General features: G+C 62.7%; 58 protein-coding genes (2 of these 58 only partly in view). 34 read left to right on the top strand and 24 right to left on the bottom strand.

Annotation, left to right across the window (positions count from 1 at the left end; translation table 11 throughout):
* The 6 genes from VIL88_RS12470 to VIL88_RS12445 form a co-directional block, all read left to right on the top strand.
* Positions 1-848, top strand: the 3' portion of a protein-coding gene (locus VIL88_RS12470) for a ribonuclease J (protein ID WP_331989288.1). The gene continues 826 nt to the left of window position 1, outside the view; 848 of the gene's 1,674 nt are visible here — the last part of the coding sequence; its start codon lies beyond the left edge, outside the window; its stop codon occupies positions 846-848.
* Between the two features lie 91 nt (positions 849-939).
* Positions 940-1,188 (top strand): DUF1467 family protein, encoded by a 249-nt coding sequence (locus VIL88_RS12465; RefSeq protein ID WP_331989286.1) that lies wholly within the window; start codon positions 940-942, stop codon positions 1,186-1,188.
* A 53-nt stretch (positions 1,189-1,241) separates the two neighbouring features.
* The gene (locus VIL88_RS12460) at positions 1,242-1,718 is read left to right on the top strand and encodes a hypothetical protein (RefSeq protein WP_331989284.1); all 477 of its coding nucleotides are present in this window, start codon (positions 1,242-1,244) and stop codon (positions 1,716-1,718) included.
* A 308-nt stretch (positions 1,719-2,026) separates the two neighbouring features.
* Positions 2,027-3,376 (top strand): proline--tRNA ligase, encoded by a 1,350-nt coding sequence (proS, locus tag VIL88_RS12455; protein WP_331989282.1) that lies wholly within the window; start codon positions 2,027-2,029, stop codon positions 3,374-3,376.
* The gene (locus tag VIL88_RS12450) at positions 3,373-4,758 is read left to right on the top strand and encodes an ABC transporter permease (protein WP_331989280.1); all 1,386 of its coding nucleotides are present in this window, start codon (positions 3,373-3,375) and stop codon (positions 4,756-4,758) included. The genes proS and VIL88_RS12450 overlap by 4 nt, the downstream gene beginning before the upstream one ends.
* A complete protein-coding gene (locus tag VIL88_RS12445) occupies positions 4,751-5,437 on the top strand; it encodes an ABC transporter ATP-binding protein (RefSeq protein WP_331989278.1) in 687 nt (228 codons plus the stop codon). Before VIL88_RS12450 ends, VIL88_RS12445 begins: the two co-directional genes overlap by 8 nt.
* On the opposite strand, the gene VIL88_RS12440 is transcribed toward VIL88_RS12445, so the two are convergent.
* From VIL88_RS12440 to VIL88_RS12410, 7 genes are all read right to left on the bottom strand, one after another.
* Positions 5,438-5,854, bottom strand: a complete 417-nt coding sequence (locus tag VIL88_RS12440; protein WP_331989276.1) for an HIT family protein — start codon at positions 5,852-5,854, stop codon at positions 5,438-5,440.
* On the bottom strand, positions 5,851-6,981 hold the full coding sequence (locus tag VIL88_RS12435; protein WP_331989274.1) for a hypothetical protein: 1,131 nt from the start codon (positions 6,979-6,981) through the stop codon (positions 5,851-5,853). The genes VIL88_RS12440 and VIL88_RS12435 overlap by 4 nt, the downstream gene beginning before the upstream one ends.
* A gap of 54 nt (positions 6,982-7,035) precedes the next feature.
* The gene (locus VIL88_RS12430; RefSeq protein ID WP_414650136.1) at positions 7,036-8,214 is read right to left on the bottom strand and encodes a GNAT family N-acetyltransferase; all 1,179 of its coding nucleotides are present in this window, start codon (positions 8,212-8,214) and stop codon (positions 7,036-7,038) included.
* 78 nt (positions 8,215-8,292) lie between these two features.
* On the bottom strand, positions 8,293-9,054 hold the full coding sequence (locus tag VIL88_RS12425) for a glycerophosphodiester phosphodiesterase family protein (RefSeq protein ID WP_331989272.1): 762 nt from the start codon (positions 9,052-9,054) through the stop codon (positions 8,293-8,295).
* A 60-nt stretch (positions 9,055-9,114) separates the two neighbouring features.
* Positions 9,115-9,573: a RidA family protein gene (locus VIL88_RS12420; RefSeq protein ID WP_331989270.1), complete on the bottom strand. Its 459-nt coding sequence runs from the start codon at positions 9,571-9,573 to the stop codon at positions 9,115-9,117.
* Positions 9,570-10,892, bottom strand: coding sequence for a DNA polymerase IV (locus VIL88_RS12415; protein WP_331989268.1), 1,323 nt, complete (start codon positions 10,890-10,892; stop codon positions 9,570-9,572). The genes VIL88_RS12420 and VIL88_RS12415 overlap by 4 nt, the downstream gene beginning before the upstream one ends.
* 1 nt (position 10,893) lies before the next feature.
* Positions 10,894-11,172: a DUF3572 family protein gene (locus VIL88_RS12410; RefSeq protein WP_331989266.1), complete on the bottom strand. Its 279-nt coding sequence runs from the start codon at positions 11,170-11,172 to the stop codon at positions 10,894-10,896.
* 98 nt (positions 11,173-11,270) lie between these two features.
* Between VIL88_RS12410 and VIL88_RS12405 the strand changes: the two genes are divergently transcribed.
* Together VIL88_RS12405 and VIL88_RS12400 are read left to right on the top strand one after the other, a co-directional pair.
* A complete protein-coding gene (locus VIL88_RS12405) occupies positions 11,271-11,642 on the top strand; it encodes a response regulator (protein WP_331989264.1) in 372 nt (123 codons plus the stop codon).
* A gap of 81 nt (positions 11,643-11,723) precedes the next feature.
* Complete coding sequence (locus VIL88_RS12400) at positions 11,724-13,094, top strand: PleD family two-component system response regulator (RefSeq protein ID WP_331989262.1); 1,371 nt, start codon at positions 11,724-11,726, stop codon at positions 13,092-13,094.
* A gap of 379 nt (positions 13,095-13,473) precedes the next feature.
* On the opposite strand, the gene rpmG is transcribed toward VIL88_RS12400, so the two are convergent.
* From rpmG to rnr, 3 genes are all read right to left on the bottom strand, one after another.
* Complete coding sequence (gene rpmG / locus VIL88_RS12395) at positions 13,474-13,641, bottom strand: 50S ribosomal protein L33 (RefSeq protein WP_056233989.1); 168 nt, start codon at positions 13,639-13,641, stop codon at positions 13,474-13,476.
* 172 nt (positions 13,642-13,813) lie between these two features.
* Positions 13,814-14,206, bottom strand: a complete 393-nt coding sequence (locus tag VIL88_RS12390; RefSeq protein WP_331989259.1) for a DUF983 domain-containing protein — start codon at positions 14,204-14,206, stop codon at positions 13,814-13,816.
* Between the two features lie 4 nt (positions 14,207-14,210).
* Positions 14,211-16,496, bottom strand: coding sequence for a ribonuclease R (gene rnr / locus VIL88_RS12385; protein WP_331989257.1), 2,286 nt, complete (start codon positions 16,494-16,496; stop codon positions 14,211-14,213).
* A 150-nt stretch (positions 16,497-16,646) separates the two neighbouring features.
* Here rnr and VIL88_RS12380 point away from each other — a divergent pair, with 150 nt between their 5' ends.
* Entirely contained in the window at positions 16,647-16,787 is a 141-nt protein-coding gene (locus VIL88_RS12380) for a hypothetical protein (protein WP_331989255.1), read from the top strand.
* A gap of 65 nt (positions 16,788-16,852) precedes the next feature.
* Complete coding sequence (locus VIL88_RS12375; protein WP_331989253.1) at positions 16,853-17,896, top strand: dipeptidase; 1,044 nt, start codon at positions 16,853-16,855, stop codon at positions 17,894-17,896.
* 145 nt (positions 17,897-18,041) lie between these two features.
* Here the strand turns inward: VIL88_RS12375 and topA are convergent, their stop codons facing one another.
* On the bottom strand, positions 18,042-20,672 hold the full coding sequence (gene topA / locus VIL88_RS12370; protein ID WP_331989251.1) for a type I DNA topoisomerase: 2,631 nt from the start codon (positions 20,670-20,672) through the stop codon (positions 18,042-18,044).
* Positions 20,673-20,867: 195 nt separating this feature from the next.
* Between topA and VIL88_RS12365 the strand changes: the two genes are divergently transcribed.
* Positions 20,868-21,899 (top strand): aldo/keto reductase, encoded by a 1,032-nt coding sequence (locus VIL88_RS12365; protein ID WP_331989249.1) that lies wholly within the window; start codon positions 20,868-20,870, stop codon positions 21,897-21,899.
* Positions 21,900-21,920: 21 nt separating this feature from the next.
* Here the strand turns inward: VIL88_RS12365 and dprA are convergent, their stop codons facing one another.
* The 5 genes from dprA to ruvX all read right to left on the bottom strand — a co-directional run bounded on the left by dprA (position 21,921) and on the right by ruvX (position 26,553).
* The gene (dprA, locus tag VIL88_RS12360; protein WP_331989247.1) at positions 21,921-23,042 is read right to left on the bottom strand and encodes a DNA-processing protein DprA; all 1,122 of its coding nucleotides are present in this window, start codon (positions 23,040-23,042) and stop codon (positions 21,921-21,923) included.
* A 3-nt stretch (positions 23,043-23,045) separates the two neighbouring features.
* Positions 23,046-23,654, bottom strand: coding sequence for a glycerol-3-phosphate 1-O-acyltransferase PlsY (gene plsY / locus VIL88_RS12355; RefSeq protein WP_331989245.1), 609 nt, complete (start codon positions 23,652-23,654; stop codon positions 23,046-23,048).
* A gap of 94 nt (positions 23,655-23,748) precedes the next feature.
* Entirely contained in the window at positions 23,749-25,041 is a 1,293-nt protein-coding gene (pyrC, locus tag VIL88_RS12350; RefSeq protein WP_331989243.1) for a dihydroorotase, read from the bottom strand.
* Positions 25,038-26,024, bottom strand: coding sequence for an aspartate carbamoyltransferase catalytic subunit (locus VIL88_RS12345; RefSeq protein WP_331989241.1), 987 nt, complete (start codon positions 26,022-26,024; stop codon positions 25,038-25,040). The genes pyrC and VIL88_RS12345 overlap by 4 nt, the downstream gene beginning before the upstream one ends.
* Before the next feature lie 70 nt (positions 26,025-26,094).
* Positions 26,095-26,553 (bottom strand): Holliday junction resolvase RuvX, encoded by a 459-nt coding sequence (gene ruvX, locus VIL88_RS12340; RefSeq protein WP_331989239.1) that lies wholly within the window; start codon positions 26,551-26,553, stop codon positions 26,095-26,097.
* A 148-nt stretch (positions 26,554-26,701) separates the two neighbouring features.
* On the opposite strand from ruvX, the gene VIL88_RS12335 reads away from it, so the two are divergent.
* The 7 genes from VIL88_RS12335 to VIL88_RS12305 all read left to right on the top strand — a co-directional run bounded on the left by VIL88_RS12335 (position 26,702) and on the right by VIL88_RS12305 (position 30,767).
* Positions 26,702-26,929: a DUF4160 domain-containing protein gene (locus tag VIL88_RS12335; protein WP_331989237.1), complete on the top strand. Its 228-nt coding sequence runs from the start codon at positions 26,702-26,704 to the stop codon at positions 26,927-26,929.
* Positions 26,922-27,383, top strand: coding sequence for a hypothetical protein (locus VIL88_RS12330; protein WP_331989235.1), 462 nt, complete (start codon positions 26,922-26,924; stop codon positions 27,381-27,383). The genes VIL88_RS12335 and VIL88_RS12330 overlap by 8 nt, the downstream gene beginning before the upstream one ends.
* Before the next feature lie 41 nt (positions 27,384-27,424).
* Positions 27,425-27,958 (top strand): hypothetical protein, encoded by a 534-nt coding sequence (locus VIL88_RS12325; RefSeq protein ID WP_331989233.1) that lies wholly within the window; start codon positions 27,425-27,427, stop codon positions 27,956-27,958.
* 79 nt (positions 27,959-28,037) lie between these two features.
* Positions 28,038-28,325, top strand: coding sequence for an Asp-tRNA(Asn)/Glu-tRNA(Gln) amidotransferase subunit GatC (gene gatC, locus VIL88_RS12320; RefSeq protein ID WP_331989231.1), 288 nt, complete (start codon positions 28,038-28,040; stop codon positions 28,323-28,325).
* On the top strand, positions 28,325-28,810 hold the full coding sequence (locus VIL88_RS12315; RefSeq protein ID WP_331989229.1) for a GNAT family N-acetyltransferase: 486 nt from the start codon (positions 28,325-28,327) through the stop codon (positions 28,808-28,810). The genes gatC and VIL88_RS12315 overlap by 1 nt, the downstream gene beginning before the upstream one ends.
* Before the next feature lie 34 nt (positions 28,811-28,844).
* The gene (gene gatA, locus VIL88_RS12310) at positions 28,845-30,329 is read left to right on the top strand and encodes an Asp-tRNA(Asn)/Glu-tRNA(Gln) amidotransferase subunit GatA (protein ID WP_331989227.1); all 1,485 of its coding nucleotides are present in this window, start codon (positions 28,845-28,847) and stop codon (positions 30,327-30,329) included.
* A gap of 120 nt (positions 30,330-30,449) precedes the next feature.
* Complete coding sequence (locus VIL88_RS12305) at positions 30,450-30,767, top strand: hypothetical protein (protein WP_331989225.1); 318 nt, start codon at positions 30,450-30,452, stop codon at positions 30,765-30,767.
* 49 nt (positions 30,768-30,816) lie between these two features.
* Here the strand turns inward: VIL88_RS12305 and VIL88_RS12300 are convergent, their stop codons facing one another.
* Positions 30,817-31,074 (bottom strand): YjhX family toxin, encoded by a 258-nt coding sequence (locus VIL88_RS12300; protein ID WP_331989334.1) that lies wholly within the window; start codon positions 31,072-31,074, stop codon positions 30,817-30,819.
* A gap of 244 nt (positions 31,075-31,318) precedes the next feature.
* On the opposite strand from VIL88_RS12300, the gene VIL88_RS12295 reads away from it, so the two are divergent.
* The 3 genes from VIL88_RS12295 to gatB all read left to right on the top strand — a co-directional run bounded on the left by VIL88_RS12295 (position 31,319) and on the right by gatB (position 33,926).
* Positions 31,319-31,627, top strand: a complete 309-nt coding sequence (locus VIL88_RS12295) for a chorismate mutase (RefSeq protein ID WP_331989223.1) — start codon at positions 31,319-31,321, stop codon at positions 31,625-31,627.
* A gap of 18 nt (positions 31,628-31,645) precedes the next feature.
* On the top strand, positions 31,646-32,155 hold the full coding sequence (locus VIL88_RS12290) for a GNAT family N-acetyltransferase (protein ID WP_331989221.1): 510 nt from the start codon (positions 31,646-31,648) through the stop codon (positions 32,153-32,155).
* 271 nt (positions 32,156-32,426) lie between these two features.
* Positions 32,427-33,926 (top strand): Asp-tRNA(Asn)/Glu-tRNA(Gln) amidotransferase subunit GatB, encoded by a 1,500-nt coding sequence (gene gatB / locus VIL88_RS12285; protein WP_331989219.1) that lies wholly within the window; start codon positions 32,427-32,429, stop codon positions 33,924-33,926.
* A 12-nt stretch (positions 33,927-33,938) separates the two neighbouring features.
* Here the strand turns inward: gatB and VIL88_RS12280 are convergent, their stop codons facing one another.
* The 3 genes from VIL88_RS12280 to VIL88_RS12270 are packed head-to-tail and all read right to left on the bottom strand — an operon-like array spanning position 33,939 to position 35,726.
* Positions 33,939-34,529 carry an alkylhydroperoxidase gene (locus VIL88_RS12280; protein ID WP_331989217.1) on the bottom strand — a complete coding sequence of 197 codons (591 nt, stop codon included), beginning with the start codon at positions 34,527-34,529 and terminating at the stop codon, positions 33,939-33,941.
* A 57-nt stretch (positions 34,530-34,586) separates the two neighbouring features.
* Positions 34,587-34,793: a hypothetical protein gene (locus VIL88_RS12275; protein ID WP_331989215.1), complete on the bottom strand. Its 207-nt coding sequence runs from the start codon at positions 34,791-34,793 to the stop codon at positions 34,587-34,589.
* A 45-nt stretch (positions 34,794-34,838) separates the two neighbouring features.
* Positions 34,839-35,726, bottom strand: coding sequence for a DMT family transporter (locus VIL88_RS12270; RefSeq protein ID WP_331989213.1), 888 nt, complete (start codon positions 35,724-35,726; stop codon positions 34,839-34,841).
* Between the two features lie 170 nt (positions 35,727-35,896).
* Between VIL88_RS12270 and VIL88_RS12265 the strand changes: the two genes are divergently transcribed.
* A complete protein-coding gene (locus tag VIL88_RS12265) occupies positions 35,897-36,814 on the top strand; it encodes a 5'-methylthioadenosine/S-adenosylhomocysteine nucleosidase (RefSeq protein WP_331989211.1) in 918 nt (305 codons plus the stop codon).
* A gap of 12 nt (positions 36,815-36,826) precedes the next feature.
* Here VIL88_RS12265 and purN read toward each other — a convergent pair whose 3' ends face one another.
* On the bottom strand, positions 36,827-37,435 hold the full coding sequence (gene purN / locus VIL88_RS12260; protein ID WP_331989209.1) for a phosphoribosylglycinamide formyltransferase: 609 nt from the start codon (positions 37,433-37,435) through the stop codon (positions 36,827-36,829).
* Positions 37,432-38,508 (bottom strand): phosphoribosylformylglycinamidine cyclo-ligase, encoded by a 1,077-nt coding sequence (gene purM / locus VIL88_RS12255; RefSeq protein WP_331989207.1) that lies wholly within the window; start codon positions 38,506-38,508, stop codon positions 37,432-37,434. Before purM ends, purN begins: the two co-directional genes overlap by 4 nt.
* 134 nt (positions 38,509-38,642) lie before the next feature.
* On the opposite strand from purM, the gene VIL88_RS12250 reads away from it, so the two are divergent.
* Genes VIL88_RS12250 through VIL88_RS12235 form a run of 4 tightly spaced genes read left to right on the top strand, consistent with a single transcriptional unit; the run spans position 38,643 to position 44,148 of the window.
* Positions 38,643-39,725, top strand: a complete 1,083-nt coding sequence (locus VIL88_RS12250; RefSeq protein WP_331989205.1) for an AI-2E family transporter — start codon at positions 38,643-38,645, stop codon at positions 39,723-39,725.
* Positions 39,709-40,455 (top strand): hypothetical protein, encoded by a 747-nt coding sequence (locus VIL88_RS12245; protein WP_331989203.1) that lies wholly within the window; start codon positions 39,709-39,711, stop codon positions 40,453-40,455. Before VIL88_RS12250 ends, VIL88_RS12245 begins: the two co-directional genes overlap by 17 nt.
* The gene (locus VIL88_RS12240) at positions 40,448-42,616 is read left to right on the top strand and encodes an RNA degradosome polyphosphate kinase (protein WP_414650135.1); all 2,169 of its coding nucleotides are present in this window, start codon (positions 40,448-40,450) and stop codon (positions 42,614-42,616) included. Before VIL88_RS12245 ends, VIL88_RS12240 begins: the two co-directional genes overlap by 8 nt.
* Positions 42,613-44,148, top strand: coding sequence for a Ppx/GppA phosphatase family protein (locus VIL88_RS12235; RefSeq protein WP_331989199.1), 1,536 nt, complete (start codon positions 42,613-42,615; stop codon positions 44,146-44,148). The genes VIL88_RS12240 and VIL88_RS12235 overlap by 4 nt, the downstream gene beginning before the upstream one ends.
* A 1-nt stretch (position 44,149) precedes the next feature.
* On the opposite strand, the gene rnd is transcribed toward VIL88_RS12235, so the two are convergent.
* Positions 44,150-45,319 carry a ribonuclease D gene (gene rnd / locus VIL88_RS12230; RefSeq protein WP_331989197.1) on the bottom strand — a complete coding sequence of 390 codons (1,170 nt, stop codon included), beginning with the start codon at positions 45,317-45,319 and terminating at the stop codon, positions 44,150-44,152.
* A 200-nt stretch (positions 45,320-45,519) separates the two neighbouring features.
* On the opposite strand from rnd, the gene aspS reads away from it, so the two are divergent.
* Entirely contained in the window at positions 45,520-47,310 is a 1,791-nt protein-coding gene (gene aspS, locus VIL88_RS12225) for an aspartate--tRNA ligase (RefSeq protein WP_331989195.1), read from the top strand.
* 35 nt (positions 47,311-47,345) lie between these two features.
* Here aspS and VIL88_RS12220 read toward each other — a convergent pair whose 3' ends face one another.
* Positions 47,346-47,600, bottom strand: a complete 255-nt coding sequence (locus tag VIL88_RS12220; protein ID WP_331989193.1) for a response regulator transcription factor — start codon at positions 47,598-47,600, stop codon at positions 47,346-47,348.
* Between the two features lie 155 nt (positions 47,601-47,755).
* Between VIL88_RS12220 and VIL88_RS12215 the strand changes: the two genes are divergently transcribed.
* The 7 genes from VIL88_RS12215 to VIL88_RS12185 all read left to right on the top strand — a co-directional run.
* The gene (locus VIL88_RS12215) at positions 47,756-49,357 is read left to right on the top strand and encodes an EAL domain-containing protein (protein WP_331989191.1); all 1,602 of its coding nucleotides are present in this window, start codon (positions 47,756-47,758) and stop codon (positions 49,355-49,357) included.
* Between the two features lie 123 nt (positions 49,358-49,480).
* The gene (locus tag VIL88_RS12210; protein WP_331989189.1) at positions 49,481-51,766 is read left to right on the top strand and encodes an NADP-dependent malic enzyme; all 2,286 of its coding nucleotides are present in this window, start codon (positions 49,481-49,483) and stop codon (positions 51,764-51,766) included.
* Positions 51,763-52,059, top strand: coding sequence for a Dabb family protein (locus tag VIL88_RS12205; protein ID WP_331989187.1), 297 nt, complete (start codon positions 51,763-51,765; stop codon positions 52,057-52,059). The genes VIL88_RS12210 and VIL88_RS12205 overlap by 4 nt, the downstream gene beginning before the upstream one ends.
* Positions 52,060-52,151: 92 nt before the next feature.
* A complete protein-coding gene (locus VIL88_RS12200; RefSeq protein ID WP_331989185.1) occupies positions 52,152-52,550 on the top strand; it encodes an FtsB family cell division protein in 399 nt (132 codons plus the stop codon).
* 115 nt (positions 52,551-52,665) lie between these two features.
* On the top strand, positions 52,666-53,685 hold the full coding sequence (gene pdhA / locus VIL88_RS12195) for a pyruvate dehydrogenase (acetyl-transferring) E1 component subunit alpha (protein ID WP_331989183.1): 1,020 nt from the start codon (positions 52,666-52,668) through the stop codon (positions 53,683-53,685).
* 85 nt (positions 53,686-53,770) lie between these two features.
* Entirely contained in the window at positions 53,771-55,159 is a 1,389-nt protein-coding gene (locus VIL88_RS12190) for a pyruvate dehydrogenase complex E1 component subunit beta (protein WP_331989181.1), read from the top strand.
* A gap of 12 nt (positions 55,160-55,171) precedes the next feature.
* Positions 55,172-55,971, top strand: the 5' portion of a protein-coding gene (locus VIL88_RS12185; RefSeq protein ID WP_331989179.1) for a pyruvate dehydrogenase complex dihydrolipoamide acetyltransferase. 586 nt of this gene lie beyond the right edge of the window; only the first 800 of its 1,386 coding nucleotides appear in the window; the start codon lies at positions 55,172-55,174; its stop codon lies off the right edge, out of view.

Genomic DNA, 55,971 nt, shown 5'->3' with positions numbered 1-55,971 from the left:
TGGGCATGCTCGAAGGCCTGCCGCCGCTGCTGGATCAGGACGCCTACAAGACCATCGCTCGCAACAAGATTGTCCTGATCTGCACCGGATCGCAGGGTGAGGCTCGGGCCGCCATCGCGCGCATCGCTCGCGGGGAACACCCGGTGATCGACCTCAATGCGGGCGATCGCATGATCTTCTCCTCCTGGGCCATTCCCGGCAACGAACGGGAAGTTATCGACATCCAGAACCTCTTGATCGACAAAGGCATCGAGGTCATCACGGCCAGTGATGGTCTGGTCCATGTCACGGGTCATCCGCGCCGCGAGGAGTTGCGCCGGCTCTATTCCTGGGTACGCCCTCAGGTTCTTGTGCCTGTGCACGGGGAAGCCACGCACCTGCAGGCGCATGCAAAGCTCGGCCGCGAGGCAGGCATTCCCAATGTGATCGACGCGCGCAACGGCGACATGGTCCGACTTTACCCAGAGCCTCTAGCGTTCCCGGCGGAGGTGCGAACTGGTGAGCTCTACCTCGACGGCCTAGTGCTGTGCACGCCCGAGGAATCCGGGGTGAAGGGGCGGCGTCGCCTCTCATTTGGCGGCCACGTCGTGGTCAGCCTCTGCGTCAATGGCAACGGACAGGTCGTGTCCGGCCCCGACCTGGTAATCGAAGGCCTGCCCGAGACTGAAGACGAGTCCTTAGGGGAGTTGGTCGAAGACACCGTGGCCGGCGTGATCAAGTCGATGCCGCCCAAGCGCCGCAGCGACACCGAAGTCCTCAACTCGGCGCTGTTCAAAGCCATCCGTAACGAGGTCAATGCCTATTGGGGCCGCAAACCGAACGTTTCGGTCTTCGTGCACCGGGTCTAGGCACCAGCACCTGCGGCATTTGGACGGGCGTTTGTGCTTTCGCACAGGCGCCCGTCATCGTATTTAAGGGCGATCGTTCAGGAAGGCTGGCATGCAAATTGGCTCCCTCATTGCTGTGTTCTTCGTTGTCTGGTGGCTGAGCTTTGTCGCGATCGCACCCATCGGCAATCGCAGCCAGGTAGAAGTCGGCGAAATCGTTGCGGGCACCGATCCGGGAGCTCCTGCAGTGCCGCGCCTGCTGTTCCGATTCCTGCTGGCGACAGCTGTGGCCATTGTCATGACGGCGTTGCTTTTGTGGGGTCTCTCCAACGAGACGCTGCATCACTACTGGAACCGCTGAGTGGCTTGCGCCCGTCCAATTACTCGCTAGATTTTGCCTAAGGGGGATGTTCCATGAGACTAGTAACGTGTGCTCTTGCTCTGATGGCCAGTGCGGCTCCAGCAGCTGCGTGGGATATCAATAGCTCCGAGAGCAAGAAGGCCTGGAGCTATGCAGCGTTCCAGTCCGATAAATCGGGCGCAGTGGAGCTCCAGTTCTTCTGCGACGAGAGCTACCCCGAAGACATCCAGATGCTGGTCTTCACCGACCTCGAGGCCGATGGCAGCGAAGAAGATTTCCCCAGCGTGCCGGTGACCGCGACTGTGGGAGACGAGACGTTCGAAGACCTCAGCGGCTACTATGATGAAGTTGACGGTGAGCGGACCGTGGTCATCGACACGCTGGAGGAAGACCGGGTGCGCGACATCATTGGAGCGGCACGGGACGCGAGTCAGCCTCTCCAGGTCAGCTACGATGGCCGCAGCCACCGCTTCGGCATTGACAACATTGCCGAGGTTCTCGACCAGTTCACCGATGGGTGCGAACGCTAGCCGGGGACGCTCCGCGGCTGCGCAGGGGCAATAAAAAAGCGGGGCACTTGGCCCCGCTTGATTGAGTTTTATCGACAATACGTTGGTCTTAGGCACGCTATGCAGCGGCGGCCAACGCTCCTCCCTAGACGCTGTCGACGTCCGGCGGTTTGTCACCGCCTGTGCTTTATTGATGCTGACCCTAACAACAAGATTTCACCCTGTCACGCAGATTCTGCATGCCTTCCATGCTTGCATCGGATGGACGAACAGGATTTGAGTGGGCATCAACAGAAGCCACGAGTCGACGGATCTTTCCGGGAGTTTACATGCGCCTGTCCCGCTATTTCCTGCCTGTACTGCGCGATGTGCCTAAGGAAGCGGAGATCGTCTCGCACCGCCTGATGCTGCGCGCCGGCATGATCCGCCAGCAGGCGTCGGGCCTCTATTCGTGGCTGCCGCTGGGCTACAAGGTGCTGATGAAGGTGCAGAAGATCATCGAGGAGGAGCAGGATCGCTCCGGCGCGATCCAGCTTCTGATGCCGACCATCCAGTCGGCTGATCTGTGGCGCGAATCTGGCCGCTACGATGCCTATGGCAAGGAAATGCTGCGCATCGAAGACCGGCACGAGCGTGAGTTTCTCTATGGTCCTACTAATGAGGAGATGATCACCGACATCTTCCGGACCTATGTGAAGTCCTACAAGGACCTGCCGCTCAACCTCTACCATATCCAGTGGAAGTTCCGTGACGAGGTCCGTCCGCGCTTCGGCACCATGCGCAGCCGCGAATTCCTGATGAAGGACGCCTATTCGTTCGACCTCACCAAGGAAGGCGCCGTGGCCGCCTATGAGCGGATGTTCGTGGCCTATTTGCGCACCTACGCCCGCATGGGGCTGACCGCCATCCCGATGCGCGCCGACACCGGCCCGATCGGCGGTGACCTCAGCCACGAGTGGATCGTCCTGGCTGACACCGGCGAGAGCGCGGTGTTCTGTGACCGGCGCTTGCTGGACAAACCCATTCCGCCCAGGAGCACGGACTTCCGCGGCGATCTTCACCCGATCTTCGAGGATTGGACTTCGCTCTATGCTGCGACCGAGGACATGGTCGACATGGGCGAATACGAGGCTGCAGTACCTGAGGAACACCGCGTTTCCGCTCGCGGTATCGAAGTCGGCCATATTTTCTACTTCGGGACCAAATATTCCGAGCCCATGAAGGCAACCGTCACCGGTGCTGATGGCAAGGAGACCGTGGTGCATATGGGTTCTTATGGCATTGGGCCAACCCGTCTCGTGCCCGCCATCATCGAGGCCTTCCACGACGATTCTGGCATCGTCTGGCCGGTCAGCGTCGCGCCATTCGAGGCCGTGTTGATCAACCTCAAGGCCGGCGACGCGGCAACCGATGCTGCTTGCGAGAAGCTCTACGAGGAGCTGAATGCGGCAGGGTTGGACATGCTCTACGATGATCGCGACCAGGGCGCAGGCGCCAAGTTCACCACGGCCGACCTGATCGGCATTCCCTATCAGATCATCCTGGGGCCGCGCGGACTTGCCGCCGGTGAAGCCGAGATCAAGCATCGCAAGACGGGTGAACGCGAGACGCTGCCGATCGGCGATGCTGTTGCGCGCCTCAAGAGCCTGATCGAGCCACAAAGAAAGACCGACATTTGACCGAGACGGCGCCGCCGCTGCTGAACAAGGGCACGCGCGCCTTTTCGCGCTTCGAATGGATCATCGCTGGGCGCTATTTGCGCGCCCGGCGCAAGGAGGCGTTCATCTCGGTGATCGCCAGCCTCACCATGGTGGGGGTGGCGATCGGCGTGGCAACGCTGATCGTTGTTATGTCGGTGATGAACGGCTTTCGTGCTGAACTTCTGACCAAGATCCTTGGCCTCAACGGGCATTTCACCGCCTATCCGATCGAGCGCGAGTTCACCGATTACAAGGACGCCATCGCCTCCATCGAGGAGATCGAAGGCGTCGATTTTGCCGTCTACTTCGTCGAGGGACAGGTTCTGGCCTCGGGGCAGGGTACGTCAACCGGTGCCTCTGTCCGCGGCATGGACGAGGAAAACCTCAAGAAGCTCAAGCTGCTCTACGGTGCCGCCGAACAGGGGGGCTGGGACGGCTGGGACGAAGGCAACGGCGTCGCTATCGGCCATCGCCTCGCGCAGACGCTGGGCGTTTCGCTGGGCGACCAGATCAAGCTCATCAACCCGGACGGGCCGATGACGCCATTCGGCTCGACCGTTCAGGTCAAGACGTACCCGGTCAACGTCATCTTCGATTTGGGCATGGTCGAGTTCGACAGCCTTTTCATCTATATGCCACTCGAGACGGCGCAGGATTACTTCAAGATGTATGAAGAGGTGCTGCGGCCTGGCATGGAACCGCCCGCCACCGGTCCACTGGATCCGCCGCTGACCAATGAGCAACTTGCGGAGTATTACGAGCAGGTGGGCCGAGTGTCCGCTGCCGAGATCTTCATCGACGATCCGGATGAAATCGGTGTCATGCGCCAGCGCATCCAGAGCGATCCTGCCGCACGCCCACTGATCCTCACGGACTGGCAGCAGCGCAACGAGACGTTCTTTTCGGCGCTGCAGGTCGAGCGTGTGGTGATGTTCACGATCTTGTCCATGATCATCCTGGTTGCAGCCTTCAACATCATTTCGAGCCTGATCATGCTGGTGAAGGACAAAAGCTCCGACATCGCCGTGTTGCGCACGATGGGTGCAAGCCGCGGCGCCATCATGCGCATCTTCTCGATCACCGGCACCACCATCGGCGTTATCGGCACTTTGACTGGTGTGGCCCTGGGCCTGGTTGTTGCGGCCAATGCCGAGACGCTGAGGGCCTTCGTTTCCAACACATTGGGTGTGGCGATTTTCCCGCCGGAAGTGTTCTTCCTGTCCTCTCTGCCGTCGAAGACCGACCCGACCGAAGTGACGGTCGTGGTTTGCCTGGCCTTGGGACTGAGCTTTCTGGCTACGCTTTATCCCGCATGGCGGGCGGCGCAATATGATCCGGTAGAGGCGCTGCGTTATGAATAAGCCGCATCTTGTTCTGACCGACGTCCATCGCCAATACGGCCAAGGCGACAAGGTCGTGCGCGTGCTGCAAGCGGCAAATCTCAGCGTGCAAAGTGGCGAATTGGTTGCCCTTGTCGCCCCGTCAGGGGCCGGGAAATCGACCCTGCTGCACCTCTCGGGGCTTCTCGAGAGCCCGCAGGGCGGGGAGGTCGAGATCGTCGGCATTCCCACCAGCAAGCTCGGGGACCGCGGGCGCACCCAGCTGCGGCGCTCTACCGTCGGCTACGTCTACCAGTTCCATCATCTATTGCCCGAGTTCACCGCGCTGGAGAATGTGTCCATGCCGCAGCTGATCGCCGGCAAGCGACAGGCCGAGGCCGACAGGCGATCGTTGGAACTGCTCGATCTGCTTGGCGTCGCGCCGCGCGCCAGCCATCGCCCGGCGGAGCTCTCCGGCGGCGAGCAGCAACGCGTAGCGATTGCGCGGGCCGCTGCCAACCACCCCAAGGTCATCCTCGCTGACGAGCCGACGGGAAACCTTGATCCGGAAACGAGCGACATCGTGTTTGAAGCGCTGGCCAACCTGATCAAGAACGAAGGCGCCGCCGCCCTTATCGCCACCCATAATCACGATCTGGCCCGGCGCGCCGATCGGATCGTGACGCTCAAGAACGGTCACGTCGTCGAGCACACGCTCTAGCTAGAGAGCGGCAGCGATTTCACCGGCAAGAGCGGCGAGCTCAGCATCATCAGCCCTGCCACCGGCGTGGGCCCCGATCGGTACGCCCTCATAGACCGGGATGATGTGGAAATGCAGGTGGAAGACGGTTTGTCCTGCCGGCGCTTCGTTGAACTGCGCCAGGCGGATTCCGTCGGCACCGGTGACCTGCTTGACCGCCTGGGCAACCTTCTGCACCAGCGGGATAACAGCCGAAAGCGCTGCCGGGTCGGCATCGAGCAGGTTGCGTGACTGCGCTTTGGGGATGACCAGCACGTGCCCGCGCGATTGCGGGAAAATGTCCATCATCACCAAGGCCTGACCGTCTTCGTAGACCTTGTGGGCCGGCAATTCGCCCCGGATGATCTTGGCGAAGATGTTGGAAGCGTCATAGGTCATGGATCACTCGCAATCGGCGCGGCGCTGGGCTGGGGTTTCTGGAAGAAGCGGAAGCGGAAGTAGTTGAGCACCGCAAGGCCGGTCAGGGTAACCGGCACATAGCGAAAGCCGCGGCGGATAAAGAACAGCGCCACCGAGGCCGCCGTCGCCGCGCTCATGGCGCCCTTGCCCATCTGGGATGTGAAGGATGAGGGCACGATGTGCCGGTAGATCAGCGCGCCGGAGCGATAGTAGTCGCGCGCGCGCACGGCGAAGGCGCGTTTGGAGGCCGAGTAGCTGCGCAGTTCCTCCAGTCCCATGTCGCCATGGAACTCCACTTCCGAGCCCAATGCCCAGACTTCCGGCGGTGTCAGCCGTGATTGGCCGACCTGGGTGAAGAGGTCGATCAGATCGGCAAAGGTCACGTAGTTGGCGTTCCAGCAGTCCTCGGTCTTGGCGCCGTGTGCGAGCACCAGCACGTCCGCGCGGGCGAGTTTCTCCTGCATGCCGATGTAGTTGCCAGCGGAAAAGTCGACGCCTGATTTTGCGGTCTCCACCGTTGCGCCGAGTTGCGTCAGCTTGTCGACCATGGCGGAACCAAAGGCGCCGCTGGCGCCGGTCACCAGGAAGTACCGTCCGTTGATCTGGCAGGACGTGCCGACGATGAGATCGAACACATTGGTGAATGACGAGAAGAAGCTGTGCGGATAGACGTGATGCATGGCATGGTAGTTGTTGCTGACCCATAGCAGCCCAAGCTGCCCGCCGACGCGATCCATCGACATGTGATTGTAGTCCAGCCCTTCCTCACGCAGGGTCATGCCCAGCATGATCGTGCGCAGTATGCCGACCGCGAGGATTGGCGGCCAGGGGAACACCAGGAGGAATACCAGGGTCCCGGCCATGGAGGTCAGGTATTCGGGCAGGATGTGGAACCAGAGGTTCGCCCGAACGTAAGAAGGGTCGATCTGCATGTCGAGCCCCAGGAAACGATGATGCACCCAGTGCCAGGAAGAGAATTTGCGCAGCAGCGGAAAGCGCGAATTCTCCCATCTGTGCAGCAGCCAGTGCAGCGCGTCGAATAGGGCCGTCGAGACCACAAAGATGAGAATGGCCTGGAGCAGGAAAATGATGAGGTCCCAAATCATGTTCCCTCCTTAGCCGCCAGCGCTGGCGCGTGGAAGTGGCGATACTGCCACGACTCAGCGATCTGTCCGCTCACCCTTGCGAAAGGGCGTATATTCCTCCAGCACTTCCTGGCTGTGCTCGACCGACCGGCGCTCACGCTCCAGGTAGTCTGCCACTGCCTCGCGTAGCCCCGCATGGGCCAGCCAGTGAAACGAATAGGTGGTGGAGGGAGCGTAGCCCCGCGCAAGCTTATGCTCGCCCTGGGCGCCTGCTTCGACCACGGCCAGTTTGTGTGCAATAGCGTAGTCGATCGCCTGGTAGTAGCAGAGCTCGAAATGAAGGAAGGGCACATCGCGAATGCAGCCCCAGTTGCGGCCGAAGATGCGGTCCTTGCCGACGAAGTTGATGGCGCCGGCGATTGCGGTGGGACCGTCATAGGCCAGCATCAGCACGATGCGGTCGGCCATGGACTGGTTGAGCAGCGAGAAGAATTTACGGTTGAGGTATGGCCGCCCCCACTTTCGCGCACCGGTATCCTCATAGAAGGCGTAGAAGGCATCCCAGTGTTCTTCGCGCAGGTCGGTGCCGCAAAGCCATTTAACGGTCAAACCATCGGCCAGCGCGTCGCGCCTCTCCCGCCTGATGGTTTTGCGCTTGCGCGAGGAGAGGGTTTCGAGAAAGTCATCGAAGGTCTCGAAGCCTTGGTTGTGCCAGTGGAACTGTGTGTCGAGCCGCTTCAGCCACCCCTGTGCTTCCGCTTGATCTGCTTCGTGTTCCGCTACGAAGGTGGCGTGAACAGAGGAAGCGCCGCGCTGCAGTGCCAGTTGTTCCGCAGTGGAGAGCAGTGCCTCCCGGATTGCCGCATCGCCCGAAGGAACAAGCAGCTTTGGCGCCGTTGCCGGGGTGAAAGGGACGGAACACTGTAGCTTCGGGTAATAGCTGCCGCCGGCGCGCTCAAGCGCATCGGCCCAGCCGTGATCAAACACGTATTCACCCATAGAGTGGGATTTGAGGAACAGCGGCATCAAGCCCAAGGGCTCACCGCTATCGCCACTCAGCAGCAGATGCTGTGGCTGCCAGCCTGTCCTCGCCGTCGCGCAGCCCGACTCTTCCAGTGCGAGGAAGAAGGCATGATCGAGGAAGGGGTTATCGGTCTTGCCGTCGGTCGAGGGAACAAGCGCGTTCCAGACATCGGCAGGGATGCTGCCGGTGCTGGGGTGGACGGTCGCACGAAGCGTGGGCTGATCTGCCAAGGGAATACCGGCGGAGGACGAAGCGACTTGTAAGATAGGGCGCTTCGCTCCTTTTTGTAAGCGCCGAGCGCGCGCCGATCACATGGATGTGGCCGGCGTGAAGCCCTCGAAGACCATCTGGTCGGCCATGGAGGCGGCGGCCAGTGCCTGCTCGGGCGAGCGGATGGTCCAAGCTGTCACTGGCTTGCCCAAGGCACGCCAGAAGACGATGGCGGGCAGGTGCAGGGCCTCGCTATGACAGGAGATGAAGTCGAACTGCGTCTCGTGCCAATGAAGCAGATGGCGAAGTGTGTAGCGCTGCTGCTCGGTCAGGCGGTCGTCCCAGTCCTTGCGCTCGTAGTCATAGGTGATGATACCCCGCAGCCCGGCAAAGCCGAACTGCCGGATCGCGGTCAGCAAGTTGGTGTCGAACGACTCGACCGTGACCGGACCGTCGTAGTTCTTCAGCAGCTCGGCGACGGAACGCGCCAGCATCTGCGTGCCGTGCGCATCCCGTTGGCGCTTGAGTTCGATCTGGAGCAGCGCGCTCCCTTTTATCTGCGCCAGGAAATCAGCAAAGCGCTGAGGGCAGTCGCCGGCAGCGCTGTCCAGCAAGGGGGACTGCGTGATCTCGCTTGCCTCGGTATCGGCGACAGCGCCCTCTTTCCCCAGCAGGCGCTTCATGTCGTCGTCATGGAAGATCACGGGCACGCCGTCGCTGGTCAGCTGCACGTCGCACTCAATGGCGTAATCGCCAGCGATGGCCGCTTCGAATGCGCTTGCACTGTTCTCGATGACGCCGCGGCTGCGATCATGCAGGCCACGATGAGCGATTGGCTGGGGAAACAATGGTTCGGTCATGCTGGCCTCGTCGTGTGATCGGTGCCTCCTTGGCACCGATATGTGACGACCATGTTGCAGCTAGACTTCGACCACCGCTTCAATCTCGACGGCCGCTCCGAATGGCAGGGAGGCGACGCCGAAGGCCGCGCGGGCGTGCTTGCCCTTGTCGCCCAGCACGCCGACCAGCAGGTTGGAACACCCGTTGGCGACCAGGTGCTGCTCGGTGAAATCTGGCGTGGACGCCACCAGAACCGTAACCTTGACGATGCGCTTGATCTCTTCGAGCGGCACGCCACCCATATGGACGATCTGCGACAGCACGTTAATCGCCGCCAGTTCGGCAGCATTGCCGCCCTGGACGACGTTCATGTTGTCGCCGAGGCGCCCGGTCACCACGCCATTGGCATCTGCCGAGATCTGACCCGAGACATAGATGATGTTTCCGGTGCGCGTGACCGGTACGTAGCTGGCAACCGGCGCCTTGGGTGCGGGCAGCTCATAGCCATATTCACGGAGCTTTTCGATCGGGTTGGTCATTGCGTCTTGCCTTCAGGTTGGTCGTCTTGTTCGGCCGGCGCGGAGGCCGGTTTGGCTCGATAAAGTTTTCCGCGCACCACGGCTTCACGGCCGAAGCGGCTGCGCACGCGGTCCATGGCGCGCTCTGCTGCCGCCTTGCGAGCAATCGCGGGCTCCAGCAGATCGGCCGGATCGCTGCCATCGGCAGTATCGATACCCGAAACGCCGATTCCAATCAGCCGGAACGCCGTGCCGTCGACCTCGCGCTTGAGCAGCGACAAGCCGGTTTCGTAGATCACGTTCGCTAGTTGCGTTGGGATCATCAGGTGCCGCGCGCGGGTGCGCAAGCGGAAACCGGCAGATTTCAATTTGAGCGTCACCGTGTCGCCCACAACATTCTTTGCCTTGAGGCGCTCCGATAGCCGCTCGGACACGTGCAGCAACTGCGTGGAAAGCTCTTCGAGACTGGAGATATCCTGGTTGAAGGTAGTCTCGGACGAGATGGTCTTCATCTCGCCATCCACCGAAATGCGGCGGCTGTCTTCGCCCCGGGCGAGCCGGGCAAGTCTTGCCCCGGTTTCTCCATAGCGGCGCACCAGGTTTTCTGGCGGCTCACTCTGCAACTGGCCAATGGTCGTCAGGCCATCCTTGCGCAGGGTTTCGGCAAAGACCTTGCCCACGCCATAGATCAGGCTGATCGGCTTGGGTGCCAGGAAGGCGAGGGTTTCTGCGGCCCCGATCACGGCGAAGCCGCGTGGCTTGTCCAGGTCGGAGGCCACCTTGGCCAGGAACTTGTTGTGGCTGAGGCCCACAGAAATGCTGACGCCGATGTCGGTTTCGACCGCCTTGGCGAAACGAGCCAGCACCAGGGCAGGTGGCGCCTTGTGGAGGCTCTGCGTTCCCGAGAGGTCGAGGAAGGCCTCGTCGATGGAGAGCGGCTCCACCAGCGGCGTGAGGGCATCCATGAGACCGCGAATCTGGCGGCTGACGCCGACATACTTGGCCATGTCTGGCTTGATGATCACGGCGTCGGGGCAGAGCTGGCGGGCCTTGAACATGGGCATGGCCGAGCGGACGCCAGATTGGCGCGCGATGTAGCAGCAGGTCGAGACAACGCCACGGACGCCGCCGCCGATGATCAGCGGCTTGTCGCGCAGCGAAGGATCGTCGCGCTTCTCGACAGAGGCATAGAAGGCGTCGCAATCCACATGGGCAATGGAGAGGTCGAACAGCTCATCGTGGCTGCGCAGGCGCGGCGAGCCACAGTTCGGACATCGCTGCGGCACGTCACTCTTTGCGGAGTGCGCCAGGCAATCGCGGCAAAGCCAGTCCTGCGGCATGCTAGCCTGATGGATTCTGCCGCTGCCATACGCGCATGAACTGTTCCGGCGAGAGGCCGGCATTGGCGCAAAAGGCGAGCAGAATCGGTTCGTTGGAGGCAAAATAGTCTATGAGGCCGCGTTCCAGCGCAGGTGTACCTACGGTCTGGCGAAGGGCATCGGGATCGAGGCCGGCCTGCTGCATGAAGGCCAGGAGTTCATCGGGATGTTCGGCGAGGTAGCCGAGGCATGCTTCCGCCAAAGTGGCGGCGGAAAGATCTGCAGGGGCGGACCGCGGCAAAGTGGGCCTCATTTGTGTTTTGTAAGAGATTCGATGCTACCCCAATGGTGCGGTAATGCGAAGCGCCACCCGAACGAAGGTGACGCGGAGAAGGACGAATGCCCAAGACTGTGATGATCGTTGAGGACAACGAGCTCAACATGAAGCTCTTCAACGATCTGCTGGAATCGCGTGGCTATGCCGTCATCCAGACCCGCAACGGGATGGAGGCGCTCGATCTTGCGCGCGCGCACCGTCCTGATTTGATCCTGATGGACATTCAGTTGCCGGAGGTCTCGGGCCTCGTGGTCACCAAGTGGCTCAAGGACGATGAAGAGCTGGCTCATATCCCCGTCATCGCCGTCACCGCCTTTGCCATGAAGGGCGACGAAGAGAGAATTTTACAAGGCGGATGCGAGGGTTACATCAGCAAGCCCATTTCCGTGCCTCACTTTCTGGAAACTATTGCCCGCTACATTGGCCCGGCCTGAGCGGACGCGACTGTTGTCCGGTCAGCCGCCAGATGCCGGTGCAGGGACGCCACGGGCAAGGCGCAGCTTTCGGGGCCGCAAGTGACCGCACGCGTATTGATCGTCGATGATATCCCGACCAATGTCAGGCTGCTCGAGGCGCGGCTGAGTGCCGAGTACTACGAAGTCGTTTCGGCATCATCCGGCCCTCAGGCGCTCGAGATCATGCAGGCGCAGGACGTGGATATCGTCCTGCTTGACGTCATGATGCCCGAGATGGACGGCTTCGAGGTCTGTCGTCGCATCAAGGCCAATCCGCGTACCCAGCACGTCCCGGTGGTAATGATCACCGCGCTGGACCAACCGTCTGATCGCGTGAACGGGTTGAATTCCGGGGCGGACGACTTCCTGACCAAGCCCGTAGACGACGTGCAGCTCATGGCGCGGGTAAAAAGCTTGGCGCGCCTCAAGTCACTGACCGACGAGTTGCGCGCGCGCGCCATGACTGGCCAGCAGATCGCCATCGAAGATGCGATGCGGGCTATGGACAAGATCAACACGGTCGGCGGCTCCATTCTCATCGTCGATACCGACCAGCGTCATGCCGAGCGGTTGCAGAACTATCTCACGCCCGAGCACGACGTGGATATCTTGACGCAACCCGCCGATGCCGTGTTCCAGGTCACGGGCGAGCGCTATGAGCTGGCGCTGGTGGCTATGTCATTGACGGACTTCGATCCTTTGCGTGTCTGCTCGCAGATCAGGACACTGGAGCATACGCGGAATCTGCCGATTATTCTGATTGCCGACGAGACGGACAAGCCGCGGGTGGTGCGGGCGCTCGATCTTGGGGTCAACGATTTCATCTCGCGGCCAGTGGAGCGCAATGAACTCGCCGCCCGTGTGCGCACGCAGATCCGGCGGCAGCGCTATGCCATGGAACTGCGCGAAAGCGTCAGCAATACCATGGCCTTGGCGATTACGGACGACATGACCGGCCTCTACAATCGCCGTTATTTCGACCGTCACCTGGGCATGATGCTGAACCGGGCGCAGGTGCAGGAGCGCGACATGGCGCTGATGATCCTGGACATCGACCACTTCAAATCGGTCAATGACAGCTACGGCCACGATGTGGGTGACGCGGTTCTGCGGGAATTCGCAACCCGCCTCAAGCGCAACATACGGGGCGTTGATCTTGCTTGCAGATTCGGCGGCGAGGAGTTCGTCGTGCTGATGCCGGACACCGATATCGTGCAGGCGGAACTGGTGGCGGAGCGGGTGCGGCAGTCGATTTCGGAGCGGGTGTTCGAGGTCAATGCCGGGCGACCGCTGGCGGTGACGGTTTCGGCGGGGGTGACGCTTAACGAGAGCGATGCCGACACGCCCGAGACGCTGATCAAGCGCGCCGATGTGGCGCTCTACCGGGCCAAGCGCGAGGGGCGCAACCGGGTGGTCTTCGACGCAGCGTAAATTGCGGCGTTAGGGTTATTCGTTATAATTAACAAAGCTTTACCGGGCTGAAACCGCCGGTTTTGCTTGAGTTTTTCCGGCCGTGGCATAGGTTGACCTCACACGAGGCAAGCGAGCCACAGAGCTCCAGCCGAGTGCTCCCTACGGCTTTGCTCAGGTCCGCCGCAACTCCTGAGACTCCGTAGGGCGGCTGGTCCGGATGCGGACAGAGTGGCCTCTTCGACATGCCGCTCCGGACCAGCCACTTCTTCCCACATATGCTAGCACGACGTGGCCGATATGTTGTCCAAGTGCTAACCAAATTGTCACCTGACGGCAGCAAAAAGCCCCGCATCGGTGATGCGGGGCTATTGCTTACTCGGAACGAGCAGGCGCCAGACTACTTGATCTTGGCTTCCTTGAACTCGACGTGCTTGCGCACAACCGGGTCGTACTTGTTGTACGAGAGCTTCTCGGTCTGGGTGCGAGCGTTCTTCTTGGTGACGTAGTAGTAGCCAGTATCAGCCGTCGACACGAGCTTGATCTTGACGGAAGCGGCTTTGGCCATGGTCAGTCCTCACAATGCAAAAGGCGCCGCGGAATCCCCGGCGCCGGAATTTGAGCGCAAACTACGGATTTTAGGCTGCGTGTCAAGGAAGATCGATCTCAAGGCGTGACGGTCTTGCCCGCCCTGCGAGCATAGCTCTCCGGGCCTTCGGCGCTCAGATTGATCCACTGGATCAATCTGCCCTGCGGGACGCTCCGAAGCCATACATATGGTTTGCCCATTGGAGGCCGACGATGGCGCCCTTGATCGAGGGGAGCATGATGAGGGGCAGGATGATCGCCAGCGGGATCATCGAGATAACATAGGTGATCGGCTGGACATGGTAGGTCATGTCCAGGTGCAGCATCAGGAAGACGATGATGTGGCCGACAATGGTGATGGCGATATAGGGCGGGAAGTCGTCGGCGCGGTGCAGATTGAGCTGTTCCCCGCAGACGTTGCACTCGTCGGCGACCTTGAGATAGGCGCGGAACAGCTTGCCCTTGCCGCAGTGGGGGCACTTGCACAGCGTGCCGCGCCACATGGCCTGGCCAACGTGGCGCTCTTCGAGACTCTGGGTACCCATCAGCCTACCTCTTCCTGCGGCCCTTTGGGCCGTAACTCCTAGATGGTCGCTTCTGGTTCCGCCTTGCAGATGACGGATTGACGCGGGACCCCTCAGAGAGGAGCTCGAAGCGCAGGGCGCCGGCTACCGGCGCCGCCTCGAGTAGCCGCACCGTTACGCGATCCCCGAGGCCGAACTTCTCGCCGCTGCGCTCGCCGATCATGGCCTGCTGATCCTCGACATAGCGATAGAAGTCTTCGCCGAGGGTGGAGGCGGGAATGAAGCCGTCGGCGCCGGTTTCGAGCAGGCGAACGAAAAGACCCGAGCGCGTCACGCCGGAGATACGTCCTTCGAAGCGGGCACCGATCTGAGCCGCCAGGAACTGGGCGAGGAGCCGGTCAGCGGTCTCGCGCTCCGCCATCATGGCCCGTCGCTCGGTAGCGGAGATGTGCTGTGCGATGCCGGGCAGACGCAGGCTTTCGTTCTCGCTCAGGCCGTCCTTGCCCAGGCCAAGCGCCGAGACCAGCGCCCGGTGGACGATAAGGTCGGCATAGCGGCGGATGGGCGAGGTGAAGTGGGCGTAGCGATCGAGGTTGAGACCGAAGTGGCCATAGTTTTCGGCGCTATACTCGGCCTGTGCCTGCGAGCGCAGCACCATCTCGGAGACCTGCTCGATGTTGCCCGCCTTGCGGGCTTGGCTGAGGATGCCGTTGAAGTCCGAGGCGCGGACACTGTCGGACTTCTTGACGGCAATGTCGAGTGAACCGAGGAAGTCACGTAGCGCCTGGAGCTTTTCGGAGGAGGGCTCGTCGTGGACGCGATAGAGCAGGGGCGTGCGCTTTTGTTCCAGCGTCTCGGCGGCGGCAACGTTGGCGGCGATCATCATTTCTTCGATGAGACGGTGCGCCGTCAGCCGCTCGGGGATGCGGATGTCCTTCACCATGCCCTTGTCGTCGAGCACGATCTTGCGCTCGGGCAGGTCTAGGTCGAGAGGGCCGCGCTTGTCGCGGGCCGCGGCCATGGCCTCATAGGCGTCGTAGAGCGGGCGGAGAATGGGATCAAGGATGGGTCCGCTGGCGTCGTCGGGCTGGCCGTCAATGGCGGCCTGCGCCTGCTGGTAGCTGAGCTTGGCGGCGGAGCGCATCAGGACACGGTGGAAGCTGTGCGACCGCTTCTTGCCATCGGCTCCCATGACCATCCGCACCGCCAGGGCAGCGCGCGGCTCGCCTTGCTTGAGCGAGCAGAGTTCGTTGGAGATGCGCTCGGGCAGCATGGGGACGACCCGGTCGGGGAAATAGACCGAGTTGCCGCGCAGGTAAGCCTCGCGGTCGAGTGCCGTGCCGGGCCGCACATAGGCGGCGACGTCAGCAATGGCGACATAGACCACATGGCCACCCGGATTGGCAGGATCATCGTCAGGCTGGGCGTAGACGGCGTCGTCGTGGTCCTTGGCATCAGCCGGATCGATGGTGATAAGCGGCAGGTCGCGCCAGTCCTCGCGGCCCTGCAGTGTCGCTTCCGTGGCTTGTTCTGCCTCCCGGATGACCGAGGCAGGGAAGTTGTAGGGGATCTCGAGGTTGTGGATGGCGATCAGGCTGACGGCACCTTCCGATGCCGGGTTGCCGATGACCTTGGTCACCTTGGCGCGCGGAATCATGAGGCGGCCCGAGAGCTTGACCTCGACCTCCACCAGGTCGCCGTCGCTGGCATCGAGCAGATCGCCCAGCGGGATGCGCATTTCCTTCTGCTTGCGATCGACGGGGATGAGGCGGGCGCCATCCTCGTCCATGCGGACAATGCCGATCTGGCCGCGACGCGGCTTGTCGAGGATCTTCATCGCCTTGGCGGTGTAGCGCGGAACATCCTCGTCGCCGGCATCGATGCGGGCAAGGATTCGGTCGCCGGGCGCCGGCACGACGCGCGCATCGCGGCCGCCAAGGACCTGGACGCGCGGCTTGTCGCCTTCCTCCTCGTTCCACTGGGCCGGATAGGCGTGGAGGTTGTCGGGATCGGCGTCGGATGGAATGTCGAGCACGGTCACATGGGGCAGGGCGGCGGTGCGGCGCAGCGCCTTGCGGGTGCGCGTGATGACGCCCTCGCCCTCAAGCTCGGCCAGCATGGCCTTGAAGGGGCGGCGCATGTCGCCACGGATGCCGAAGACCTTGGCCAGGTCGCGCTTGCCCTTGATGTCGGCGTCCTCTGCCAGGGCCTCGAGCAGTTGTTCGCGCGTGGGAAGCTCGGCGGCACGGAGTGCGGTGGTGCGGCGGGGTCCGGACGTGTTCCTGGACTTAGTTGGTTTTTTTGTTGTCATGTTGAGGAATATGTAGGTGATCGGCCCCGTTTTGCCAAATGGACGCATCGCCGGGCCGTTCCCGCCCGTCATTTCAACTAACTTTCGATACAGGCCGAACTTTCCGCCTGTTCGGCCATTCAGCTTGGTGACCAGCCTGGAGTAGACCAAATGAGCCGCGGAATCCTGATCGCCGTCCTGATCCTTGTGGTGCTGGGCATTGCTGCCGCATCGGTCAGCTTCATGCAGGGCTCGGGGGTGAACCGCGACAATGCTTCGGTGCAGGATCTCGAAGGCACGACTCAACCTTGAGCCATGCTTGAGGCGGTGAGCCGGACGCGGTTCAATCGGGCTCCAGACGAGACCGATTCCCCCTCATGACCATTCCTTTTTTCGACGGCCACAACGACACGCTGCTGCGCCTGCTGGAGAGCAGCGACGCCGACAAGGGCCAATCCTTCATCAGCGGAACGGGCGGTGGCCATATCGACCTGCCACGGGCGCGAGCGGCCGGGATGGCAGGCGGTTTCTTCGCGATGTTTCCGCCGCCGCTCAAGACCAGTCTGGCGGCCGTCACTGGCACGCCGCAGCTGGAGCCGAACCTGCCGCCCGAGCTCGCTTGGGGTGACGCCATGGCCTCGACCACGGGCATGGCCTCGCTGTTGCTGCGGCTGGAGCAGGCGGGGGCGCTGGCCCTGTGCCGGTCGGTTGCGGATATAGCCGCAGCGCAGGCGCGAGGCGTGCTTGCGGCTATCTTCCACATCGAAGGCGCCGAGGCGATCGACACCAACTTCTACACGCTGGATCTGCTGCATGCGGCAGGCCTTCGCTCCGTCGGCATTACCTGGAGCCGTGCCAATGCCTTTGGGACGGGGGTGCCGTTCCGTCACAATGCCGATCCCGATATCGGGCCGGGGCTAAGCGATCTGGGCAAGGAGCTGGTGCGGCGCTGCAACCAGATGGGGATCATGATCGATCTCAGCCATCTTAATGCGGCAGGTTTTCGCGACGTGGCGGCCATTTCGTCCCACCCGCTGGTAGCGACCCATTCCAATGTCCATGCCATCTCCCCGCATGCGCGGAACCTCGTGGATTGGCAGCTTGCCTCCATTCGCGAGAGCGGCGGCGTGGTGGGCCTGAACTTTGCCACCGGGTTCCTGAGGCCGGATGGCAAGTTTGTCACCGACACTCCGATGGAGCTCATGGTGCGGCATGTGGATGCCTTGGTGGAGGCGGTGGGCGAGGATGGCGTCGGGCTGGGCAGCGACTTCGACGGGGCGATGGTGCCGGCCGGGATCGGCGATGTGACGGGCGTGCCCAAGCTGCTGCAGGCGCTGCTGGACAAGGGCTACGGCGAGGCGCTGGTGGGCAAGATCGCGATGGGGAACTGGATGCGGGTGGTGGCGGAGGTGATGGGGTAGGATGCCCAACGTCACAGAGCGTCACCCTCGGGCTTGACCCGAGGGCACTTCACTTGAGGGCCGGTAAGTGCAGAGCCCTCGGGTCAAGCCCGAGGGTGACGGGCGGTGGGGGTGACGCGCGTCGGAAGCGAGTTTGGCAGAGGGCCTAGAAGGGCACGTCTTCGGTTTTTGTGGCCTTCTTTGCCGGTGCCTTTTTGGCGGCCGGCTTCTTTGCCGTGGTGGTTGCCGCCTTTTTCGCCGCAGGCTTCTTGGCTGCGGCTTTCTTGGCGGGCGCTTTCTTGACCTTGGTGCCCGTGGCTTCGGCGCGGGCGGCGATCCACTGGAGGGCCTGTTCCAGTGTTACGGCTTCCGGTGCGACATCCTTGGGGATGGTCGCGTTGATCTTGCCCTGATTGACATAGGGACCATAGCGGCCGGCGCGGACGGTGATTGGGCCGCTGTCGTGCTCGAAGGTCTGGATGGCTGCAACGGCAGCGCCGCCGCCACGCTTGAAGCCGCCGGCGGCCTTTTGCGCGATCAGGTCCACGGCGCGGTTGAGGCCCACGGTGAAAACCTCTTCCACGTCGGGCAGGTTGGCATACTTGCCGTCATGCAGGATGAAGGGGCCGTAGCGGCCGATGCCGGCGCTGATGGGCAGGCCGGTCTCGGGGTGGAGACCCACCTCGCGCGGCAGGCCGAGCAGCTTGAGCGCAGATTCCAGCGTCATGCTGGCAGCGTCCCAGCCGCGGGGCAGGGAAGCGCGCTTGGGCTCCTTGCCTTCGCCAAGCTGGACATAGGGGCCGAAGCGGCCGGACTTGAGGTGAACCTCCTCGCCGGTTTCCGGGTCAGTGCCCAGGATGCCATCGCCGGGCGCAGCCTCGGAGGACTTGCCCGCCGCCGCGTCGGACAGCTGGGTCGTGTGCTTGCATTCTGGATAGTTGGAGCAGCCGATGAAGGCGCCGAACTTGCCCAGCTTCAGTGACAGTTGACCCGTGCCGCAGGTGGGGCAGCGGCGTGGGTCGGAGCCATCCTCGCGCGGGGGGAAGATGCGGCTGGCCAGTGCATCGTTGAGCGCGTCGAGCACTTCGGAGACGCGGAGGTCCTTGATCTCGTCGGTTGCCGCGGTGAAGTCACGCCAGAAGTCGCGCAGCACCTGCTTGTAGTCGAGATCGCCCGCGGAGATTTCGTCGAGCTGTTCCTCGAGACCGGCGGTGAAGCCGTATTCGACATAGCGGTTGAAGAAGTTTTCGAGGAAGGCCGTGACGATGCGTCCGCGATCCTCGGGATGCAGCGCCTTGCCCTCGAGGCGGACATAGTCGCGGTCCTTGAGCGTCGTCAGCGTCGCCGCATAGGTCGAGGGACGGCCGATGCCGAGCTCTTCCATCTTCTTGATCAGGCTCGCCTCGGTGTAGCGCGAGGGTGGCTGGGTGAAGTGCTGCTCGATCTCCACCTGCTGCAGCGTGGGCTTGTCGCCGACCTTGAGCGGGGGCAGTTCGCGATCGTCCTCGTCGTCGGTGTCTTCGTCGGATTTGACCTCGACGCCATAGAGCTTGAGGAAGCCGGGAAAGGTGACGACCGAGCCGACGGCGCGCAGTTCCACGGCGCGGCCGGGGACGTTGACGGCGATGTCAACGGTGGTGCGGTCGATCTCAGCGGACTTCATCTGCGAGGCGAGCGTGCGGCGCCAGATCAGGCCGTAGAGCTTGGCCTGATCGGCATCGAGGTTGAGGTTTTCCGGTCGCTTGAACATGTCGGTGGGGCGGATGGCCTCGTGCGCTTCCTGGGCATTTTTGGCCTTGGTCTGGTAGATGCGGGCCTTTTCGGGGAGGTATTCCTCGCCGAAATACTTGCCGATCACCGAGCGGGCCATGGCGATGCCTTCGGGCGCCATCTGCACCGCGTCGGTACGCATATAGGTGATGAGGCCGTCCTCATAGAGGCGCTGGGCGATCTGCATGGTGCGGCTGGGCGAAAGGCCCAGGCGCGAGGAGGCATCCTGCTGGAGCGAGGAGGTGGTGAAGGGCGCGTAGGGGTTGCGCTTGGTCGGCTTCTTTTCGACAGCAGACACGTTGAACTGGCCGCCCTCGATCAGCGCCTTGAGCGCGGTGGCGTCTTCGCCGGTCTTGATGTCGAGCTTGTCGGTCTTCTTGCCGTCGACCGAGAACAGGCGAGCCAGGAAGCTCTTGCCGCCCTGGGCGAGCTTGGCCTCGACGGACCAGTATTCCTCGGCCTTGAACTTCTCGATCTCGGCCTCGCAGTCCGAGACCAGGCGCAGGGCGACGGATTGCACGCGGCCGGCAGAACGGGAGCCGGGGAGCTTGCGCCAGAGGATGGGCGAGAGGGTGAAGCCGACGAGATAATCGAGGGCGCGGCGGGCCAGATAGGCATCGACCAGCGGCATGTCGATGTCGCGGGGTTTTGCCATGGCCGCGGTAACGGCATCCTTGGTGATGGCGTTGAAGACGACGCGCTGGACGGGCGTGTCCTTCTTGAGCGCCTTTTTCTGGCGGAGGACATCCAGCACGTGCCAGGAGATGGCCTCGCCTTCGCGGTCGGGGTCGGTGGCGAGGATCAGCCCGTCGGCCCCCTTGAGGGCCGAGGCAATGTCGCCAAGGCGCTTGCGCGAGGCGGTGTCGACCTCCCAGGACATGGCGAAATCTTCATCGGGACGCACCGAGCCGTCCTTGGCCGGCAGGTCGCGAACATGGCCGAAGGAGGCCAGGACTTCATAGCCTGAACCCAGATATTTGTTGATTGTCTTGGCTTTGGCCGGACTTTCAACGACGACGACCTTCATGGAGTACCCGTTCCGCAACGCTTGGTGAGAAGTCGCGCAACATGGTGAAGGCGCGAGAAGGTGTCAACGGCGGAGAACAGGGAGCGCAAACACTCTCTCTTTGAGAGAGGAAATTTGCGACCGCTTGGGGCTTGCGGCGTTGTGCTGCAGCCGCCACGCTGAGGATGCACCGGTGGGCGGATTAGAGGAGACGAAATGGAATATCGCAAGCTCGGCAATAGTGGTGCCGTGGTCTCGGCTTATTGCCTTGGCGCCATGACCTTTGGCGCAGAATCGGACGAGGCGACCTCGTTCCGGCTCATGGATGACTATGTCGCCGCCGGCGGCAACTTCATCGACACCGCCAATGTCTATAGCGCCGGCCTTTCGGAAGAGATCATCGGCCGCTGGCTCAAGACCAAGCCCACGGGCCTGCGCGACCTGGTGATCACCACCAAGGGGCGGTTCCCGATGGGCGACGGTCCCAATCACCTGGGCCTGTCGCGCAAGAACCTCCAGGAGGCGCTGGACGCTTCGCTCAAGCGCCTGGGAGTGGAGCATATCGATCTCTACCAGATGCACGGCTTCGATGCCCTGACGCCGCTGGACGAAACGCTGCGCTTCCTTGATGACGCCATTCGTAACGGCAAGATTGCCTATTACGGCTTTTCCAACTTCCTGGGCTGGCAGTTGACCAAGGCGGTGTGGATCGCCAAGGCCCAGGGCTACCAGCCGCCGGTGACGCTGCAACCGCAATATAATCTCCTGGTGCGTGATATCGAGCATGAGATCGTGCCGGCGGCGCTGGATGCGCAGATCGGGCTCCTGCCGTGGTCGCCGCTGGGTGGCGGCTGGCTTTCGGGCAAGTACAAGCGCGACCAGATGCCGACCGGCGCGACGCGCCTGGGCGAGAACCCAAAGCGCGGCATGGAGGCCTTCGACAAACGCAACGGCAATGCCGTCACCTGGGAGGTGATCGGCGCCGTCGAGGAGATCGCCAAGGCACGGGGGGCCAGCATGGCGCAGGTGGCACTGGCCTGGGTCGCGGCCCAGCCGGGCGTGACCTCGGTCATTCTTGGCGCGCGCACCACCGAGCAGCTCAAGGACAATCTCGGCGCCGCGGACCTGCAGCTTTCGGCCGAGGAAGTGGCGCGGCTGAGCGCGATCAGCAAGCCGCAGATGGCCGACTATCCCTATGGCGAGGGCGGCATTGCGCAGCGCCACCGCAACATCGAGGGCGGGCGCTAAACCTGTTGGTTGGTGGCGCCGCTAGGCGTAGCGCAGCGCCACCAGCTGACCGCTCGACCACTCGACCTGTCCGGCAAGGTCGAATTCGAGCAGCAGCATCTGCGTCGTGCCGACCGAAAGGCCGGACTGGCGGATCAGCTCATCGACATCGATGGGCGTCGAGCTGAGGAGGCCAAGCAGGCGGGAGCGGTCGTCATCGCTTGGCGGCTCGGCGTCGGGCACAAGGTCGGGTTCCCAGTCGCGATCAAAGAGCGCGGTGCGGGAGGGGTCTGCGCTGCCCAGGGTCTCGATGACGTCCTCGGCGCCGGTGATCAGCTTGGCACCCTGCTGGATCAGGGCATTGCCGCCTTCGGCGCGCGGGTCGAGCGGTGAACCGGGGACGGCAAAGACGTCGCGGTTCTGTTCGAGCGCCAGGCGGGCAGTGATCAGCGATCCGCTGCGCTTGGCAGCCTCGACGACGACGATCCCCAGCGACAGGCCGGAGACGAGCCGGTTTCGTCGCGGGAAGTCACGGGCCCGCGGTTCCCAGCCGAGCGGCATCTCGGTCAGAAGGGCGCCGCCATTATCGAGGATATCGTGGGCAAGCGGGATATTCTCGTCGGGGTAGATCTTGTCCAAGCCGCCGGCGAGGACGGCGACGGTGCCTGTGCCGAGACTGGCGCGATGGGCGGCCGTGTCGATGCCGCGCGCCAAGCCGGAGACAACAGTGTAGCCGCGTTCACCCAGATCGGTCGCGAGCAGGCGCGTCATCTTGATGCCGGCGGCCGAGGCGTTGCGCGCGCCCACGATGCCGACCGTCCGCTGCCAATCGAGGTTGGCGCCACCTGCAAGGGTGACGATAGGCGGGGCGGCGGGGATGTAGTTGAGGAGAGGCGGGTAGTCGGCTTCCCCGATATGGACCAGCCGGGCGCCATAGCGCGCGACGCCGGCCAGTTCGTCCTCGGCCTGGGCGAGGCTTACGATGCGGAGGGGCTTGCCGGTGCGCTTGAGGAGCGCGGGGAGGGCGTCGAGTGCGGCTTCGGCCGACCCGAAGCGGTGAACGAGCTGGCGGAAAGTGGCGGGACCGACATTGTCGGTCCGCAGGAGACGAAGGCGCGCGAGGCGCTCGGCATGGCTAAAGGTGGCACCCGGCGACGGCGCCACGGCCTATCCCGCCTTCTTGCCGGCGCCGATGCGCGGCTCCGTACCGGCCATCAGGCGGGCAATATTGGTGCGGTGCTGGTAGAACAACAGGATGGCCAGGACGGCCGCCGTGCCGGCAAGCCACTGGTTGCCGAGCACAAAGGCGAAGATCGGTGCGGTCGCAGCCGCGGTGAGCGCGGCAAGGGAGGACATTTTCTGCGCAAAGGCGATCAGCAGCCAGACGGCGCAGAAGATGAGGCCGACAGGCCAGCTGAGCGCCAGCAGGGACCCGATCATGACCGCAACGCCCTTGCCGCCCTTGAAGCCGAGCCACACGGGAAAGCAGTGACCGAGGAATGCGAAAATGGCGGCGACCATGCCGGCAGCATCCCCCCAGAAGTATCGCGCGAGGAGCACGGGAACGGCCGCCTTGCCTGCATCCAGCACCAGGGTAGCGGCGGCCAGCCAGCGATTGCCGGTGCGCAGGACGTTGGTCGCGCCGATATTGCCCGAGCCGATGGCGCGGATGTCGCCAAGGCCGGCGGCGCGGGTCAGCAGCAGGCCAAAAGGAATGGAGCCGCAGAGATAGGCCAGCACTGCTGCAAGGAGCAGGTTGATGGTGTCAGCAGTCATGCAGCGAAGTCCCCCCAGGCAGTGACATAGAAATAGCCTCTCGGCGGCCGGTCCGACAAGAGGGATGCGCCGGCAGGCTCACGCCCGCCGGGGATCAGTCTGCCTGCTGGAACACCGTTTCACCGGCGACCCAGGTGCGCATCACCTTGCCGGCAAGACGCGCGCCTTCGAAGCTGGTGTTGCGCGAGCGGGAGCGGATGTCGCGTTCGCTGACCTGCCAGGGATAGTCGAGATCAAGCAGGATCAGGTCTGCAGGCGCTCCCCTAGCGATGCGGCCCGAAGGGAGGCCGAGAATATCGGCTGGGCGGCTGGTCAGGGCGCGCAAAACGGTCAGCAGGTCCACATCGTCCGAATGGACGAGCCGCAGGGCGGCCGCAAGAAGCGTCTCGAGGCCGATGGCGCCGTCCGAGGCTTCCGCGAAGGGCTGGCGCTTGACTTCACTGTCCTGCGGGTCGTGGTCGGAATGGATGGTGTCGATGGTGCCGTTGCGCAGGCCTTCGATCACCGCCTGCCGGTCGTCTTCTGCCCGCAGCGGGGTCGAGAGCTTGAAGAAGGTGCGATAGCGGCCGATGTCGTTCTCGTTTAGCGCGAGGTTGTTGATGGAAACCCCTGCTGTAACACGCTTGTTACGGCTCCTGGCGGCAGCCACAAGGTCGACCGACTGCCTGCAGGAAATCTGCGCGGCATGATAGGTCGTCCCCGTCAGCGCCGCCAGTTGGAGGTCGCGCGCCAGGGGGATGGTTTCGGCCTCGCGCGGGATGCCCTTGAGCCCAAGCACCGTGGCGAAGAGCCCCTCATTCATTACGCCGTCGCCGGTGAGGCTCCGATCCGAGACGTGGTGGACAAAGGTCATGCCGTAGTTGGCGGCATAGCTCATGGCGGTGCGCAGCAGGGCCGCCGACTGGATCGAGTGGCGGCCATCGCTGAGGCAGACAGCGCCTGCTTCCTTAAGAAGGCCGAATTCGGTGATCTCCTGCCCGGCAAGGCCCTTGGTGATGGCAGCGGCCGGTAGGACGTTGACTCTGGAGGTCGCCTTGGCGCGGCGGATCAGGAAGTCAACCAGCGCACCGTCATCAACAACGGGCGCAGTATCGGGCATCATGACGAAGCTGGTGACGCCGCCTGCCGCGGCCGCTTCGCCGGCGGACTGGAGCGTTTCGCGATATTCCTTGCCCGGTTCGCCGGTGAAGACGCGCATGTCGACGAGACCGGGGGCGAGGATCAGGCCGCCCGCGTCGATGACCTCGGCACCCTCGGGAACCCCAACGGGACCGGCGAGCGCCAGATCGGTGACGACGCCATTCTCGATCAGCACGGCGCCGCGCGCGTCGGTGCCCGATGCCGGGTCGACGACGCGGGCATTTTCGATCAGCAGGGGGCGGTTCATTGTTCGCCTCCAGCGGGCAGCAGCGCATCGAGCACGGCCATGCGAACGGCGACACCCATTTCCACCTGATCGGTGATGACAGAGGCCGGACCGTCGGCGATGGCGGGGTCGATTTCGACGCCGCGGTTCATCGGCCCGGGATGCATGACGATGGCGTCGGGCTTGGCAAAGCTCAGCTTTTCGGCGTCGAGCCCATAGAAGCGGTAGTATTCGCGGATAGACGGGATCATGCGGCCATTGGCGCGTTCGTGCTGGAGGCGCAGCATCATGACGACGTCCACGTCCTTGAGCCCCTCGCGCATGTCGGTGAAGACTTCGGTGGCGAGATGTTCGATGCCGGCGGGCAGGAGATTGCGCGGGGCGATGACGCGGGTGCGCACATGGAGGGCGCCCAGCAAGAGAAGATTGGAGCGCACTACGCGCGAATTGCTGATGTCGCCGCAGATGGCGACGGTGAGGCCAGAGATCCGGCCCTTGTGGCGGCGGATGGTGAGCGCGTCGAGCAGGGCCTGGGTCGGGTGCTCGTGGGCGCCATCGCCGGCATTGATCACGGCGCAGCCGACCTTTTGCGACAGGAGCTCCACGGCGCCGGCTGCCGAGTGGCGCACGACGATGACGTCGGGGCGCATGGCATTGAGCGTGGTCGCGGTATCGACCAGGGTTTCCCCCTTGCTGACCGAGCTGGTCTTGACCGACATGTTCATGACCTGAGCGCCCAGGCGCTTGCCGGCGATCTCAAAGGAGCCTTGCGTGCGGGTGGATGGCTCGAAGAACAGGTTGATCTGCGTCTTGCCCGAGAGGGTGGGGTGCGATTTTCGCTCTTGGCGCGACACCGGGACCATGCGCTCGGCGCGATCCAGCAGATCGATGATCTCGTGCTGCTTGAGATCGGCGATCGAGAGCAGGTGGCGCTGCTGGAAAGGTGGGAAATCGCCGGACGAGGCGGCAGGCGAGGTCGTGTTGCTGGCGCGAATTTCAGCCATGCGCTCCGGTCCCATTAGGTTTGCTGCGGTCTAGCGGAGCAGGGGGCGCTATTCAACCGTTTGTTGAGCCTCAGTGGCGCAGGCGGTCCAGCGCACCCTGAAGGATGTAGCTGGCGGCGAGCTTGTCGACCACTTCCGCGCGCCGGTCGCGGCGGAGGTCGGCTTCGATCATCATGCGGGTGACGGCGCTGGTGGAGAGGCGCTCGTCCCAAAACGCGATGGGGAGCGGCGTCTTTTGCGCCAGGCTGCGGGCGAAGGCGCGGGTGGACTGGACGCGAGGGCCTTCTGAGCCGTCCATATTCAGGGGCAGGCCGAGAATGATGGCGACGATCTGATTCTCGCCAATCAGCGCCAGGATGCGCTCGGCATCCTGGGTGAACTTGGTGCGCTTGATGGTTTCGAGCGGCGTGGCGGAGTAGCGCATGCCGTCGCTGATGGCGACCCCGATGGTCTTGGTGCCCAGATCAAGCGCCATGATCCGGCCGGTGGGAGGGATGGAGGCGAGCGGATTGGCGAAATCATGGGTCATGTTGGCCGTTGACAAGTAGAACAAAAGAAGATCGAATAAAGATCACACTAGGAACACGCATGTGCTGCTGTAGGATTTCCACCTAATTGACCCATACTCGCAGGTGAATTGAAATAGTGCGCGTGGTGCACTAACATCAGAGGCGAGAATGCCGACGATCATACGTCTAGGTAACGTCAAGATCGCTGTCTATGCCATGGATCATCCACCGCCGCATTTCCACGTACTGACCGCAGATTACGCGGCAACTATATCCATAAGGACGTTGAAGATCACTGCAGGTGACTTGCCCAGCGACATATACAGGTTGGTCACCCGCTGGGCCGACGATCACACAGATATGCTGCTTGATGCATGGACACGGTTAAATGGCTGAAGTTGAAATGGTTGGGACCGGAATTCCCCTTCCGCGCATGAAATCGGTGAAACCTTTGGCTGGTCGCGTGCTGCAGATCGCGTGGACGTCCGGCGAGATACAGGATGTAGACGTCGCACCAGCACTCTTGAGCCATCGTTCGTTCGTGCGTCTCAGATCGGATGATGCGCTGTTCCAGTCGGCGAAGCTGGACGAGTTTGGTGATGCTGTCATTTGGGCGGATGGCAGCGAACTTGCGGCAACGTGGATTCACGAATTGTCCGTGCCAAGCGATCTGACCAACGACGAGTTCCGTAGCGCCATGGATAGCCTCCAGATGAGCCTTGACGGGATGGCGACCCGGCTGGGGATCGCACGACGGCTGATTGCTGAGTACCGCAAGGACAGACCAATTCCTCGGACCGTGGCTTTGGCGACGCGGCATCTTGTTGAACATTACAAGCGGGCTGGATAGTGCGATACCGTTGCCACTAGGGGTGACGGGAGTAGCGGCAAATGAAGCTGACCTGGTTCGGCGCGACGACCATACGCGTACATATCGGCGGGTCGGTTCTGGTTGTAGATGCGGCTGGGACTTCCCCGGAAATCGACCGAGCCGAGCTGGTCAGCGGGGCGGATCGGGTGATCGAACGCTTTGGGGCTGAACTGGACATGGTCGACCTGGGCAGGTGGACTCCGCGCCGACCAGCCCGCCTGCTGGATGAGGGGGACGCCTTGCCTCAAGTGATGGCGTGGTCAGCGAGTAGAGACGCCATTCTCATTGACGCTGAGGGAGAGCCGCCGCTGTTGTTGCTGGCCGCGGAAGCGCCCGCACTTGGCCGCTGGGCGGATGGGGCGGTGGTGGTGCTGTTTGGGGATGGGGCGCAGCTGGTTTCGGCTGGTGGGGCGGTGCTGGCGCAGCGGACGCCAAAGCTGCTTGCCCTTGCAGCCGGTGAGGCGGCGATCGATGCTGCCATTCCCGTCTTGGGGAGCGCGCTGGACGGAACGGCGCTTTTGTCGCTCGAGCCTTGCATGGCTCTCGAAGCCTGATCCGCCATTTCGGTTGTCTTTTCCCGCGCGCGGTTGCTAATACCAGCCCAACGAGCCGTGGTTTTTCTGGAGTTGGTTTATGTCCGTCGACGCTGCAACCGTGAAGCGCATCGGGCGCCTGGCGCGCATTCGCATCGAAGAAAGTGAAGTCGAAGCCTATCAGAGCGAACTCAACGCCATTCTTGGCTTTGTGGAACAGCTGAACGAAGTCGACGTCACGGGTGTCGAGGCGATGACGTCGGTGACCCCGATGACCCTGCGCCGGCGGGACGACGTGATCAGCGACGGCGGCTATGCCGAACAGATCGTCAGCAACGCACCGCTGACCGAAGACAACTTCTTCATGGTGCCCAAGGTGGTCGAATAATGGCGATCACGATCGCCATCGAGATGCCGCTGCAGGACGATGTGCGGGCGCTTGTTGCGCAGCTCAACGACCATCTCCTGCCGCTGTCGCCCCTGGAATTCCAGTTCAAGATGACCGTGGAGCAGATGGCCGACTCCGACACGACGCTGTTTGTGGCGCGCGACGAGAGCGGGCAGGCTGTGGGCATGGGTGCGCTCAAGGTGCATTCGGCCGAGCTGGGCGAGGTCAAGCGGATGTTCACCCTGCCGGCGGTGCGCGGCCAACGGCTCGGACGCCAGCTGCTTGAACGCATCGTCGAGCTGGCACGCGAGCGCCGGTTACCTGTGCTGATGTTGGAGACCGGCACGGGCGAAGGCATGGCCGAGGCGCATCGGCTTTATACGCGCTATGGCTTTGTGCCGCGCGGTCCGTTCCTCGACTATCCCGACAGCGAATGGTCGGCCTTTTTTGAGATGAATTTGGCGGTTCCGGCTCTGGCGAGCTGAGCACGCGGCACAGTATGAACGAAAGAGTTTAACCTTGACTGACCTCACCAAGCTGAGCCTGGCCGCTGCCCGCAAGGGCCTTGCCGACAAGAGCTTTACGGCCACCGAACTCACGGGCGCCTATGTCGCCGCCATCGAGGCTGCCAATCCCAGCCTCAACGCCTATGTGGCGGTGACGGCGGACCAGGCGCGGGACATGGCCAAGGCCAGCGACGAGAAACTCCTGCGCGGCGAGGGCGGGGCGCTGGAAGGCATTCCGCTGGGGATCAAGGATCTCTTTGCCACCAAGGGCGTGCACACCCAGGCCGCCAGCCACATCCTCGACGGGTTCAAACCCGAATACGAATCGACGGTTACAGCAAATCTCTGGCGCGACGGCGCGGTGATGCTGGGCAAGCTCAACATGGACGAGTTCGCCATGGGCTCGTCCAACGAGACCAGCTATTATGGTCCGGTGGTCAGCCCGTTCCGCGCCGAAGGCAGCAATGCCAACCTGGTGCCGGGCGGATCGTCGGGTGGTTCGGCCGCGGCCGTTGCCGCCTGGCTCTGCGCCGGTGCGACGGCGACCGATACGGGTGGCTCGATCCGCCAGCCAGCGGCGTTCACCGGCACGGTCGGCATCAAGCCGACCTATGGTCGCTGCTCGCGCTGGGGCACGGTGGCGTTCGCATCCTCGCTCGACCAGGCCGGGCCGATCGCCCGGACGGTTGAAGACGCGGCGATCCTGATGACCTCGATGTCGGGGTTTGATCCGAAAGACTCCACCAGCGTGGACCTAGCGGTGCCCGACTTCGCCGCTGCCGTGGAGCGCGGTGTGAAGGGCCTCACCATCGGTGTGCCCAAGGAATACCGGATGGAGGGTATGCCCGCCGAGATCGAGAAGCTCTGGAGCCAGGGCCTCGACTGGCTCCGTGCCGAGGGTGCGACGGTCAAGGACATTTCGCTGCCGCACACCAAGTACGCGCTTCCGGCCTACTATATCGTGGCGCCGGCTGAAGCCTCGTCCAATCTCGCGCGCTACGACGGGGTGAAGTACGGCCTGCGGGTGTCCGGCAAGGACATCACCGACATGTATGAGCTGACCCGGGCCGCCGGTTTCGGCCGCGAGGTGAAGCGCCGCATCATGATTGGAACATACGTGCTGTCTGCCGGTTACTTCGATGCATATTATGTCAAGGCGCAGAAGGTGCGGACGCTGATCAAGAAGGACTTCGAGGACGCTTTCAACGGCGGCGTCGACGCCATCCTGACTCCGGCAACGCCGTCGGCAGCTTTCGGCGTGGGCGACGAGGCACTGGCGGCCGATCCGGTCGCCATGTATCTCAACGACGTCTTCACAGTGACGGTGAACATGGCAGGCCTACCCGGCATTGCCGTGCCGGCCGGCAAGGACGGCAAGGGGCTGCCTTTGGGCCTGCAGCTGATCGGCAAGCCATTCGACGAGGAAACGCTGTTTGCCGCAGCCCGGGTGATCGAAAAGAGCGCCGGCGGCGACTTCGCCCCCAAGCCCTGGTGGTAAGCATGGGACCAGGCACCTCTTGATCGAGGTGCCGTTCCGCCTTATCTCGCCGGAATGCACAAATTGAAATTGGTTGTGACGCCGCCGCGCGTGGCGTTCGGGCCGACAAGGGTTTCTCTGATGGCCGCAGACATCTTCACCACGCTCGACTGGTCCGAACCGCCCAAGGACATGAGCAAGCCGCTCCAGGCACTGTGGTGGCTGAAAAAGGGCGAGTTGCGCGTCGGTCCGGAATGGGAGCAGGCTCACAACATCGTCCAGGCGATGGAGGGCGTGCAGGCGTTCGACTGGGTCCATGCCCTAATGCACTGGATCGAAGCGGACATGGGCAATGCCGATTATTGGTATCGCCGGGCCGGCAAGCGAAGGGCAACGGCAAGCGTTGGCAGCGAATGGGAACATATCGCAGCGGCGCTGAGCGAAGTCACCAAGCACTAGAACACCAAACACCCCCGGCATGAACCGGGGGTGTTTCGTTTCCAGGTGTCTATCGGTTGTCGAACTCGCTCCGGACCAGTTCAAGTCCGCGTTTGGTGATGCGGTAGGGCTGACCGCCCTGGGAGCGGATCGCTTTCTTGGCCTTGAGTTTCTTGAACAGCACGAGGCTGCAATTGTTCAGGAGCCAGCCATCGCGATTGAAGAATTCGAGCCCGGTTACCTTGCCTGCGTTGTCCTTGAGCAGCGTGATACGGCCGCCCTGCGCGAGTGCGTGAAGCACTCGCTGTTCGTCTCGGGAAATATCCATTTGGAAGTCAGTTGCCTGCGATGCGGATCTGCGATCCGCGAACAAACTTGATCGCCGGCCGGCATCACGCGCAGCGGGCGACTGGTTCATTCATGCCCCATCCGCTTGGACGGGGCTTCAGGCGATCTCGGACTGACTAAACATGGCAATATTGATATCGCCGCTGGCGGGCCTCGCCAAGACGCCTAGTTGAAATCGCGGGCCGGGCGGTGCAAAGCAGCAACAGCAAAGATGGGGAAAATCAGTGACCAGCAAATCGCCCGCAGACTGCGAGACCAAGGATGACGTGCGCGCCGAGATCGACCGGGTCGATCAGGCACTGCTGACGCTGTTTGCCGAACGGCACCGCTATGTGACGCGGATGGCGCAGATCAAGACGGATCCGCACGAGGCGCGGGACCCGGCGCGAATCGAGGCGGTGATCGCCAAGGTGCGGGAGCGCAGTTTGGCTCTTGATCTTGACGAGGATCAGGCAGAGCTTGTTTGGCGCACCCTGATCGATTGGAACATCAACTACGAGAAGGGGATCATCGCGGCGCGGCGGCGCAGCTAGGACCGGCAGGAGGCAACCATGGCAGGTATCAACATCCGCAAGGCCGAAAAGGCTGACGCGCACCGCCTTGCCGATATCGCCTACCGTGCCTGGGAAAGCGGCATCTACCCGCTGCTGACCAACAAGCCAGGTGCAAGGGAGGCGGAGCAGCGCCGCCTGTCGCAGGCCGTGGCCGAAACGTTGGGCCGCATCATCGTCGCCGAGGTGGATGGCATCAGCGTCGGCTGGTGCTCGCGTTCGGCGCGGCGGGCCTATATCCCGTTCCTTTTCGTCATGCCCGAGTTGCAGGGACACGGCATCGGTTCGATGCTGCTGCAACGCATGGAAAGCATGCTCGAGCTCGAGGGCGCCGAGCGTGTGCAACTCGAAACGCCGGCCGACAATGTGCGCGCCGTGCGGTTCTACGAAAAGCAGGGCTACCGTATCCTGGCGCTGCGCCCGGACGGGCGGGCCGCGCACGAGCCGTTCATGAGCGTTCACCTCGAGAAACGGCTGCAGCCGTTTATGGGAGAGATCGAGGATGATTGAGATATTTGCGGGAGTCGCCGCAGCACTCGATCGTCATCCTCGGGCTTGACCCGAGGACACTTCACTGGACGACAGCCGGGCAAGTATAGAGCCCTCGGGTCAAGCCCGAGGGTGACGGCCGGTGGTTGGCGGCTCGATATGTGAGCTTCAAACCTCCACCCTCGCGACCTAGTGGTTCGACAAGCTTGCTATGAGGCCTCCATGGTTGCATCCGCCAGGCAACACCAGTAATCACATGTCAAACCTCTGCCTTGCCTCGCAGGACCTGCAATTGACCCTCATCGATACCCGCACGCCCAATCCCAAGAGCTTCATCAAGGGCTCGACCGGTGACTGGGAAGTCATCATCGGCATGGAAGTGCATGCGCAGGTGACGAGCGAGAGCAAGCTGTTTTCCGGCTCGTCCACGGAGTTCGGCAATCCGCCCAATTCGAACGTGAGCTTCGTCGATGCGGCCATGCCGGGCATGCTGCCGACCATCAACGAGGAATGCGTGCGCCAGGCTGTCCGCACCGGCCTTGGGCTGAAGGCGCAGATCAACAAGCGCTCGGTGTTCGACCGCAAGAACTACTTCTATCCGGACCTGCCGCAGGGCTACCAGATCTCGCAGTTCAAGGACCCAATCGTGGGCGAGGGCAAGGTATTGCTCGACATGCCCGAGGGACAGATCGAAATCGGCATCGAAAGGCTGCACCTGGAGCAGGATGCGGGCAAGTCGATCCACGACCAGCACCCGAACATGAGCTTTGTCGACCTCAACCGCTCGGGCGTGGCGTTGATGGAGATCGTCAGCAAGCCCGACCTGCGCTCGGCCGATGAAGCCAAGGAATATCTGGGCAAGCTGCGGACCATCCTGCGGTATCTCGGCACCTGCGACGGCAATATGGAGCAGGGCTCCATGCGCGCCGACGTCAACGTCTCGGTGCGCCGCCCCGGCGGGGAGTTCGGCACGCGCTGCGAAATCAAGAACGTCAACTCCATCCGCTTCGCCGGCCAGGCGATCGAGTTCGAAGCACGGCGCCAGATCGACATCCTCGAGGACGGCGGCTCAATCGACCAGGAAACGCGGCTGTACGATCCCAAGACCGGTGAAACCCGCTCCATGCGCTCCAAGGAAGAAGCGCATGACTATCGCTATTTCCCCGATCCCGATCTGCTGCCGCTTGAGTTCGACGATGCCTTCATCAGCATGCTGGCCGAAGGCCTGCCGGAACTGCCCGACGAGAAGAAGGCGCGCTTTGTCAGCGACTATGGGGTAACTGCCTATGACGCGATGGTGCTGACGCTCGATCGCGAGACTGCCGACTACTACGAGAGCTGCGTCGCCTTCGGCGGCAGCAAGCGCGACGGCAAGGCCGTGGCCAATATCCTCAACGGCGATGTAGCGGCCTATGCCAATTCGCAAGGTTTGGCCGTGTGGGAAACTCACCTCAAGCCGGGGCAGATCGCTGGTATCGTCGACCTGGTTGCGGCCGGGACGATCTCGTCCAAGGGCGCCAAGGACCTGTTGCAGGTGATCATCGCCGAGGAGCCAGAGGGCGAACCGGCAGAGATCGTCGAACGCCGCGGCATGAAGCAGGTGACCGACATGGGGGCGATCGAAAAGATCGTCGACGACATCATCGCCGCCAATCCCGACCAGGTGGAAAAGGTGAAGGCCAAGCCCACAATGATCGGCTGGTTCGTCGGCCAGGCCATGAAGGCTTCGGGCGGCAAGGCCAACCCGCAGGCGCTCAACGACCTGATGAAGCAAAAGCTCGGGATCGAGTAAGGGGCTGGCCCGCTAGGCATCGGGCAGGGGCTTGCCGACTGTCATGGCCGCTCGGAAGGCGGGATCAGGGTCGAAGAAGGCCGGTTCGGGCGTGGCGCCGGTGGCGTCAAAGAAGCGGCTGACAAAGCAGCGGAAGCTGGCGCAGAGCGCGATGTCGGAGATCTCGACATCGCTGAAGCCGACGGCGCGCAAGGCGTCGATGTCGGCCTGGGTGATCTTCGAGGCGTCGCGCGCCACCTGTTGCGCATAGGCGAGCATGGCGATGTCCTTGTCGCTCAGACCCGCATTGCGGAAGTCGCGGACGATCGCCAGAACCTGCTCATGGCCCATCTCGCGGGCGAGCACGCTGCTATAGACCTGAACGCAATAGGTGGACGGGACCTGTTGGGCCGCGATCAGGGTGATGAGGCGCCAGCCGCGCATGCCGAGCGAAAAGCCGCTCTTGATGCCATGGGAGAACCGCTCGAAGTGCGGCAGCACCTCAGGCCGGGTCGTCCAGCATGTCGTCGCCTCCATGAGCAGCCCCATGGAGGCGATCTCGTTCTGGTATATGTCGGCGATCTCGCCACGGGCTTCTTCGAGGCCAACGGTCTGCAGGAACATGGCAACCTCCCATCATGCAATGGGGCAGCATAGCGCCGCTTCCGAGCAACTCGCCAGCTAGACTTCCTGCGGGATCGGATCGCCGGTGCCGGGAGCAATCTCGGGGGAGCCGGGCGGCACCGGGTCCTCAACTGGCTGATCTGGCGTCGGCACTTCGGCTGGACCGGGTGGTACCGGGTCGACCGGTTGCGGCTGAGGCGGCTCGGGCTGCGGGACGATTTCGGGCGGGGCGACGGGGTCGATATCGGGCCTGGGCTGGTTCATGGCGTACTCCTTAGGAGGTCAACGCCAGTGAACCGGTGCTGTTCCTCAGGCGGGCACGCGGTGCCACACCTTGCGGATGCGCCCGTCGATGAACAGCAGGCCGAGGAAGATTATGGTCATGCCCAGAATCTGGATCGGCAGCACGGTTTCGCGCAACACCGTTACTCCCAGGATCAGCGCCGATATGGGGGCGATGAAGGTCGTGGTGGCGAAATTGGTCGCGCCGACGCGCGGAAGGATGCGGTACATGATCTGGAAGGTGAAGGCGGTTGATAGGAGGCCGATTGCCAGGGCTGCACCCCATGTTTCCGGCCGGGTCATCACCGGGACGCCTTCGCTGAAAAAGGCGATCGGCGTCGCAATCACTGCGGCACCGGTCAGCGCAATGGCGGCGAAGGCTGTTGGTTCGATATGCTTGAAGCTGCGCGTGATGTTGAGGGAGATGGCGTAGCATAGCGTCGCGCCGAGACAGGCAAGCACCGCCCAGAGGTGGGAATCGCCTTCGCCCAACGCCGGCGAGACCAGGATCGCGGCGCCGACAAAGCCAATCGCGACACCGGTGAACTTGGTGGGCGAGGCCTTCTCCCCGCCGATCCAGAAATGGGAGATGATGGCGGTGACCATGGGCGTCAGCGCGTTGATGATGGCGGCGACGCCGCTTGCCAGGTCAGCCTGGGCCAGAGGAAAGAGCGCAAAGGGAATGGCATAGGCGACGACGCCAAGAAGGCCCAGTTGCAGCCAGAGCTTTGGATCGCGCGGGACAGGCTTGCGCAGGGCAAACATGACGGCCCAGCAGCCGAGTGCACCGATACCGACGCGGAAGGAAGTGACCCAGAGGGGGCCAATCTCCCGGATCAGAACGGCGTTGAAAATGAACGAGCAGCCCCAGATGGCGCCCAGCAAGATGATCCAGCTCCAGTCACGCAGCGACATCTGATTCCTCATGTTGAGCGCGGACGCTACGCCTGGGTGGAACAAAGGTCGAACCGATTTTGACGATGGACGGATCAATTGCGGTGATGGGAAGCTGCCATGCGGAGGGGCAGGCTGGCGGTGCGGAAATCGCGTCACTAGCCTCGTCCGGTCACAAGAGAGGGACTACAATGATCAAGACATTTTTCGCTGCCGTTTCCGCTGTCACACTCCTTTCGGCCCTGCCGGCAATAGCGGCCGAGACGCTGGACGAGACGCCGCGCATTGCAGTGATGTCGGCCTTCGGCCCGGAATGGATTGAGCTGCAGGCAGCGCTCAGCGAACGCGAGGACTACGAAGTCAACGGCACGACCTTTGCCACCGGCCTGATCGAGGGCAAGCCGGTGGTGCTGTTCCTGACGGGCGTCAGCATGGTCAATGCGGCGATGACGTCGCAACTGGTCATCGACCGGTTCAATATTACGTCCATCGTGTTTTCCGGCATTGCGGGAGGTGTCAATCCGGAGCGGCATATCGGCGACGTGATTGTCCCTGCAAAGTGGGCGCAGTATCTGGAGGTGACGCTGGCGCGGGAAACCGGCGAGGGCGAGTTTGCGGTACCCAGCTTTCAGACGGCGCCTTTCCCCAACTATGGCATGATTTTCCCCCAGGAAGTGGAAGTGGCACGCGAGGGCGGTGAGCTCGAGGGCAAGTTCTGGTTCGATGTCGATGCGGACCTGCTGGCGATTGCCGAGAAGGTGGCTGCAGAAGTTGAGCTGGAACATTGCGTCGAGCCAAGCAACTGCCTCACGACCACGCCCTCGATCCATGTCGGCGGCAATGGCGTGTCCGGGGCGGCCTTTGTCGATAATGCCGAGTTCCGGGAATACGCCTTCGAGACGTTCGAGGCGCAGGTGCTCGACATGGAGAGTGCCGCAGTTGCCCATGTCGCTTATGCCAACGGCGTGCCGTTTATCGCCTTCCGCTCGCTGTCGGACCTTGCCGGCGGTGGCGAGGAGGCAAATCAGATGGGCACGTTCATGGGCTTGGCATCGGCCAACTCGGCCGCGGTGGTGACGCGCTTCCTTGCCGAGCTTCCGGCGGAATAGACCAGTGGCCCCTTACCCGTTTAGGTGAGGGGCCTTTCCCATCTCGATCTCGCCCGCCGCCAGCATGCGCAGCGCTTCGGGATAGATCCGATGCTCCTCGACGAGGACACGGGCGGAGAGGGTTTCGGGCGTATCGCCAGGCAGGACGGGAACCTCGGCCTGGAGGATCGGTGCGCCCTCATCGAGGCCGGGCGTCACGAAGTGGACGGTGCAGCCATGGACCTTCACGCCATCGGCAAGGGCCCGTTCGTGGGTATGGAGGCCGCGATAGGCGGGCAGGAGGGACGGGTGGATGTTGATCATCCGTCCTTCCCAGCGGTGGACGAAGTCTTCGCCAAGGATGCGCATGAAACCGGCGAGGCAGACGATCTCGGTGTCCCAGCTCTCGAGCAGCTGCGTCATGACGTCTTCGAACATGTCCCGGCTCGGGAACTTGCTTTGCGCCAGCGACGCGGTGGCGATGCCATGCGACGCGGCGACTGCAAGGCCGGGAGCGGCCGCGCGGTTGGAGAGCACCCCAACGATCTCGGCCGGATAGTCCGGCGCCTTGGCAGCCTCGATCAGCGTCGACATGTTGGAGCCGCGGCCAGAGATCAGGATCGCGACCCGCTTGCGACTCATAGGGCGAGCTTGCCGTCGAACGTCACCGGCTCGCCGGCGCGGGCCGTGAGCTTGCCGACCACTGCCGCGGTCTCGCCGGCCTGGGTGAGGTGTGCAACGAGCGCCTCGGCATCGGCGGGCGCGACGGCGACGAGCATGCCGACGCCGCAGTTGAAGGTGCGCAGCATTTCGCGCTCCTCCATGCCGCCGACCCGGCTTAGCCAGCCGAATACGGGCGGAACGGTGATCGCGGACAGATCCACATGCGCCGCCAGGTGATGGGGGAGGACGCGCGGGATGTTGTCGATGAAGCCGCCGCCGGTGATATGGGCCAGGGCCTTGATCCCGAGGCCGGCTTTGAGCGCGGACAGGAGTGGCTTCACATAGATGCGGGTCGGCGTCAGCAGCGCTTCCGAAAGCGAGCGGCCTGGCTGGAAAGGCGCGTCGTGGTCCCAGGCAAGCCCGCTGAGGTCAACGATCTTGCGGACCAGGGAATAGCCGTTGGAGTGGACGCCCGATGAGGCGATGGCGACCAGGGTGTCGTCCTCGGCAATGTCGGGGCGGGGCAGGAGGGTGCCGCGTTCGGCGGCGCCGACGGCGAAACCGGCCAGGTCGTAGTCCTTGCCGTGGTACATGCCCGGCATTTCGGCTGTTTCGCCGCCAATCAGTGCGCAGCCGGCGATGCGGCAACCTTCGGCGATGCCATCAATGATGGCTGTGCCCTGTTCGACGTCGAGCTTGCCGGTGGCAAAGTAATCGAGAAAGAACAGCGGCTCGGCGCCCTGGACGATGATGTCGTTGACGCACATGGCCACCAGATCCTGGCCGATGGTGGCGTGGTTGCCGGTATCGATGGCGATCTTGAGCTTGGTGCCGACGCCGTCATTGGCAGCCACCAGCACGGGATCATTAAAACCTGCAGCCTTGAGGTCGAAGAGTCCGCCGAATCCACCGATCTCACCATCGGCACCCGGGCGCCTGGTGGAGCGCACCGCCGGCTTGATGGCTTCCACCAGCGCATTGCCGGCATCGATATCGACGCCCGCCTGCTTGTAGGAAAGCCCGTTTGGTGTCAGGTTTTGCGGATCGGACATTGGCCTCAGCACCGTGTGGGGAAAGCGTGCGCAAAGCCTCCACCGGAAGACCAAGGCAGTTGCCAATTCCGGGGCCGGAAGCTAGACGGCCTGATAGCTTCTCCACCACACCGACGCAAGGGCCGGCCAGCACCATGACGCTACGAAATCAAGTGCTGATCTGGATCGGTTTGCTGATCCTCCTTGTCCTGGTGCTGTGGCTGTTCCGTGGCATCCTGCTCCCCTTTGTCGTGGGTGCAGCCCTGGCCTATCTCCTGAACCCGCTGGTCAACCAGCTGCAGCAGTGGCGTTTCAACCGCGCCTGGGCAACGACCGTGGTCCTCCTCGGCGTGATTGCCGTGGTCCTTTCGATCTTCTTCATGTTCGTGCCGCTGATCGGCCAGCAGATCATTGGCCTGATCCGGCGCCTGCCGACCTATGTGGGGGACCTGCAGGCGCTGTTTGCGCGCTGGTCGCCCGAGATCAACGAGTGGCTCGGACCCGAGCGCGCGCAGCAGGTGCAGTCCAGCATCAACGACCTTGCCGGCCAGGCGCTGGGCTTTATCGCCACGATCCCGGGCGAGCTGGTGAATATCGGCATTACCGGTGCCACTATGATCGGCGTCACGGTGCTGACGCCGGTGGTCGCCTTCTACCTGCTGCTGGACTGGGAAAGCATGATCCACGGCATCGACAGCCTGCTGCCCAAGCAGCACAAGGGCGAGATCAAGACCATTCTCAAGGACATTGACAAGTCGATGGCCGGGGTGATCCGGGGGCAAGGCGGCGTCCTGCTGATCGACGCGGCCTTCTATGCCACGGCTCTGAGCCTGGTCGGGCTCAACTTCGGCCTTGTGGTCGGCCTCATGGCAGGTCTGCTCAGCTTCGTGCCCTTTGTCGGCTTTGTGTTCGGCTTCGGCCTTTCGGTCGGCATTGCGCTGGTGCAGTTCTGGCCGAACTGGTGGATGGTTGTCCTTGTCGCTGGCATCTTCCTGTTCTGGCAGTTTGTGGAAGGCAACATCCTTTATCCAAAGCTGGTTGGCTCGGCGATCAGCATCAATCCGGTCTGGATGATGTTCGCGCTCCTGGCTTTGGGTGCCGTGTTCGGTTTCGTCGGGCTGCTTCTAGCGGTGCCGATGGCGGCGATCGCTTCGGTGCTGGTCCGCTATGCCGTCCGCAAATACAAGGAAAGCGCCCTTTATCTGGGGCGCAACGGCTCCGATGGCGCAATCGGCTAAGTCCAGGGCAGAGCTCGACCGTGAACAGCTGACGCTGGAGCTTGGCCATGTGCCGGCGCAGGGTGAAGACGACTTCCTGGTGGGTGAAGGCAATGAACTGGCGCATGGCCGCATCATGGCCTTCCCGCACTGGCCCGATCCGATCACGCTGGTGACTGGCCCGGCAAAGTCAGGGAAGTCGCACCTGGCGCGCATATTCGCCGATCGCAGCGGCGCCCTTTTTGCCGGAATTGACGACCTGGAGGACCTGGCGGCGCATGGCGGCACCGCACCCTTGATCGTTGAGGATGTCGACCAGCGCGCCTACGACGAGGCCGGGCTGTTTCACCTTCTCAACCAATCATTGCGCGAGCTGCGCCCGCTATTGCTGACGGCGCGCGACGACGTTTCCCTTTGGCCGCTGGCGACCGATGACGTCCGTTCCCGCGTACGGCGGGCCACGGCCTTCACCCTGGAACTTACAAGTGACATTCAATTGTCACAGATGTTCGTGAAATTGTTCAGAGATCGCCAGGTGGTGGTCGATCCGAAGATCATCGCGTACCTTGTTGCCCGTATGGAGCGGTCTACCGAGGAGGTGGTGGCCTTGGCCGACCTGATGGACCGCCTGGCGCTTGCCAAGGGCACAGCAATCACCCGCAGCATTGCCGCCGACGCGTTGAACCGCAGACGGTTGGCACGCGGCGAGGCGGGCACCGAACAGGACTGGGACACCGAAGACGATGAATGAAATGGGCGAATTCACCGAAGCCGAGGTTTCGGTTCCCGACACCGAGGCGCTCCGCAAGAGCCCGGCTCGCTTCGTCAATCGGGAGGTGAGCTGGCTCCAGTTCAACATGCGCGTTCTCGAGGAGGCGGGCAACGTCAATCATCCGCTCCTGGAGCGTCTTCGCTTCGTTTCGATCTCGGCGAACAACCTCGACGAGTTCTACATGGTCCGCGTCGCGGGCCTCAAAGGCCAGATGCGCGCTGGCCTTACCAAGCTCAGCGCCGACGGCCTCTCGCCCGCCGAGCAGATGGAAGAGATCGCGACCCTGGCGCAGCATCTGCAGCTCGAGCAGCAGGACCACTGGCAAAGCCTGCGCGAGGAGCTGTTCGCGCAGAATGTGGTGATCCACGAGGCCAATGACCTCACCGCCGATCAGGTCAACTACCTCCAGAAGCTGTTCCGTGAAGAGATCTTCCCGGTCCTGACGCCGATCGCCGTCGATCCTGCTCATCCTTTCCCGTTTATTCCGAACTTAGGCCTGGCGCTGGCATTCGAGCTCAAGCGTCCGGACAGCGACAGCCCGCTGACGGCATTGGTGCGTATTCCCGGCAATCTCGATCGCTTCATCAACCTGCCGGTGAGCCTGGTGTCGGACGGGCGCAGCGAGGTCGTGACCATCGACACGCTGGTCAAGCTGTTCTTCCACAAGATGTTCCCGGGTCATGAAGTTGTCGGATCCGGCGCTTTCCGCATCATTCGCGACAGCGAAATCGAAATCGACGACGAGGCAGCCGACCTCGTAGTGGAGTTTGAAACGGCTCTTCGCCAGCGCCGCCGCGGGCAGGTGATCCGCCTCGAGATCGAATCGTCGATGACGCGCGCGCTCAAGCGACAGATCGGCGAGCAGCTCGGCGTCAAGGAAGGCGACGTTTTCGAGGTGCAGGGCTTCCTCGGCCTCGCGGATGCCCGCAAGGTCTGCGACGTCGATCGTCCGGACCTCAAGTTCCCGCCCTACCATGCGCGCTTCCCCGAACGCATCCGCGACTACAATGGGGACAGCTTCGCCGCCATTCGGGCCAAGGACATCCTGGTCCACCACCCCTTCGAGAGCTTCGACGTGGTGGCGCAGTTCCTGATGCAGGCCGCACGCGACCCCGATGTGGTGGCCATCAAGCAGACGCTTTATCGCACCTCGGCGGACAGCCCTATCATCAAGGCGCTGGTGCTAGCGGCGGAAGCCGGCAAGTCGGTGACGTGCCTGGTGGAACTCAAGGCGCGTTTTGACGAAGAAGCCAATATTCGCTGGGCGCGCGACCTGGAGCGGGCTGGCGCGCAGGTGGTGTTCGGGTTCATCGAGCTCAAGACACATGCCAAGCTCAGCCAGGTGGTGCGGCGCGAAAAAGGCAAGCTGGTGAGCTACTGCCATATCGGCACGGGCAACTACCACCCGATCACTGCCAAGATCTATACCGACCTCAGCTACTTTACCATCGACCCCGCGATCACGCGCGACGTGGCGCGTGTTTTCAATTTCATCACCGGTTATGCCCGCCCGACGGAACTCGAAACCATCGCGGTTTCGCCGGTGAACCTGCGCCAGACCCTGCTCGACAATATAGCGGCGGAGATGGAGTTCGCGCGCCAGGGACAGCCGGCGTCCATTCTTCTGAAGATGAACTCTTTGGTCGACCCGGCCACGATCGATGCGCTCTACGACGCCAGCCAGGCGGGGGTGAAGATCGACCTTATCGTGCGCGGCATCTGCTGCCTACGGCCGGGCATTCCAGGCTTCTCGGAAAATATCCGCGTGAAGTCCGTCGTCGGCCGGTTCCTCGAGCACAGCCGCATCTATTGCTTTGGCAATGGCGAGCCCATGCCGAACGCCCATGCCAAGGTCTACATCTCGTCGGCCGACATCATGGGGCGTAATCTCGACGGCCGCGTTGAGGTCATGGTGCCGATCCTCAACAGGACCGTGCATAAGCAGATCCTTGACCGGATTTTGGTTGCCTATCTGAAAGATAACCAGCAGAGCTGGGAAGTGCTGCCCGATGGCAGTTCGCACCGTCTGCGGGTTGCCGAGGGTGAGGAACCCTTTAACGCGCACGACTATTTCATGACCAACCCTTCGTTGTCCGGTCGAGGCAGCGCCGGTGGTGTTGATGATGAGGCGCTGGCTTGAATTCATTCTGGGGCGTAGACGCCGATCCGACTGCTCAAGGCCGCATCAAGGGCGCACGCCCCGTTGCGGTTCTCGATATCGGATCGAACTCTGTCCGTCTGGTCGTATATGAGCGCCATGCGCGCGCGCTGACACCGCTCTACAACGAAAAGTCCGCCTGCGCCCTTGGGCGCGGTGTCGGTCAGACCGGCCGGCTCGCCGATGCCAACGTGGCGCAGGCGCTCGACGCCATCAAGCGCTTCGCCCTCGTGGTGCAGATGATGCGCGTGGGCAAGGTGCATATCCTGGCGACTTCCGCCGTGCGCGACGCCGCCAACCGGCAAGAATTCGTCGATGCCGTTGAGGCGCTGATGGGCAGCCCGGTCAACGTGCTCAGCGGAGAGCAGGAGGCTCACTTCGCCGCCCTGGGCGCTGTGGCCGGCATTCCCGGCTTTGTCGGCATTGTCGGCGATCTCGGTGGCGGCAGCCTCGAACTCTCGCGCATCAGCAATGGCATCGACACGGAAGGCGTATCGTTCGAACTGGGCGTGATCCGCCTGCAGGACGACAGCAATGGCTCGCCGGTGAAGGCCGCGGCCATCGTGCGGGAGCAACTGACCAAGTCCGGCCTTGGCAAGAGCACCAAGGGTCTGTCCTTCGCTGCGATCGGCGGCACCTGGCGGTCATTGGCCAAGCTGCACCAGATCGTGCGCAGCTATCCGCTCCGCATGGTGCAGCACTATGTGGTGCCGGCAGATGAGATGATCGCCTTTTGCGGCGAGATTGTCGGCGCCAGTTCGCTCAAGGGCTACGAAGGCGCCGAGCATGTCAGTTCCTCGCGCCGGGAACTCGTGCCCTTCGGGGCTGCCGTGATGAGCGAGGTGCTCAAGGGCGGCCAGTTTGCCGATGTCGTGTTTTCGGCGCTTGGCGTGCGCGAAGGCTATCTGCACGGTCTGCTCGACGAGCGGGAACGGGCGATCGACCCGCTTATCCAGGGCGCTGAAGAGCTTTCGGTGCTTCGTTCGCGCTCGCCGGCGCATGCCAATGACCTTATCGAATTCACCGGGCAGTTTTTGAGCGTGTCAGGCACAGCGGAAACCGCGGAAGAAGCGCGCCTGCGCAGTGTCGCTTGCCTTCTGGCCGACATCGGCTGGCGGACCCACCCGGATTATCGCGGGCCGCAGAGCGTAGACGCAGTGGCCTATAGTCCGTTGACCGGGGTCGACCATTCCGGACGCGCCTTCCTCGCCCAAGTTATTGCGGTGCGTTACGACGGACTCAAGAGCAAGACGGCAGCGTCCCTGGCCGGATTGGGTTCTGCGGAGCAAACGGCACGCGCGCGGCTGATCGGTGCCCTGTTCCGCGTGGCCTATCCTATGACGGCGGCCATGCCGGGCATCCTGCCGCGCATCCGCTTCGAGGTCGCTGGTGGCAAACTCGACCTCGTGCTTCCGGGCGACCTGGCCTTCCTCAACGGGGAGCATCTGCGCGGACGGCTCGAGCAGTTCGCAAATCTTGCCGGCTACAAGGCCTCTGCCGTCAGGGTCGAGTAGGCTATTCCGCCGGTACCGTGTCCTTGACGGCGACCTCGACGACGCCCTTGCGGGTGGCGACGAGACCGATGCGACCATGCTTGATGTCGAGCGCCTTTTCCCCGAACAGCTTGCGGCGCCAGCCCTTGAGCGCCGGCACGTCGGCTTCGTCATCGAGCACGAGGGCGTCAATATCGTCCGTGGTCGCCAGGATTCGCGCGGCGACGCCGTGCTGCTCGGCGACGGATTTGAGGAGAACGCGGATGAGGTCGCCCACCGCGCCCTTTGGCGAGGGGCCGCGATAGCGCTCCGGCATGGTGGGCAGCTCGGCCTTGCTCATGGCCTCGACTTCCTTGAGCAGGGTAATGATCTCGGCTGCGGCAGCGCTGCGTCCAAAGCCGCGAGGGACGGCACGGAGCTTTTCAAAAGCATCGGGTGTCAGCGGGCGCTGCTGAGCCAATTCGGATAGAACATCGTCCTTCATGACGCGGCTGCGCGGCTGGTCGCCGTCCTGGGCCCGCTTTTCGCGCCAGGCTGCAAGCTTCTTGAGCGCCGCCAGATCACGCGGACGGTTGATCTTCATCTTAAGCCGTTCCCAGGCCTTTTCCGGCTGGACGACATAGGTATCGATGCTGCGCAGCACGCCCAGTTCGTCTTCCACCCAGTCCCAGCGCTTGGTCGCATCCACCTGCTTGCGCAGCTCGCGATAGATATCGCGCAGGTGAGTCACGTCGGCCAGGGCGTAAAGGCTCTGCTTCTCGGTGAGGGGGCGAGCCGACCAATCGGTGAAGCGCGATGACTTGTCCAGCTCCACATTGGTGATGGCGCGGACCAGGTTGTCATAGGAGACGCTGTCGCCGAAGCCGCAGACGCTGGCAGCAATCTGCGTGTCGAAGATGTTGACCGGCACCTTGCCAGTGAGCTTGACGAATATTTCGATATCCTGCCGCGCGGCGTGGAAGACCTTGGTGATGGCTGGATTGGCCAGCAAGTCGAAAAACGGCGTGAGGTCGAGCCCCGCGGCGAGCGGATCGATCAGCACGGCTTCCTCGTCGGTCGCCGCCTGGATGAGGCACAGTTTGGGCCAGTAGGTCGTTTCGCGCAGGAACTCGGTATCCACCGTCACAAAATCGAACTTTGCAGCGCGCTCGCAAAAAGCTGCAAGCACGTCCGTGGAAACTACGAGGTCCATACCGAGGTCCGTCTCAAATTCGTCAACATTCTTCCTAGCAGGTGCGCCCCTTTCACTCCAGACGGGAATTGGCGAACCTCAAGTGCCGGTTAACTCGTGGGGCGGTTGCTCCACGGGGGCAGGGGCGCTCAACTTGACATTGTGGTACGCTCATGCGCTTTTCCCGCGCAAGATTCCGGCCTTTTCCTAGAGTTTCACCCATGACCTTACATCGCTACCGCTCGCACACCTGCGGTGCTCTTACTGCCAAGGACGCTGGCGAAACCGTCCGCCTGAGCGGTTGGGTTCACCGCATCCGCGATCATGGGGGACTGCTGTTCATCGACCTGCGAGACAATTACGGCGTTACGCAAGCGGTGATCGACCCTGATTCCGCAGCCTTCAGCGATGCGGAGAAGGTGCGTTCCGAATGGGTCATCCGCATCGATGGCGAGGTGAAGCTGCGCGACGCCGCTGCAGTGAACCCGAACCTTGCAACCGGTCAGATCGAGGTCTTCATTCGCGAGATTGAGGTGCTCTCGGTCGCCAAGGAGCTGCCGTTGCCGGTATTCGGCGATCAGGAGTATCCCGAGGACGTGCGCCTGCGTTACCGCTTCCTCGACCTGCGCCGCGACAAGCTGCACGCCAACATCCTCAAGCGCACCAAGATCATCTCGGCCATGCGCGCCGGCATGGGCGGGGCGGGCTTCACCGAGTTCTCGACGCCGATCCTCACCGCATCCTCACCTGAGGGCGCGCGCGACTTCCTGGTGCCGAGCCGTATTCATCCCGGCAAGTTCTTCGCCCTGCCGCAGGCGCCACAGCAGTACAAGCAGCTGCTGATGGTGGCAGGTTTTGACCGCTACTTCCAGGTCGCACCCTGCTTCCGTGACGAAGATCCGCGTGCCGATCGCCTCCCGGGCGAGTTCTACCAGCTCGACCTCGAAATGAGCTTCGTCACCCAGGAGGAAGTCTGGGAGACGGTCGAGCCGGTGATGACATCCGTCTTCGAGCAGTTTGCCGATGGCAAACGGGTCACCAAGAACTGGCCGCGCATTCCCTATGACACGGCGATCCGCAAGTACGGTTCGGACAAGCCGGACCTGCGCAACCCCATCGAGATGGTCGCCGTCACCGAGCATTTCGCCGGTTCGGGCTTCAAGGTCTTCGCCAACCAGATCGAGGCCGATTCCAAGGTTGAAGTCTGGGCGGTGCCGGCCAAGAACAAGGCTGGTGCCGAGCCGATCGGCCGCGCCTTCTGCGATCGCATGAATGCCTGGGCACAGGGCGAAGGCCAGCCGGGCTTGGGCTACATCTTCTTCAAGGACGGTCAGGGCTCGGGCCCCATTGCCAAGAATATTGGCGAAGAGCGCACGGCAGCCCTCAAGACCCAACTCGGTTTAACCGATGGCGATGCCGTGTTCTTCGTCGCCGGCCGGCCGGAGAAGTTCTACAAGTTTGCCGGCGAGGCACGGAACAAGGTTGGCAATGATTTGGGTGTGGTCGATACCGAGCAGTTCGCGCTGTGCTGGATTGTCGACTTCCCGTTCTACGAATGGAGCGAGGAAGAAAAGCGTGTCGACTTTGCGCACAACCCGTTCTCGATGCCGCAGGGCGGGATCGAGGCGCTGAACTCGGCCGATCCGCTGTCGCTGAAGGCTTACCAGTACGACGCTGTTTGCAACGGCTTCGAGATTGCCTCTGGTTCGATCCGGAACCAGGAGCCCGAGACTATGGTCAAGGCCTTTGAGCTCACGGGCAAGTCGCGCCAGGAAGTGGAAGAGCAGTTCGGCGGCCTCTACCGCGCGTTCCAATACGGCGCTCCGCCGCATGGTGGCGCCGCCTTTGGCATCGACCGCATCGTGATGCTCCTGTGCGGCGTGCAGAACCTGCGTGAGATCACGGCCTTCCCGATGAACCAGCAGGCCGAAGACCTCCTGATGGGCGCTCCGAGTCCTGCAGACAACAAGCAGCTGCGCGAGCTCAGCATCCGCCTCAACGTCCAGTCCTAAGCCACTGATTCGATGGCAGCTCCTGTGAGCTGCCATCAGGTGCGCTCGTGCTGGCCCGGAACATTGGTAGGCCGCCAGTCGCGGCAGCGGAAACACAGTTCCACGACATTGCTCGCCTTAAGCTTGGCCATGATGTGCAGCCGGTGCACCTCGACGGTTCGCACCGAGATGCCAAGTGCTTCGCCGATTCGCCTGTTGGTGCGTCCGGCAAGGATCAGAGCCAGCACCTCTTGTTCGCGAGGCGTCAAGCTCTCTATGGGGCTGCGCTGTTGGTCAACCGGCAAGTCCATGCGCGAAGTCTAGCGCGCATGCGCGAGGTTCCTATCGTTGATTTTACGTAGTTAGTGCGGAAGAGGGTGCCGGCAGAGAGGCCTGGGCCCGCTGTTAAGCCCAACTTAAAGCCGACGGGGTAGAGGTGGAGATCACTGCCGCCCGGATTCGCGTCTTGAAGTCGAAGTATTCCCACCTTCTTACCCTGGTTGGCGCGCTCCTCGCATTTACGCCCATCGTGGCGGTGGATTACCTGCTCGACACCTATGTGCGGGGCCGGGAAAAGGACGCAGCGGAGCACTATGCGCGATCCGTGGCCACCCAGATCGAGATCGGCGCAAACGACGCTATCGCTTCACTGCAGCGCATCCTTGCCACCAGCCCATCACTTTGTACGCCGACCTTTGTCGCGTTGGTGCAGCAGGAAATCCAGAACAGCCTCAATATGAAGCAGGTGCTGGTGGAGAATGCAGATGGTGTTCAGTACTGTGATGCCTTTGGCGGCAATGTTGCCTATTCGCTGCTGTCTCCGTCGCTTCCGATTCCCGGACAGGTACCGACGCTGGCGATCGCCAAGTTCGGGCAACTCTCCATGGCGACGATCAAGGTTACCCAGACTGCTGGTGAGACCCGCCTTGTCTCAGCCTTTGTTCCGCTCGTCGGAAATACCAGCCTTGGAATAGCCAAAGGTCTAGCTTTGCCAGCCATGCTGAGAGTGCAGCTTACAAACGCCACCACCGTGCTCGAGGTGGGCGACACATCGGCCTTCGAGCGGCGCAGTGCTGGCGACGAGTATATCTATGCGCAGGCCTTGGCGGGCGAACTGCCCCTGCGGGTGGAATATGCCATTCCCTTTAGCGCAGTGCGCGCAGGTTACGCCGATCTAGACATCGGCTGCACGATGCTGGCTGGCCTCATGAGTGCGGCGTTCCTCATCCTGGCACTGAACTATGTGCGCCGCTCCCGCGTGCCTGCTTTCGATCTCGAACGGGCCGTGGCGCGTGGTGAGATCAAGCCCTATTACCAGCCGGTGATCAACCTGCGCACGGGCGAGCTCATGGGTTGCGAGGTACTCTGCCGGTGGGAGAAGAAGAACGGTCAGGTTGTGCCGCCGGGTGCCTTCATCGACTATGCGGAGGAAACCGGTCTCGCCATCCCCATGACACTGTCGCTGATGCAACAAGTCAAGTTCGACCTGGGCGATCTCAGCGAGATCATGCCCAACCTCAAGATCTCCATCAACCTCTTCGAAGGCCATTTCCGCGACGGCGGTATCGTGGAGGACGTGCAGGCGATCTTTGGCAATTCCAAGATCGACCTGCGCCAGCTGGTGTTCGAGATTACTGAGCGGCATCCTCTCGGTAACTCGGCCGTGGCCGGCAGCGTCATCGCGGGGCTGCATGCCCTGGGCTGCAAGCTGGCACTCGACGATGCCGGCACCGGCCACTCCAACCTTGCCTATATCGGTACGCTTGGTTGCGATGTCATAAAAATCGACCGTATCTTCGTCGACATGGTCAAGCCGGGAACGGCGCAGGTGCCGGTGCTGGATGCGCTCATTGCCATGGCAACTGACCTTGACTGCGAGATTGTCGCCGAGGGCGTCGAGACGGAGGAGCAGGCCCTCTATCTGCGGGCGCGCGGTGTCATTCAGGCGCAGGGGTTCATCTTCGCGCCGGCACTCAAAGTCGGCGCGTTCCGTGACCTGGCGATGGCATTGCACGCGACCTACCAAGCGTCCGGCGGCCAGCAGCTTCCCGTCGCCGACGCCGCCTGAGCCATTCTGCAACTTTAGTTGCATGCAGGGCCCGACTTAGAGCCTTTTCATTGCTTTGGTTTGGTGGCACCTACGGCCGCAGACAACAGCCGGCGTTTAGGCGCTGCGGGCAAGGAGGATTGTGTGACCACCGATGCAAACGAACAGCGCAGGGCCCTGCGCGAGGCGGCATTGCACTTCCACGAATTTCCCAAGCCCGGGAAGCTCGAGATCCAGCCGACGAAGCCTCTTGGCAACCAGCGTGACTTGGCACTTGCTTACTCCCCTGGCGTAGCGGCGCCATGTGAAGAGATCGCGGAAAACCCCGAAAGCGTCTCGCGCTTTACCTCGCGCCAAAACCTCGTAGCCGTCATCTCCAACGGCACTGCCGTTCTAGGCCTCGGCAATATCGGGGCGCTGGCCAGCAAGCCGGTGATGGAAGGCAAGGCGGTCCTTTTCAAGAAGTTCGCCGGTATCGACGTTTTCGACCTCGAGATCGACGAGCTTGAGCCGCGCAAGTTCATCGATGCGGTCGCGCCGCTTTGGCCGACTTTCGGCGGCATCAACCTGGAAGACATCCGCGCGCCCGATTGCTTCGAGATCGAGGAAGCGCTGCGTGAGCGGATGCCGATCCCAGTCTTCCATGACGACCAGCATGGCACGGCGATCATCGTGGGCGCGGCCGTGCTCAACGGGCTCGAGCTCAAGGGCAAGCGCATCGAGGACGTCAAGATCTGCGCCTCGGGGGCAGGGGCTGCAGCCATTGCCTGCCTCAACGTGCTGGTAGCCTTGGGTGCCCGGTACGAGAACATCTGGGTGGCAGACAAGGACGGTCTGGTGACTCACAAGCGCAACGACGTCAACGACAAGTGGCGGGGGCAGTATCGCCGCGAGAGCGATGCCACGACGCTTGCTGAAATCATCGAGGGCGCCGACATCTTCCTCGGGCTGTCCGCTGCCGGGGCATTGCAGCCGGAGATGCTGGCCAAGATGGCGCCCAAGCCGCTGATCCTCGCGCTAGCCAATCCCAACCCGGAAATCACGCCCGAACTGGCCAAGGCCACACGGCCCGATGCAATGATCTGCACCGGCCGCTCGGACTACCCCAACCAGGTCAACAACGTCCTCTGCTTCCCTTTCATCTTCCGCGGTGCGTTGGACGTCAACGCGACCACGATCAACGAGGAGATGAAGCTGGCGGCCGTCCGGGCCATTGCCAAGCTGGCGCATGAGCCGGGCCTTGAAGTGTCGCCCTCGGGCGCACCTGCCGTCTACGGTCCAGACCACATCATCCCCAACCCGTTCGACCAGCGCCTGATCCTGCGCATTGCGCCGGCCGTAGCGCGCGCCGCGATGGAATCGGGCGTGGCCAAGAAGCCGATCACCGATTGGGCGGCCTATCAGGATAGCCTGAACCGCTTCGTGTTCCGCTCTGGCCTGGTGATGAAACCGATCATCGACCGGGCGCAGGGGCAGAACAAGCGCATAGCCTTTGCCGACGGCGAAGACGAGCGCGTGCTGCGCGCGACTCAGGTTCTGCTCGAGGAACGGATTGCCCGCCCAATCCTGATCGGGCGTCCGGCCGTGATTGAGTCGCGCATCGAGCGCTTCGGCCTCAATCTCCAGCCGGGTGTCGACTTTGAAGTCATCAACCCCGAAGACGATCCGCGCTACCGCGACTACGTTTCGCTGTTCCATTCCCTGGTCGGGCGCAATGGGGTCACGCCGGACACGGCACGGCAGGTGGTGCGCACCAATACGACGGTGATCGGTGCCCTGGCCGTGAAGCGCGGAGAGGCCGACGGGCTGATCTGTGGCCTACAGGGCCGCTACATCAAGCACGTGCGCGATATCCGTTCGATCATCGGGCTGCAGGAGGGCGTTGCCGACGTCTCCGCACTCTCCATGCTGATCATGCCGCGCGGGGCGTTCTTCCTCGCCGACACCTACGTGAACCCCGACCCGACGGCGGACGAAATCGTTGGTATCGCGCTCCAGGCGCGCAATCACCTCAAGCGCTTCAACATCGAGGCCAAGGTGGCGCTCTTGAGCTATTCCAACTTCGGTTCACGCGACGGCGACAGCGCCTACAAGATGCGTGAGGCCTATAACAGGCTCAAGGCCGTGGCACCGGACCTGATCGTCGAAGGCGAAATGCAGGGTGACCTGGCGCTCAACGAGACGTTGCGCGAGCGCTATATTCCCGACAGCGTGCTGGGCGGCGAAGCCAACCTCCTGATCTTCCCGAACCTCGATGCCGCCAACCTCTCCATGACGCTGCTCAAGGAAATGAACAATGCGCTGGCGGTCGGTCCCATCCTGATGGGTCCAAAGGCGCCGGCACATATCCTGGCGCCGTCGGTGACCAGCCGGGGCATCGTCAACATGGCTGCCATCGCCGCCACCGAAGCCATTGGAGCCGATCTATGATCCGCCACACTGTCGTGTTCACGCTGAAGCACGTGGCCGACTCTGCTGAAGAGGCCGACTTTCTCCGACAGGCGAAGGTGCTGGCCACTATTCCCGGTGTCGAGAAGTTCGAGCAGTTGCGGCAGGTCAGCCCGAAGAACGACTTTGCGTTCGGGTTCTCCATGGAGTTCGCCGATGAAGCGGCCTATTCCGGCTATAACGAACATCCCGCACATGTCGCATTTGTGCGGGATCGCTGGGTGCCAGAAGTGGAGCGGTTCCTCGAGATCGACTACGAACCCTTGTCAGGCTGAGCGGCATTTCAAAGCGGGCGATAGCGAGGGCACCTCAACCGCGTCTTAACCCCTTGTCATCCATAGTAAGGCGGTTCAGTTCTGGTTCGCCAATGCCCACCCGTCTTAAACGTCCTGCTATCTGGCGCCCGCTGGCGCTGACCGTGGCATTGCTGGGTTTCCAAGGCTATCTCGGCTTTTCCGCCATTGGCGGGCAGTTCGGCTGGGAAAATCGCGCGCAGATCCTGCTCGATATCGACCAGCTCAAGGCTCGCTCCGCTGCGCTCCAGGCTGAAATCGACGTCTACAAACACCGCGCCACGCTGATGGACACGCGCCGTCTTGACCCCGACATCGTCACTGAACGGGCGCGGGCGCTGCTCAACATGGCAAATGCGGACGACATCATCGTCATGGTCGATCCGCAGAGCGGTAAACCGCTTTCTGGTAAATTCGACGAATTAGCCGCAGATCAGTTAAGCAACATTGTTGCTGCTGATTCAATCCTTTAGCCTAGTTCTCGCTTCAGCCCGAGGCATTGCGTTCCAGCATTGCCTTGCACTATGATGCCCATATGTGGCCAGATCGGGCCAGGCAGCAAATCCATTTCGATGCGGAGCGTTCTCCATGGCACGTAAGGCTGTGGCCCTTGAGGCCAACCTGAAATCCAACGTCCCTCAATTCACCAAGGAACAGGATCTCGAAGCCTATCGCGAAATGCTGCTGATCCGGCGCTTCGAGGAAAAGGCCGGCCAGATGTATGGCATGGGGCTGATTGGCGGCTTCTGCCACCTCTATATCGGCCAGGAAGCCGTCGTCACCGGCATCACCATGGCGTCGGAAAAGGGCAAGGACGCCCAGATCACCGGCTATCGCGACCACGGCCATATGCTGGTCATGGGTCTAGATCCCAAGGGTGTGATGGCCGAACTCACCGGTCGGCAGGGCGGCCTGTCGAAAGGCAAGGGTGGCTCGATGCACATGTTCTCAAACGAGCACCGCTTCTATGGCGGCAACGGCATTGTGGGTGCGCAAGCCTCGCTGGGTACCGGTCTCGCCTTCGCCTCCAAATACAAGGGCGACGGCTCCGTCTCCATTGCCTATTTCGGCGACGGTGCGGCGAACCAGGGCCAGGTCTATGAGAGCTTCAACATGGCCAAGCTCTGGAACCTTCCGGTGGTCTACATCATCGAGAACAACAAATACGCCATGGGCACCTCGATCGAGCGCGCTGCGGCCACGACCGACTTCTCCATGCGCGGCGCCTCGTTCGACATTCCGGGCGAGCAGGTCGACGGCATGGACGTCCGCATGGTCTATGATGCGGCGCAGCGCGCCATTGAACATGCACGCTCCGGCAAGGGCCCGTATATCCTTGAAATGCTGACCTACCGCTATCGCGGCCACTCCATGTCCGATCCGGCCAAGTACCGCACCAAGGACGAAGTGACCAAGTATCGCCAGGAGCGCGACCCGATCGAGCAGGTCCGCACGCGGCTGATCGAAGGTGGTTTTCAGACCGAGGAAGACCTCAAGAAGATCGAAAACGAGATTCGCGCCATCGTCACCGAGGCCGCAGACTTCGCCACCAACGATCCCGAGCCCGCGCCGTCGGAGCTCTGGACCGACATCACCATCGAGGCGTGAGGTCCGGTTCCCCGGACGCTTTCGACGAATAGTTGAGTTTCGCCGTGCGGCCCAAGGGCCCGGCGTCATAGAATTGGAGAGCTAGATGCCCCAGATCCTCATGCCCGCCCTCTCGCCCACGATGGAAGAGGGGAAGTTGGCCAAGTGGCTGGTCAAGGTTGGCGATACCGTCAAGTCCGGCGACGTGCTGGCGGAGATCGAAACCGACAAGGCGACGATGGAAGTCGAATCGGTCGATGAAGGCGTCGTCCAGTCGCTGATGATCGAGGAAGGCACGGAGGGTGTGAAGGTCAATACGCCCATCGCGCTAATCCTGGGCGCCGATGAAGAACTCGGCGAAGCCAAGGAGTCGGCGGCGCAGGCGACATCATCCGATCCGGAAGGCCAGTCGGCAGCGCCGGGAACGACCGGTGTGCCGGCTGAGGCCAAATCGGCCGAAGCGCCCAAGTTCCTTGCCCAGAGCGATCCCGATCTGCCCGAAGGCGTCGAAATGGTCGAGATGACCGTCCGCCAGGCGCTCAACGAAGCCATGGCCGAAGAGCTGCGCCGCGACAAGGACGTCTTCATCATGGGCGAGGAAGTCGCCCAGTATCAGGGCGCCTACAAGATCACCCAGAACCTGCTGGAAGAGTTCGGGCCTGAGCGCGTGATCGATACGCCGATCACCGAGCACGGCTTTGCTGGTCTCGCCGTTGGCGCGGCCTTTGCTGGCCTCAAGCCCGTCGTGGAATTCATGACCTGGAACTTCGCCATGCAGGCGATCGATCAGATCATCAACTCGGCCGCCAAGCAGCTCTATATGTCCGGCGGCCAGGTGACGGCGCCCATGGTGTTCCGCGGCCCCAACGGCCCGGCGGCCCGCGTCGGCGCGCAGCACAGCCAGGACTTTTCCGCCTGGTATGCCCATGTTCCGGGCCTCACCGTGATCGCGCCCTATAGCGCCGCTGATGCCAAGGGCCTGCTGAAGGCCGCCATCCGTTCGCCCAACCCCATCGTCTTCCTCGAAAACGAAATCCTCTATGGCTCCACTGGGATGGTGCCGAAGATGGACGACTTCGTGCTGCCGATTGGCAAGGCCCGTGTGGCGCGCGAGGGGAAGGACGTCACCATCGTCTCCTTCTCCATGGGTATGCGCTACGCCACCCAGGCGACCGAGAAGCTCGTTGCCGCCGGCGTCGACGTCGAACTGATCGATCTGCGCACGCTGCGCCCGCTCGACAGCGACACCGTCATCGAATCGGTCAAGAAGACCGGCCGCCTTGTCACCGTGGAAGAAGGCTGGCCGCAGGGCGGCATCGGCGCCGAAATCTCGGCGCGTGTCATGGAACAGGCGTTCGACTATCTCGATGCTCCGGTGATGCGCGTCACCGGCAAGGACGTCCCCATGCCCTATGCCGCCAACCTCGAAAAGCTGGCGCTGCCCAACGTTGATGAAGTGATCGCGGCCGTGAATGCCGTGACCTATCGCTCGTAAGGAGTTCCCGGGATGCCAATCGATATCACCATGCCGGCGCTCTCCCCGACGATGGAAGAGGGCAAGCTCGCCAAATGGCACGTCAAGGAAGGCGACAGCGTTTCCTCCGGTGACGTGATCGCCGAAATCGAAACCGACAAGGCGACGATGGAAGTCGAGGCCGTCGACGAGGGCAAGATCGGCAAGATCCTGGTTGCCGAAGGCGCCGAGGGCGTGAAGGTCAACGCCGTGATCGCCGTGCTCCTGCAGGAGGGCGAGAGCGCCGATGCCATCGGGGCAGGGGGTGACAAACCCGCTGAAGCCCCCAAGGCTGCGCCTGCAGCCGATGCGCCCAAGGGCGATGCCGGCACGCTTCAGTATGACAAGGGAACATCGACAACGTCGACGGCGCCAGTTACGAACAGCAACAGCGGATCGAGCGCTCCCAAAGCCGCCGCCGCACCTGCACCTACCAAGGCCGAAGGCGGCCGCGTCTTCGCCTCGCCGCTCGCCAAGCGCCTGGCCAAGGAAGCGGGCATTGACGTGTCGACCGTCGCAGGGACAGGTCCGAAGGGGCGCGTGATCAAGGCTGACGTCGAAGCTGCCAAGTCTTGTAAGGGCTCAGCCAAAGCTGCGCCGACGTCTGCACCCAGCGCTGCTGCCGCGCCTGCGTACGGCATGAGCAAGAGCCAGGTCATGGCGCTGTTCGAGGAAGGGACCTACGAGGTCGTTCCCAATGACGGCATGCGCAAGGTCGTGGCGGCGCGCCTTACCGAAAGCAAGCAGACCGTTCCGCATTTCTATCTGACGCTGGACTGCAAGATCGACGCGCT

Source organism: Devosia sp., from assembly GCF_036563435.1.
In the GTDB taxonomy this organism is placed as follows: Bacteria; Pseudomonadota; Alphaproteobacteria; order Rhizobiales; family Devosiaceae; genus Devosia.
The sequence above is the reverse complement of the archived record's forward strand: the minus strand, read 5'-3'. Positions and strand labels throughout refer to the sequence as shown.

Bases quoted from the DNA above. Each gene is read 5' to 3' on its own strand.
- gatC (WP_331989231.1), top strand. From the start codon at position 28,038: ATGTCCGTCGACGCTGCAACCGTGAAGCGCATCGGGCGCCTGGCGCGC.
- VIL88_RS12335 (WP_331989237.1), top strand. From the start codon at position 26,702: ATGCCGACGATCATACGTCTAGGTAACGTCAAGATCGCTGTCTATGCC.
- VIL88_RS12305 (WP_331989225.1), top strand. From the start codon at position 30,450: ATGGCCGCAGACATCTTCACCACGCTCGACTGGTCCGAACCGCCCAAG.
- VIL88_RS12420 (WP_331989270.1), bottom strand. From the start codon at position 9,573: ATGACCAACCCGATCGAAAAGCTCCGTGAATATGGCTATGAGCTGCCC.
- rnd (WP_331989197.1), bottom strand. From the start codon at position 45,319: ATGGACCTCGTAGTTTCCACGGACGTGCTTGCAGCTTTTTGCGAGCGC.
- VIL88_RS12365 (WP_331989249.1), top strand. From the start codon at position 20,868: ATGGAATATCGCAAGCTCGGCAATAGTGGTGCCGTGGTCTCGGCTTAT.
- VIL88_RS12375 (WP_331989253.1), top strand. From the start codon at position 16,853: ATGACCATTCCTTTTTTCGACGGCCACAACGACACGCTGCTGCGCCTG.
- VIL88_RS12390 (WP_331989259.1), bottom strand. From the start codon at position 14,206: ATGGGTACCCAGAGTCTCGAAGAGCGCCACGTTGGCCAGGCCATGTGG.
- VIL88_RS12445 (WP_331989278.1), top strand. From the start codon at position 4,751: ATGAATAAGCCGCATCTTGTTCTGACCGACGTCCATCGCCAATACGGC.
- VIL88_RS12265 (WP_331989211.1), top strand. From the start codon at position 35,897: ATGATCAAGACATTTTTCGCTGCCGTTTCCGCTGTCACACTCCTTTCG.
- VIL88_RS12405 (WP_331989264.1), top strand. From the start codon at position 11,271: ATGCCCAAGACTGTGATGATCGTTGAGGACAACGAGCTCAACATGAAG.
- purN (WP_331989209.1), bottom strand. From the start codon at position 37,435: ATGAGTCGCAAGCGGGTCGCGATCCTGATCTCTGGCCGCGGCTCCAAC.
- VIL88_RS12200 (WP_331989185.1), top strand. From the start codon at position 52,152: ATGCCCACCCGTCTTAAACGTCCTGCTATCTGGCGCCCGCTGGCGCTG.
- VIL88_RS12190 (WP_331989181.1), top strand. From the start codon at position 53,771: ATGCCCCAGATCCTCATGCCCGCCCTCTCGCCCACGATGGAAGAGGGG.
- aspS (WP_331989195.1), top strand. From the start codon at position 45,520: ATGACCTTACATCGCTACCGCTCGCACACCTGCGGTGCTCTTACTGCC.
- VIL88_RS12270 (WP_331989213.1), bottom strand. From the start codon at position 35,726: ATGTCGCTGCGTGACTGGAGCTGGATCATCTTGCTGGGCGCCATCTGG.
- rpmG (WP_056233989.1), bottom strand. From the start codon at position 13,641: ATGGCCAAAGCCGCTTCCGTCAAGATCAAGCTCGTGTCGACGGCTGAT.
- VIL88_RS12440 (WP_331989276.1), bottom strand. From the start codon at position 5,854: ATGACCTATGACGCTTCCAACATCTTCGCCAAGATCATCCGGGGCGAA.
- VIL88_RS12205 (WP_331989187.1), top strand. From the start codon at position 51,763: ATGATCCGCCACACTGTCGTGTTCACGCTGAAGCACGTGGCCGACTCT.
- VIL88_RS12435 (WP_331989274.1), bottom strand. From the start codon at position 6,981: ATGATTTGGGACCTCATCATTTTCCTGCTCCAGGCCATTCTCATCTTT.
- VIL88_RS12465 (WP_331989286.1), top strand. From the start codon at position 940: ATGCAAATTGGCTCCCTCATTGCTGTGTTCTTCGTTGTCTGGTGGCTG.
- VIL88_RS12300 (WP_331989334.1), bottom strand. From the start codon at position 31,074: ATGGATATTTCCCGAGACGAACAGCGAGTGCTTCACGCACTCGCGCAG.
- VIL88_RS12250 (WP_331989205.1), top strand. From the start codon at position 38,643: ATGACGCTACGAAATCAAGTGCTGATCTGGATCGGTTTGCTGATCCTC.
- ruvX (WP_331989239.1), bottom strand. From the start codon at position 26,553: ATGACCCATGATTTCGCCAATCCGCTCGCCTCCATCCCTCCCACCGGC.
- VIL88_RS12415 (WP_331989268.1), bottom strand. From the start codon at position 10,892: ATGCCGCAGGACTGGCTTTGCCGCGATTGCCTGGCGCACTCCGCAAAG.
- proS (WP_331989282.1), top strand. From the start codon at position 2,027: ATGCGCCTGTCCCGCTATTTCCTGCCTGTACTGCGCGATGTGCCTAAG.
- plsY (WP_331989245.1), bottom strand. From the start codon at position 23,654: ATGACTGCTGACACCATCAACCTGCTCCTTGCAGCAGTGCTGGCCTAT.
- VIL88_RS12345 (WP_331989241.1), bottom strand. From the start codon at position 26,024: ATGGCTGAAATTCGCGCCAGCAACACGACCTCGCCTGCCGCCTCGTCC.
- VIL88_RS12275 (WP_331989215.1), bottom strand. From the start codon at position 34,793: ATGAACCAGCCCAGGCCCGATATCGACCCCGTCGCCCCGCCCGAAATC.
- purM (WP_331989207.1), bottom strand. From the start codon at position 38,508: ATGTCCGATCCGCAAAACCTGACACCAAACGGGCTTTCCTACAAGCAG.
- topA (WP_331989251.1), bottom strand. From the start codon at position 20,672: ATGAAGGTCGTCGTCGTTGAAAGTCCGGCCAAAGCCAAGACAATCAAC.
- VIL88_RS12290 (WP_331989221.1), top strand. From the start codon at position 31,646: ATGGCAGGTATCAACATCCGCAAGGCCGAAAAGGCTGACGCGCACCGC.
- VIL88_RS12280 (WP_331989217.1), bottom strand. From the start codon at position 34,529: ATGTTCCTGCAGACCGTTGGCCTCGAAGAAGCCCGTGGCGAGATCGCC.
- VIL88_RS12330 (WP_331989235.1), top strand. From the start codon at position 26,922: ATGGCTGAAGTTGAAATGGTTGGGACCGGAATTCCCCTTCCGCGCATG.
- VIL88_RS12315 (WP_331989229.1), top strand. From the start codon at position 28,325: ATGGCGATCACGATCGCCATCGAGATGCCGCTGCAGGACGATGTGCGG.
- pdhA (WP_331989183.1), top strand. From the start codon at position 52,666: ATGGCACGTAAGGCTGTGGCCCTTGAGGCCAACCTGAAATCCAACGTC.
- VIL88_RS12245 (WP_331989203.1), top strand. From the start codon at position 39,709: ATGGCGCAATCGGCTAAGTCCAGGGCAGAGCTCGACCGTGAACAGCTG.
- VIL88_RS12425 (WP_331989272.1), bottom strand. From the start codon at position 9,054: ATGACCGAACCATTGTTTCCCCAGCCAATCGCTCATCGTGGCCTGCAT.
- VIL88_RS12240 (WP_414650135.1), top strand. From the start codon at position 40,448: ATGAATGAAATGGGCGAATTCACCGAAGCCGAGGTTTCGGTTCCCGAC.
- VIL88_RS12325 (WP_331989233.1), top strand. From the start codon at position 27,425: ATGAAGCTGACCTGGTTCGGCGCGACGACCATACGCGTACATATCGGC.
- pyrC (WP_331989243.1), bottom strand. From the start codon at position 25,041: ATGAACCGCCCCCTGCTGATCGAAAATGCCCGCGTCGTCGACCCGGCA.
- rnr (WP_331989257.1), bottom strand. From the start codon at position 16,496: ATGACAACAAAAAAACCAACTAAGTCCAGGAACACGTCCGGACCCCGC.
- VIL88_RS12460 (WP_331989284.1), top strand. From the start codon at position 1,242: ATGAGACTAGTAACGTGTGCTCTTGCTCTGATGGCCAGTGCGGCTCCA.
- VIL88_RS12220 (WP_331989193.1), bottom strand. From the start codon at position 47,600: ATGGACTTGCCGGTTGACCAACAGCGCAGCCCCATAGAGAGCTTGACG.
- VIL88_RS12380 (WP_331989255.1), top strand. From the start codon at position 16,647: ATGAGCCGCGGAATCCTGATCGCCGTCCTGATCCTTGTGGTGCTGGGC.